We start from the raw sequence: 57,671 nt of genomic DNA, 5'->3' as shown, positions 1-57,671 counted from the left end.
GGCACCACGCTGATCCGCTTCGATCTCTACGGCACCGACGGGCAGTTGCGTCTCGGCTGTTGGAGCAGCGACACCAGCCGCATCCCCGACGACGAGGTCGAATCGCTGCTCCTGGCGGTCGAGAACCTGTTGATCGCGGCCGGGTCCGCTGACCTCGGCGCCCGAGGGATCCGCGACTCGATCCCGCTCAGCCCGGTACAGCGGGGCCCCGGCTGGCTGCTCGTGGACGGCTGCTGGATCGAGGTGGCCGAGGTGCAACGGTTGCTCGACGACAGCCTGCCGTCGACCGGTGCCAGGATCTTCGCGGAGGTGGACGGCCTGCCGTTGGTCGCTCATCTGGCGCGGACCGAGGCCATCCGCACCACCGAACAGGCCCACGCCGCTTGCCTGGCAGCGGTGAAGGCGTATCCGACGGCGATGACACCACGGCGCTACGTCATCTGCGAACGCGTCCCGGACAACCCCGACGACCCGGCCGCCTGGCTCGACGTGTGCCGCCAGGGATCCGGCCGAGACGTCGGAGCCGGCGACCCGGGGCCCTGCTGATCCGACCCGACCACCAGATGCAACGAAGGGAGCCGATGGTGACCACGAGCAACATCACGCCCGTACGCCTCATACCCGCGGTGTCAAGCGATGAGTCGACACTGCCCGCTGTGCTTACCGCGCCCAGCGGTGGCGCACCGGCCGAGAGTCAGATCGCCGGGATCCGGGAATCGGTCCGTCGACAGCTGCACACCCACGGCGCGGTCCTGCTGCGTGGCTTCGACATCGGCGGCGTCAGCGGGTTCGAACGGGTCGTCCGGGCGGTGTCCGGTGCGCCGCTGTCCTACGCCGAGCGGTCGTCACCGCGTAGCACCATCGAGGGCCAGGTCTACACCTCGACGGACTACCCACCGACCGAGGAGATCTTCCTGCACAACGAGAACTCGTACCAGGCGACCTGGCCGTTGACGCTGTTCTTCTACTGCATCACCCCGCCCGACACGCAGGGTGCCACGCCGCTGGCCGACACGCGCCGGATCCTACGGTCGATCGATCCGAGTGTGCTGGAGGAATTCACCCGGCGCGGCTGGACGGTGGTGCGCAACTTCACCGAGGGCTTCGGGGTGCCGTGGCAGCAGGCGTTCAACACCACCGACCGGGCGGAGGTCGCGCGCTACTGCGCGCGTAGCGGTGTGGAGGTCCAGTGGGTCGGGCGCAACGGCCTGCGTACGACGGCCCGCCGCCGGGCGGTCCACCAGCACCCGGTGACCGGCGAGACCGTCTGGTTCAACCACCTCACGTTCTTCCATGTGACCACGCTGCCCGAGGAGGACTGCGAGGGGCTGCGGGAGATGTTCGACGAGGCGGACCTGCCCACCAACACGTACTACGGCGACGGCGGGCGAATCCCCGACGAGGTCGTGGCGCACCTGCGCGACTGTTACCGAGCCGCCCAGCGCCGCTTCGACTGGGAGCGCGACGACGTACTGATCGTCGACAACATGCTTGCGGCTCACGCCCGTGAGCCGTTCACCGGGCCACGCAAGATAGCCGTGGCGATGGCCGAACCACTTCCGGCTTCGTGAGGAAGGTGGCACCTGACCGACGGAGGGACACCGCTGCGGCGGCCCTCCGTCGGCCTGCCCGGGAGAGGCTGATCAGCCCCACGGCGTGTCGCCGGCAACAGCGACCACCGTCGTGGCCGACGAGACGATCAGGCGCGGACCGGAAACCATTGAAACTAGCAACTCAGTACCCCTTGTCTGCTTCGGTTCTTGTGCCGGCTGCCGCCGACAGGAACGAAGCTATGGCCGGCCGTTTTCGGCTCCCCATCACGACGCTTTCCTCGCCGGCCGCTGCCTACCCGATCGGCGATAGCGGTGTGGAGGCGCCCGGGACGACGGTTGAGCAAGAATTGCCTACTCTCCGTCAACGAAGGCGACCCTCCTCATGGCCTCATGGTTGGACCAGCGGACCGCTCCGCATGTCGACACCGCAACGCTGATCTGCATACCCAGCGCCGGTAACGGTGACTTCCAGTTCGACCGATGGCCCGACACCGTCGGCCCATGGCGCGTTGTCCGCCCGCCGGTCGTGGACGACCTGGGCGGCGAAGCACCGGGAACGCGGTCTGCGGCCCAGCCCTCTTCAGGGTTGCCGGAGCGGGCCGCGGAGCTGGTGGCGGACCTCAAGCGCCGGGGGGTCGAGAAGTTCGCGTTGTTCGGCCACGAGGGTGCCGCGCTGCTCGGCTACCAGGTCGCGGTCGAGCTGGACCAGCGGGGAGCGCCGGCACCGCTGCGCCTGTTCATCTCGGGCTGTCCCGCACCCCAGTACCTCAGCCGCTATGCCGGCGAGGCGCACACCGAACCGACCGACGACGAACTGACCGAGCGGGTGCTGGCGACCGCAGTGGCCATGGGCACCATCCCGCTGCCGTCGATCGTCGCGGCCGGCGCACGGGCGCTCCGGGCCGAACTGGCCGCGTTGCGGGCCTATCAAGTGCCCCACCCGGCGCCGCTGCGCTGTCCGCTGACCGCGATTCGGTGGCTGGACCAGGGCATCGAGGCGAAGGTGGTGGCCGGCTGGTCGGCGTACGGGGACACCGATCTGGTGCAGTTGCCCGGATCCGGATTGAGCTATGCGACCGAGCCGGCCGATCTGTTGCGGGTCATCGGTGACCGGATGCCGGTCGCTGACCGCCGTCGGCCAGCCGAGTGGTGACGACGGCACGGTCGCCTCGCCCGCGCAGCTGCACGCCGGTGTGCACCCACGGGACGAACTCAGATCAACCCGGCCGCTACACCACAGGCCACGGCGTGGGCGCGGTTGCGAACCTGCAACCGCGCCATCATGTCGTAGATGACGTTCTTCACCGTGTGGTTGGAACACAGCAACGACCGGGCGATCATCGCGTTGTCCTGGCCCTCGGCCATCAACGCAAGCACCCTCGTCTGACGGGGCGTCAGCGGCGACCGGCCGGCCGTCCAGGACGTGGTGGCCTGGTTCGGCGTACCGGTGCCACCGAGCACCCCCACCAGCACCTCGTGCGGCAGCCGGACCTCCCCGTCCCGGGCGGCCTGCACCGCAGCGGCCAGTCGGCCCGGAGTGACGTCGGCGAAGCGGAGCATAACCAGAGTCCCCGAACGCAGTACGCGTACCACGTCCATCGGTGAGAATCGGTCGGCGACCAGCAGCGTCCGCTGCGCCGTGGACCGCGGCCGCGCCGGACACGCCGTCAGCGCCTCATGCGCCGTGTCGACCGCCGTGACGATGACGGTGTCCGGTGATTCGTACGGGTCGGGCACGGGTGTGACGCCGGCACGCCGCAGCGCGGCCAGCACCTCGGCCCGGATGGTCGCGTTCGAGGCCACCACATGTGCGGTCAATGCCATCATGATCTTCTCCTGTTCGCCGTTCACAACATCCCGGCCCGCAGGGCGAAGGCCACCGCGTGGGCCCGGTTGCGCAGCCGGAATCGTCGCGTGATGTCATGCACGACACTGGTCACCGTTCGCGTCGAGTAGCACAGCTCCTTGGCGATCTCACCGGTCTCCCGGCCCTCGGCGATCAGCCGCAGTACCGCGCGCTCGCGGTCGCTGATGTTCGACGCCAGGGTGCCGGCCGGAACCGCCGGCGCGGCAAGCAACCGGTCGAGCATGTCCGGCGAGACCGTGCAGTCCCCCTCACCGGCGGCCAGCACGGCGCGGGTGAGTCGCTCCGCAGTCGCCTCCCGGCGCCGAAGCAGGCCGCGCGCACCCGCCGCGATGGCTCGCAGCGCGTCAGCCGGCTCCACCTCGGGCACGACGAGCACCACCTCGGGCCGGTCTGCGCCGGTGCGGACGGCCCGCACCGAATCCAGCGCGTCCTGGCCCAGATGGTCGACCACCAGGACCGTGACCGCCGCCTTCTCCCGCGTCGTCACCACCGCGATGTCCGGGCACCCGAGCATCGCGCTCGTCACGCCCGCCTCCAGCACCGGGTCGGTCGCCATGACGTTGACCCACATCGGTTCGCCCATCACGCCTCCTTCGTCGTCACGCCGGGGCCTGGCGTGGCGTCGGAATTTCCTGGCCGGATGGTTCCGCGACGAACTAACAGGTCGCTGTCGACTCGCTGTCGACTCGCTGTCGGCCGCCGGCGCGGCCTGATAGCGGAGCATCGACTCGCCATCGTCGCGTCAGCGCCGGTCGTCCTGCCCGTAAGGCGACGGGCCGGCTGCGCCGGCGGCCGACCCGGTGGCGGCAGCCTTCCCGTATGTCTGCCGACTCTTCTCTGCAGGCGATCCGTGTCTCCGTGACACATTGACATCCGTTGTAGATCCGTGCCGAGAACGTCGATTGCGACAGTTACGGAAGGAGCGGTTGATGGAGGCCGTCAGCCCATCGCCAGCTCTCCTACCTGGACGGACGCGAATCGGAAGAGCAAGGATCGGTACCGAAAAGTCGCCGAATCAGCAGGATGTGGGTGAACCAGTGATTAGTTCTGACGTCAGTGACATCGCCGCAGACCTTGCGGCGAACGCCACTCTTCTGGAGATCGCCGAGAATCTGGGACTTTCGCCGCTACTCGATCGCGGGACGCCGTTCACGCTGGCCGAGGCAACGACCGCGACCGGCGTTCCCGAAGCTCGCGCTCTCCTCTTCCTGCGCGCCATGTCCGCCGCCGGGCTGCTGGAGCGCGACGCCGAGACCGGGCCGTTCATGCCCTGCGCGGAGCTCGCGGACCGGCGGTACGAGGCGGGCTATCTCTCCTGGTCGCTCAACGCGAACCGGCCGTACATCGATCACGCGGAGCGGTTTCTGCGTGAGCCGGACGCGGCCGGCCGCCAGCACCAGCGCGACGGCAGACGGGTGGCGGTGTCGTCCCGCTGGATCGGCTCGCGCGGTTTCTATCCCGGAGTGCTGTCCGAGATCATCAGCCGCAAGCCCCGACACATCGTCGATCTCGGCTCCGGCGCGGGCGCGCTGCTGATCCGGCTGCTGACCGAGCTGCCCACCAGCACCGGCGTGGCCTTGGACCTCAGCCCGGGAGCGTGCGAGGAGGCCGAACGCGCCGGTCGCCACGCCCAGGTGGACGACCGGCTCAGGGTGGTCAACCGGTCCGTCGAGACGCTCGTCGACGACCCCGCTCCACTCGACGGCGCGGACATCATCCATGCCGGCTTCGTCATGCATGATGTCGCTCAGCATCCCGAGGTCTTCGCAAGCGTCCTGCGGGCCTGCCGCGAGCACCTCGCCGACGGCGGCTGCCTGGTGGTCACCGACGCGGTGCCGTACGTGGACACGCCGGGCGAGCGCGCCTTCAGCGCCCTCTTCAGTTACCTGCACGAGACCTCGATGGGCGTACGGCTGCCGACCGAGGACCGGTGGTGCGAACTCTTCCGGCAGGCCGGTTTCTCCGAGGTGGCCACCACCACCCTGGGAATGCCCGGCAGCCGCCTCTTCGTGGCCACGCGATGAGCCGGAACGGCGGAGCAGCGACGCTGGCGGAGCACGACGCCGAGCGCATGGCCATGGCCCTGTACGAGGCACGGAGCAACCGCGTGCCGATCGCTCCGTTCACCGACGCCTGCCCCACGCTCGACGCGGCCGGCGGATACGCCGTCCAGCGCCGGCTGACCGAACTGCTGATCGCCGACGGCGAACGGGTGATCGGCTACAAGGCCGGGCTTACCTCCGCCTCCATGCAGGAGATGTTCGGGGTCCACGCCCCGGACTACGGCCCGGTGTTCGCCTCGACCGTCCGCGCGGACGGTGCGTGCTTCGCTCGCGGCGAGTTCATCTCGCCGAAGGTGGAAGCCGAGATCGTCTTTCGGCTGGCGAGGCCGTTGACCGGTCCTGGCGTCACCGTGGAGCAGGCCCACGCGGCGATCGGAGAGGTCATCGCCGGTCTCGAGATCGTCGACTCCCGGATCACGGATTGGCGCATCCGGCTGGGCGACACGATCGCCGACCTCGCCTCGAACGGCGCGGCCGTGCTGGGACGCTCGATCCCGGCCAGCGCGGAGCTGGACTACCGGCTCGTGCGAATGGCCTTCCGTCGCAACGGGGAGTTGGTCGCGGCCGGTCAGGGCGCCGACGCCCTGGGCAACCCGGTGGCGGTGGTGGCGCTGCTGGCGAACCTGCTGGGCGAAAGTGGCGTCACGTTGGAGGCCGACCAGTTGATCATGACCGGTGCCCTGCACGCCGCGGTCCCGTTGAGCCCCGGTGACACCTACACCGCCGAATTCGATCATCTGGGCTCGGTCACTCTGCACGTCACCAATACGTAGTCCGACGCGGGTAGAAAGGCGATCTCCTCGATGAATTCAGAACGACGGCTGTCAGCTGGGGTGCTCGGCGCCGGGCTCATCGGCGTCGACCTGGCGGTGAAAGTCGAGCGGTCCGCTGCACTAGACCTTCGCCTCGTCGCTGGCCGGACGGCCGACAGCCCGGGCCTCAAGCGGGTCGCTCGGCTGGGGCTGCCGGCCGCCAGCCGTGGTCTGTCGTCACTTGCCGACCTCGACGAACCGCTCGACGTGGTCTTCGACGCCACCAACGCCGGCTCGCACGCCGAGCACGCCGAGGTGCTGGCACCGCTCGGCACGCTGCTGATCGACCTCACACCCAGCCGGATCGGGCGCATGGTCGTCCCCACCGTCAACGGCGCGGAGGCCGCCGCTCACCGCGACCTGAACATGGTGAGTTGCGGTGGGCAGGCATCGGTGCCGATCGTACGAGCGATCGCCCGAGCCCACCGCATCGACTACGTGGAGGTGGTCGCGACCGCCGCGACACTCAGCGTCGGCCGCGGGACCAGGTTGAACCTCGATGAGTACGTGGAGACCACTCAGGACGCGCTCCGCGAGTTCACCGGCGTCGAGGACGTGAAGGCCATCCTCAACGTCAGCCCGGCTCGTCCTCCGGCGACCTTCAGAGTGGCCATGTCGCTGGTCGGCGAGGGCCTGACCCACGAGTCGGTGCACCCGCTCGTGGCGTCCGCCGCCGCCGAGGTCCGTGCCTTCGCCACCGGCTACACCGTGGCGAGTTGCATCGTGAACGACAACAAGGCGTTCATCGCCGTCGAGGTGACCTCCTCAGGCGACCAGATACCCGCCTACGCGGGCAACCTCGACATCATCAACTCGGCTGCGATCCGGGTCGCCGAGCGTTGTGCGGTGGAACGCCGACCGATCGAGGCCATGGAGGTCGTGTCATGAGCCAGCAAGCTGCGGAAAGTTCGCCGAGACAACCGATCCTGATCCACGACCCGACGCTGCGCGACGGGCACCACGCCGTCCGCCACCAGCTCGGGCGGGAGCAACTTCGGGCGTACGCTGCCGCCGCCGACGCCGCCCGGGTACCCGTCGTCGAGGTGGGACACGGCAACGGCCTGGGCGCCTCGTCCCTGCAAGCCGGCCGAGCCCTGCTCAGCGACGAGGCGATGCTGTCGGTGGTCCGGGACGCGTTGACCACCACCAAGCTCGGCGTCTTCATGCTGCCGGGCTGGGGCACGACCGAGAGCATCCGGCTGGCCGTCTCGTACGACGTCGACCTCGTCCGTATCGGCACCCACTGCACCGAGAGCGACCTGGCCGAACGGCACCTCGGGCTGCTGCGCGACGCGGACGTCGACGCACACGGCGTGCTGCTGATGAGCCATATGGCCAGTCCCGAGCGCCTGGCCGAGGAGTGCGCGCGGCTCGTCGAGTTCGGTGCGACCGGCGTCGGCATCCTCGATTCCTCCGGCCACTACCTGCCGCGAGACGTGAGCACGCGGATCGCGGCCATCCGGTCCGCCGTCAGCGTGCCGCTGATGTTTCACGGGCACAACAATCTCGGTATGGCGGTGGCGAACTCCATCGCCGCCGCCGAGGCGGGCGCCACCATCCTGGATGCCTGCGCCCGGGGGTTCGGCGCGGGGGCCGGCAACACCCAGCTGGAAGTTCTCGTGCCCGTGCTCGAACGGCTGGGCTATGACACCGGCATCGATCTCTATCGGCTGCTGGACGCGGCGGACATCGCCGAGCGGGAGCTGATGCCCGCGCCGCCCACCATCGACTCGATCGGCGTGGTGAGTGGTCTCGCCGGAGTGTTCTCCGGGTTCAGGAACCGGGTGCTGGACGTCGCCGCCCGCGAGGGCGTCGACCCGCGCGACGTCTTCTTCGAACTGGGCCGCCTACAGGCGGTGGCCGGGCAGGAGGACCTCATCGAAGACGTGGCGCTCGCGTTGCGTGCCGGGTCCACGGGTCAGCTTGAACGGACGGCAAGCCATGTTTGACCAACTCAAGGCCATCCTGGTCGAGGATCTGCAGATGCGGACCGAGGACGTCGTGGCCACGGCCGATCGCGTCGAGGTCGGCCTCGACTCCCTCGCCGTGGTCGAGCTGTCGGACCTGCTCAGCAAGCGGCTGGACATCCACGTCTCCGACTACGAACTGCTGGAACTCGCGACGGTTGGCGATATCGCCGAGCTGGTCGCGGAGCGCTGTCGTGCGTGAGGCCGCGGGGCCGACCGCCGGAAGGTCCCATGCCGCCAGCCGGGCCCTGTCGCGCAACGAGTCACCGCACGGCCCGTTGCCGGACATCGTCGCCGCGGTCGCCGCGAGCAGCCGGGACGTCAACCGCTATCCCGACCCTGCGTGTACCGACCTGACCGTGGCGCTCGCCCGGCGGCACGCTGTCGAACCGGACCGGGTGGCGGTCGGCGCCGGATCCTGTGCGTTGCTCCAGGCGGTGTTCCAGCTCGCCGGGCCGGGTGCGACGGCCGTCTACGCCTGGCGTTCCTTCGAGTACTACCCGATCCTCGCCGGCCATCTGGGGGTCCACTCGGAGCGGGTGCCACTCGCCGACGACGTGCACGACCTCGCCGCCATGGCCGATCGCATCACCGCCACGACCCGGCTGGTCGTCATCTGCAACCCCAACAACCCCACGGGTACGCTGCTCGGCCTGGACCGGCTGCGCGCGTTCCTCGATCGCGTCCCGCCGACCTGCCTGGTCGCCCTCGACGAGGCGTACTTCGAGTACGTCGACGAGCCGATGGGAACCGGCGGTCTCGCGTTGTGCGACAGGTATCCCAACCTGGTGGTCCTGCGCACGTTCTCGAAGGCGTACGGCCTGGCCGGGCTCCGGGTCGGCTATCTCATCGGCGCGGCGCGCATAGTGGCGTCGCTGCGCGAGGTGACGCTGCCCTTTGCGGTGAGCGCGCCGGCCCAGCACGCGGCGGTCGCCGCCCTCGCCCTTGAGGACGTGCTCCTGACGCGGGTCCGGCAGACGATCGCCGAGCGGACCCGGGTGCGGGCTGCCCTACTGGCCGACGGCTTCGCGGTCCCGGCCAGCCAGGCCAACTTCCTGTGGCTCGGGCTCGGCCAGAACGCGGGCCCGTTCGGCAGTTGGTGTGCCCGGGTCGGAATCGAGCTGCGGGTCTTCGCCGGGGAGGGCGTCCGGGTGTCGCTCGGTTCGCCCTCGGACAACGACGCGTTCCTCGCGGCAGTACACCAGTGGCGCATCCGCAACGCACCGGAACTACTCACGACTGGAGGGCTGAGATGATGCCCGAGAACACAGCCCTTCACCGGAAGGTGATCGTCGCGCCTGGAATGTGCAGCGGCGGGTCTCTGATCTTCGGGCGGATCGGCGACTGGACGTGGGAATCGGTGGCCGAGACCTGCCGCACCAACGTGCACGCCGCTCGTACCGCCGAAGGCCAACCGACCTACCTCTCGTTCTACTACTACCGGGTCCGGGGCGGGAAGGTCGTTCATCCGCACGGCCTGGCCTTCGGTGACGAGCTTGAGGTGACGTCGAGGGTCTTCCAGTTCGGCGGCGGCTCGGTTCTGACGTTGCACCGGCTCGCGCCGACCGGCTCCGGCCTCGGCGCCGCGTTCCTCGATCCGGCGGAGGTCTACGAGACGCCGGACCCGGAGTGCATGTACGCGGAGACGCTCAACCGGTGGATCGCGCGCGGCAATCCGGGCAGCAACCGGGTCCTCTCCGAAACCGTCCCCGACGGTTTCGACAACGCCGACCTGCCGCGACTCCCCAATCAGTTCTCACCGCGTACGCTCGTCGGCCGCGCCCGCGGTGCGGGCAGCTTCCTCACCCCGGCGCCGCCGGGATTCGCGGTCGCCGGGGGCGAGCTGTCCTTCGAGTACGCGCTGGACGCCGTACGGGACATCAACGGCGCCGGGCTGGTTTACTTCGCCTCGTACTTCTCGATCTTCGACACGGCGCTGATGCGTCTGTGGCGTGGGCTCGGCCGCACCGAGCGGCAGTTCCTCCAGCGGCGGGTGATCGATCAGAAGGTGGGCTTCTTCGGCAACGCCGACCTGGGCTCGCTCTTCACCGTCACCGCCCGGAGATGGCAGAACGTCACCGACCCGCTCTCCGAGATCGCCGACCTGGAACTGCGCGACTCCGCCAGCGGTCGGCTGCTGGCCGTCGCGGCGATCGAGACGGAGACCCCGTCGACGCTGGCCTGAGGACGGCGTCGACCCGACAGACTGCGAGCCCGGCCGGCACCCCACCGGCCACCCTGATGGGCGCGGTTGCGAACCTGCAACCGCGCCCTGCCCTTGAGCTGCGCCCGCGCGATCGTCGTCGGAGGACCAGGCACCAGGGCGCTTCCTCCGCGTCATCACACGGTGATGTCCGGGCCGAGGTCGGCCCGGACATCACATCCTTCACGTAGTCGGGTGAACCGTTCCGCGAGGAACCAACAGTGGTTCGCGGGCACTGGGCCGAGCGGGCTACCGAGCAGCTGCCGTCGCAGGCTCGGGCTGCGGGCTGGTCAGCGTCACCGGATCGAAGTGCCGCAGTGCCACCACCAGGTTGACCGCAGCGAGGGTGGACAGGGCCGCGAGGACGAGCAGGGTCGTCGTCACGCCGAAGCGGCCGATCGCCATCCCGCCGGCCAGGAAGCCCAGCGGGCCGGCAATGTTGCTGATGGTCATGACCGCCTGGATCACCTTCGCCCGGATGTCCGCCGCGAACCGGGTGGCCAGGATGCTGAAGAACGGAGCGTTGGACAACGGAAGCGCCGCACCGGACACCGCGAGCGCGGCGACGAGGACCGGCACCGGCACGTCGAACAGCAGCACCCACCAGGGCAGGACGAGCTGGAAGGCGGCCAGCCCGAAGACCATCGTCGGGGACAACCGGCTGCCGATCAGATAGCTGACGGCCGCCCCGGCAATCGCGCCGGCGCCGAAGCCGGAGAGCAGCAGCCCACCGACCCTGGCATCGCCGGCGAAGCGGGCGAACGCCAGCAGCGGCAGCGCGAGCATCAGGACCCGCATGAGGAAGCCGAAGCTGACGGTCGTGACCATCACCCGTCGCAGGAAGTCGTCCCGGAGCAATGCGCGTACCCCGGCCAGGATTCCCGAGTGCTCCGGGGTCTGCCGCTCCTGCAGTGCCGGCGTCGCCGGCTCCGTCCGCCGCGTGCGCGGGACGAACCACCACAACAGCAGACCCGACACCGCCGAGGTCACGGCGTCGAACAACAGCACCCTCTCCGCGCCGAACGCCGCGATCAGCACGCCCGCTATGGCCGGGCCGGTCAACGCGGCGATGTTGAAGCACCCTTCCAGCACGCTGTTCGTCCGCATCAGCGCCTTCGGGTCCGGACCGGCGAGTTCGGTGGCCAGGTCGCGTTGCGCGGCGAAGTAGGGCACTCCGAGTACGCCGATCACCGCGACGATTGTCAGGAGCAGGGGAAAGCTGAGCAGGCCCACCGCGGCCAGCGCAGGTATCGACGCGATGGCCACGAACTGCGCGAGGTCGATGACCACCATGGTTAGGCGTGCGCCGTACCGTTGGATGACCTCGCCGCCCGCGAATCCGAGCACCGCCATGGGGAGCACCGACACGGCGAAGACCAGACCCGCCCGCGGTGCCGAGCCGGTGCTCTCCAGCACCAGCCACGGCAGCGCGAGCGTCGTCATCTGGGTCCCGACGGCGGACCCGGCGCCGGCGGCATACACCGCCGCAAGGGCCCGTCTGGTGGTGCCCGGTGCGGGAGATGGCGCGGTCGACATACCGTTCACCGTCGGCCCGCCGGCTTGTCGATCAGCCCCGTCAGAATGCCGGCGAGGTCCGCCACGTATTCCTTCATGACCGAGAAGTGCTCACCCTTCGCCCGGTGTACCCCCAGCCCGGCGGTCCGCTCGCGCCACCGTTGGAGGTAGTCGTGGTAGCTCTGGCCGGAGCTGACGACCTCGTGCTCGCCCAGCGCCAGCTCGTCGCTGACGATCAGATGCAGGTGTCCGGCGTACGGGCGGTCCCGGTAGGACAGCACCATTTCCATCACCTCCTCCCACATCCGCGCGGCGGGCAGCCACATCGTTCCCGCGCCGCGCTCGGGGAGCGTGATCCCGTCGTTGCCGACGATGTCGTCCACGATGTGTTCGAGCAGCGCCAGCGTCTCCTGCCGGAGCACCGAGGTGTCCTCGTCCGGCGGCGCCGCGTCGAGCCGCTCCAGGTTCGTCACACACTGCTTGATCAGCCCGTACTCCGACCAGAGGTGCTCCTTCTGCCAGGCGTCCTGCCCCGGGTCGAGCAGGATGAAGGTGACCTCCTCGCCTTCGGCCATCAGTCGGCTGGCCATCTCGGCGCTCACCCCGCTGCCGCCACACCAGCTGAAGATCCGGTACGGCCCCCGCGGGACCGCCTCCCGCAACTCCGCGAGGTAGCGGGTCGCCATGTCCTCCGTGGACGGCACAGAGCCGGTCGACGGGTCGCGGCCCGGCCACTCGAAGGCGACCACCGGCAGATTCGGATCGAGGTGCTCGGCCAGCCGCCGGTACCAGTGCGCGCTGCCGCCGCCGGGGTGCACACACACCAGTGGCGGCTGGTCGCCGGTCCGGCGCAGCCAGAGCAACGCCGTGACCGGCTGCCGCTCGCCGTCGATCGACGCGGCGAGCGCCGCGAGCGTGCGGTGCTCGACGAAGGTTCGAACGGTCGTCTCGATGCCGTGCCGGTCCCGCAGCATCGCGATCGCCCGCAACGTCAGCAGCGAGTGCCCGCCGAGGTCGAAGAAGTCGTCGTCACGGCCGACCCGGGGCAGGTGAAAGACCTCGGTCCAAACCTCGGCGACGGCCACTTCCGTGGGCGTACGCGGCGCGCTGTATTCCCGTACCGACGTTCCCGCCGCCGGCCTGGGCAGCGCGGCCCGGTCGAGCTTGCCGTTGTCGTTCAGCGGGAGCCGGTCCAGGCGGACCCAGGCCGTCGGGACCAGGAAGCCGGGGACCCTGCCGCGCATCACGTCACCGAGCCGGGCGGGGTCGGCCGGGCCGTCCTCGTCGAGCACGACGTACCCGACGAGCTGCTTGATGCCGTCCACGCCCTGGTACGCCGCCGCCGCGGCGGCCCGCACCGTGGACAGCTCGGCGATCGCGGCCTCCACCTCGCCCAATTCGACGCGGTGCCCACGAATCTTCACCTGGTGGTCGCGCCGGCCGATGAAGTGGATCGTGCCGTCCGGATCCTGGCGGACCATGTCCCCGGTGCGGTAGAGCCGGTTTCCCGGCGCGTGTCCGGACGGGTCCGGTACGAAGCGTTCGGCGGTCAGGTCCGGGCGGCTCTGGTATCCGCGCGCGACGCCCGGACCCCCCAGCAGCAGCTCGCCCGGCACGCCGAACGGAACCGGGTCGAGATTCTCGTCGACGACGTGCACGTAGGTGTGATTGATCGGCTTCCCGATCGGAATGACGTCGGTGAGCGCCGGCAGTGGGATCCGTGGGTGGACGGTGGCGAACGTGGTGCTTTCGGTCGGGCCGTACCCGTTGCTGACCAGCACGCCGTGTTCCATCGCCCTACGCACCTGCAGCGGCGGCAGCACCTCGCCACCGACCACCACTTCCCGTATCCCGGCCAACGCCTGTGGCCGAACGTCCATCATGGTGCTGAAGAGGCCGGTGGGCAGGCACAGCACGGTCACCCCGTGCCGGCGCAGGAGCTCGTCGAGCTCGTCGGCGGTCGGCGTCTCCGGGGAGACGACCAGCCGCGCCCCGTTGCACAGCGCGCCCCAGACCTCGAACGTCGACGCGTCGAAGGCGAGCGTGCCGGCTTGCAGCATGACCTGGTCGGCGTCCAGCTTCGCGTAGTCCTGGCCGTGCACCAGTCGTACGACGCCGCGGTGCGGGACCAGCACGCCCTTCGGACGTCCGGTGGACCCCGACGTGTACGTGATGTAGGCGAGGTTCTCCGGTGACAGCGTCACCTGTGGCGCGGTGGTCGGCCGGCTGCCGTCCGACCACCAGTCGGAGTCCAGGTTCAGCGTGGTCAGCCCGGCACGCGCCGCGAAACGGTGGGCGTGGGTCGGTCCGCTCACCAGGAACTGGGCGCCGGAGTCATCGAGGAGATACTCCATGCGGCCGGCCGGATACTTGGGGTCGAGCGGCAGGTAGCAGCCCCCGGCCTTGAGGATGCCGAGCAGCGCGACCACCGCGTCGATCCCGCGGTCCATGCAGACCGCGACGGGCGTTTCCAGGCCGACGCCGTGCCCACGAAGCGCCAACGCCAACTGGTTGGCCCGGGCGTCGAGTTCGCCGTAGGTCAGGCGCGAATCGCCGCACTCGAGTGCGACGGCGTCCGGCCGGGCCTGCGCCTGGGTCGTGAACAGGTCGGTGACGCACGCCTCGGGCAGGGCGGACCAGTCCTGCTGCGGCTCGGCGAACCGGTGTGCCGGGGTCGAGCTGAGGTCGACCGGGTTCGCGCCGTCGTCGGCGATCATCGCGGTGAGCAGTTCGAGGAAGGTCTGACCCAGGGCGGCAAGCCGCTCCTGGGTCGCCCAGCCGGCCCGGCACTCCAGGCGCAGCTCGCCCGGAAAGGTCAACGTGACAAGGGTGAACTCGTTGGGGCTGTCGTCGACGACAGTGCCGAACACGTCCTGCTGTGCGTCGAGCACGTGGAAGTCGAGGTAGGAGAAGATGCTGCTGATCAGCGGCGTACCGGCGCCCCATGCGCGCTGCATCGCGGGGATCGGGTAGCGCCGATGCGGCCAGACGGCAAGCTCCTCGGCGAACACGGCGCGCACGAGGTCACGCCAACGGGGCGTACGCAGGTCCACCGCGAACGGCACCGTGTTGAGGTACATCCCCATCACCTCGTCGCCGCGCAGCAGTTCGGGCCGGCCGTTGACGACCAGACCACTGAAGAACCGCCGCTGGCCGGTGATGACGCCGATCATCGCGAGGTGCCCGGTGTGCAGCACGGCCTTGAGCGAGGTCTGCGTCCGCGCGGCCAGCTCCCGCAAACCCGGTTCGAGATGCCGCCAGGACAGCCGCAGCTCCGGCACCGCGCCGTGGCCGGCCGGGGCGGTGTCCGCCGGCAACGCGATCCGGTCGTACTCGCCGCTTCGGCTCCGCCAGAAACGTTCGTCCGGCCCGGCCGACAGCGATCGCCGTTCCAACCTGACGAAGTCGGCGTACCGCCCCGGGGGCGGGGGCTTCAGCGCGTCGGGGTCCGCGTCCCGGATCGCCCGGTAGGTGTCCCGCAGCTCCGCGATGAGGGAGTGGTGGCTCCAGCCGTCCAGGATGGCGTGACACTCGGTGTGGGTCAGCACCCACGTCCGCTCCCCGGTGCGGTGCACATGCCAGCGCAGTTGCGGCGCATGATCGATGGGCAGCATCGCCAGCTTCATCGTCTCCCGGTACCGCTCCAGGATGTCCTGCTGCTCAGCTTCCGGGAGCTCGCGCAGATCGTCGAAGCCCACCTCGACTCGCGCCTCGGCGTGGACGAGTTGCATCGGCTCGGTGTAGCCGGACACGTCGAACGTGGTGCGCAGGATCTCGTGCCGGTGGACCAGCCATTGCGCGGCCTGCTGCAACGCGGCCAGCGAGAACGGGCCGTCGTCGACGATGTCGAAGCTGGTGACGTTCTGGTATGCCGGGTGCGAGCCGTTGACCAGCATCTCGTACACCATGCCGGCCTGCACCTGACCCATCGGGTAGGCGTCCACCAGGCCGTCGGGGAGCCGGTCACGGTCGGCCGGGTCGAGTTGCTCGAACGGGCCGACCGGCGGCTCGTCCGCATCGGTCGCCGGCCGGTCGGCGAGCGTCGCCAGCTGCGCCGCGGTCTGGTGCGTGAAGATGTCCTGCACCGACAGGTTCAGCCCGCCCCGGCGCAGGGTACCGATCGCGCGGATGGCACGGATCGAGTCACCCCCGACGTCGAAGAACCGGTCGTGCACACCGATCCGTTCGATGCCCAGCGCCGCCGCGAGCGCCTCGGCGACGACGCCTTCGGCCTCGGTGCGGGGGGCGACGTACGCTCCGGGCGCCCAGGCGCGACCAGGTGTCGGGGCCGGCAGCGCGCGCCGGTCAGTCTTTCCGCTGGTGGTCAGGGGCAGCGCGGGCAGCAGCTGCCAGTGGCTCGGGATCATCGCCTCGGGCAGTCGACCGCGCAGGAACGACGCCACGTCGCTCACCTCGACGCCGGCGTCCGTGTCCCGGGCGACGAGGTAGCCGACGAGCTGGCCGTCGTGCACCGCGACGGCGACCGCGGACACTCCCGGATGCTCCGCCGCCACCGCCTCGATTTCGCCGAGCTCGACGCGGTGCCCACGGATCTTCACCTGGTCGTCGAGCCGGCCGAGGTAGTCAATCCGGCCGTCCGGCAGGTACCTCGCGAGGTCACCGGTGCGGTACAGCCGCCCTCCACCGCCGGACTCCTCGAACGGGTCGGGAACGAACCGCTGTGCCGTGAGCCCCGGGCCGCTGAGGTACCCGCGGGCCAACTGCAGGCCGCCCAGCAGCAGCTCACCCGGCACTCCGATCGGGACCGGTCGCAGGTTCTCGTCGACGATGTAGGTGCGCGTGTTGGCGATCGGCCGTCCGATGGTGACCGGCGTCTCGGGCAGGCACCGCACTGCGGTGACGTCGACGGCCGCTTCGGTCGGCCCGTAGAGGTTGTGCAGCTCGCAGCCGATCCGCTCGTGGACGGCGGCGACCAGGTCGGCGGGGAGCGCCTCGCCGCTACAGATCATTCGGCGCACCGACGGCAGCGGCCCGAACGACTCGGCCAGGAACACCCGCAGCATCGACGGTACGAAATGCAGGGTGGTGATCTGCTCGGTGGCGACCAGGTCGGCCAGGTAGTGCGGGTCGCGGTGGCCGTCGGGCCGGGCGATCACCAGCGTGGCCCCGGTGATCAGCGGCCAGAAGAACTCCCACACCGAGACGTCGAAGCTGTACGGGGTCTTCTGCAGCACCCGGTCGGAGTCGTCCAGCCGGTAGGCGTCCTGCATCCAGTGCAGCCGGTTGACGATCGCGCGGTGGGTGACCACGACGCCCTTGGGCCGGCCGGTCGAGCCGGACGTGTAGATCACGTACGCCGGGTGGTCCGGCCCGGCCGGGGTCGTGCTCGCCGGTGCCGATCCGCTGCCGGTGATGGCCGGTTCGCCGTCGGTGAGGACGATGGTGACACCGGCGTCGGCACACATGTAGTCCCGGCGCTCGGCCGGGTGGTCCGGGTCCAGCGGCAGGTACGCGCCGCCGGCCTTCTGGATCGCCAGCAGCGCCACCACCAGCTCGATACTGCGTCGGCGGCACACGCCGACGATCGACTCCGGCCCGACGCCCGCGTCGACCAGGTACCGCGCCAGTCGGTCGGTCCGCCGGTCCAGCTCGGCGTAGGAGACATCCTCGCCCTCGAAGCGGAGGGCGACGGCGTCCGGGGTCCGAGCCACCTGTCGCGCGAACAGCTCCGGCAGGGTGCCGGTCGGGTACGCCACCTCGGTCTCGTTCCACGTCCGCACCACCAGCTCCCGCTCCGCCGGTGGGGACTCGACCAGTTGGCTGATCGGTGTATCCGGTGTGGCCGCGATGCTGCCGACGAGAGTGGTGAAGTGGCTCGCGAACCGCTCGACGGTGTCCCTGTCGAACAGCGCGGTGGCGTAGTTCAGGAAGCCGGTGAGGGTGCCGTCGGGCTGGTCGACGACCACCAGGGTCAGGTCGAACTTGGCGTCGCTCTCGCCGACCGGCAGTTCCTCGGCGCGTAGTTCGCCGATGCGGCGGGCCGAGGAGTCCCCGTTGGCCCACAGGAACATGGTCGAGAACAGCGGGGTCCGGGACGCGTCGCGCACCGGGGCCAGCTCGTCCACCAGCCGTTCGAACGGGAGTTCCTGATGGGCGTAGGCGCCGAGCGCCATCTCCTTGACCCGCCGGAGCACCTCGCGGAAGGACGGGTCGCCGGACAGGTCGGTGCGCAGCACCAGCGTGTTGAGGAACAAGCCGATCAGGTCCTGCACCTCGGCCCGGTCGCGACAGGCCACCGGGGTGCCGATCGTGATGTCGTTGCTCCGGCCGAACCGGCCCAGCGTGATCGCGTACCCGGCCATCAGCACCATGAACGGCGTTGCGCCGGACTGGCGGGCGAGTTCGTGCAGGGCCCGGGCGTCGGGCGCGGACACCGCGAACGGGACCAGGTCGCAGGCGCTGTCCCGGACCTCTGGGCGAGGCCGGTCGAGCGGCAGTTCCACAGCGGTGGCGCCGGCCAGCGCCTGCCGCCAGTAGTCGAGCTGGCGATCCAGCTTGGCACCGGACATCGCATCGCGCTGCCATTCGGCGACGTCCGCGTACTGCACCGGTAGGGGCCCCAACGGGGACGGCCCGCCGGTCACCGCGGCGGTGTACAACCGGTCGAGCTCACGCCACAGCACCTGCTCGGACCAGCCGTCGAAGGCGATGTGGTGCAGGGTCACCACCAGCGCGTGCTCCTCGTCGGCCAGCCGCGCGAGGGTTCCGGTCAACACCGGGCCGGCCGCCAGGTCGACGGGTGCCCGGTCGTGGGTCATCCAGCCGGCGATCCGTTCGTCCTGCACGGCGGGGTCGAGGCCACGCAGGTCCACCTCGTGCAGCGTGGCCGGCTGCGGAGGGTCGATCACCTGGCCCGGTTCACCGTCGACCACCACGTAGCGGGTGCGCAGCACCTCGTGCCTGGCCACGACTGCGTCCAGCGCCGCCCGCAGCGCGCCGGGTTCCAGCGGCCCGAACAGGCGCAGGCCGGCGCTGGCCAGATACTCCGTACCGCCCGGCCGAACCTGGTCGAGAATCCACAGCCGGCGCTGCGCGAACGACAGCGCGAGCGGCGTCTCACGCGAGACCCGGGTGATCCCCCCATCCGGCGCGGCGGTCGCGGCACCTCCGAGCCTGCGCCGAAGCAACTCCGCGCGCAAACCGGCTCGATCGATTGTGTCAGTCACAGGGCACCATCCTGGGAAAGCAGTTCGCTCATCTGGGCGTCGGTCAACTCGTCGAGTTCCGCCGTGATCAGGTCGGTCACCACCACCGCCAGCTCGGCCACTGTGGTCACCTCGAACAGGCAGCGCAGCGGGACCTCCACGGCGAAGGCCGCCCGCAGCCGGGCCAGGACCCGGGTGGCCAGCAACGAGTGGCCACCGAGCCCGAAGAAGTCGTCATCGACGCCGACCCGGTCGACGCCGAGAACGTCCGACCAGATCCCGGCGATGGTCTCCTCCGCCGGGTTCCGCGGTGCCACGTACCCGCGGGTACCGTCGAGTTCGGACGGCGTCGGATCCGGCAGCGCCGCCCGGTCGACCTTCTTGCTCGGTGACAGCGGCAGGGCCGCGACGGTGACCCAGGCCGACGGGATCATGTACGAGGGCAGCGACTCTCGTATGTACGCCCGCAGCTCGTCGAGGTCGGGTCCGATGTCGTGAGGCCACTCCAGGTAGGCGACGAGCCGCTTGTCGCCGGGCCCGACGTCCCTCGCGACGACGGCAGCCGCGGACACCGCGGGGTGCCTGGCCAACACGGCTTCGATCTCGGCGAGTTCGATCCGGAAACCCCGAATCTTCACCTGGGTGTCAAGGCGGCCGAGGAAGTCGACAGCGCCGTCCGGCCGGAGCCGCACCAGGTCGCCGGTGCGGTAGAGGCGCGCTCCCGACTCGGTGGCGAACGGATCGGGCACGAACCGCTCCGCGGTCAACTCCGGCCGGTCGTGGTAGCCACGGGCCAGGCGCACGCCGCCGAGGTACAGCTCGCCGGGTACCCCCACCGGGAGCGGACGCAGCTCCGCGTCGAGCACGTACACCCGGGTGCCGGCGGCCGCGCGGCCGATGTGCAGGGTGGCCGTGCTGCGCTCGTCGGCGAGATCGCCCGACACAGAGTTGAACATGCAGGTGACGGTCGCCTCGGTCGGCCCGTAGGTGCAGAGGAACCGGCCGGGTAGGCCGGTCGCCGCCCAGCGTTGGGCGTCGTCGACGGTCACCACGTCCGAGCTGACGATGATGGTCTTCATCGCGGTGAGCCGGTCCACGCCGGACTCCATCACCTCCCGGTAGTACGCCGGGGTGATTTCCATGATCGTCACGCCGTACTGCGCCAGCTTGGCCGGCAGCTCGCTGGGCGTCCAGAAGACCGGATCGCTCACCACGATCGTGGCACCGGCGGCCACAGTGGCGCCGATCTGATCCATCGCGACGTCGAAGGTGAGTGCCGAGAGCAGCACGACCCGTTCGCCCGCGCGGATGCCGTACTGGTCGGCGACCACCCGGCAGTGGTGCGCGTACGCCCGATGCGAGATCATCACGCCCTTGGGGCGGCCGGTCGACCCGGACGTGTAGATGATGTACGCGAGGTTGTCCGGCACGGTGACCGATGCCGGGTCGGCCGTTGGCCGGCCGCTCGCCCGGTCCCCGTCGTCGACGACCAGCACCGGCCGGCCGTGCCCGGCGAACCGGTCGGCGAACGCGCCGGTGGTCACCACCAGGTGCGCTCCGGCGTCGGCGAGCATGTAGCGCAGCCGCTCCGGGGGATGTTCCGGGTCGAACGGCGCGTACACCCCGCCGGCCTTGAGCACCGCCAGCAGCACCACGACCGGTGCGATCCCGCGCTGAAGGCACGAGCCGACGATGACCTCCGGACCGACCCCCATCGCACGGAGCTGTAGCGCCAGCTCGTTGACCCGAGCGTTCAGCTCGGCGTAGCCGAGCCGCTCAGCGCCGAACACCACGGCGGTCGCCTCCGGAGTCCGGGCCGCCCACTGTGCGAACAGTTGCGGTACCGAGAGGTGCCGTTCGCCGGGCGGGTCGAGCAGGTCCAGCCGGTCCGCGTCGGGGTCCGCCCACTGGTGCACGATCGTGTGGCGTTCGTCGGCCGACAGCAGATCCAGCTCGCTGATCCGGGTCTGTGGGGTGGCGGTCACTCCACCCAGCAGGCGTAGGTACTGGCCGGCGAGACGTTCGATCGTCGAGCGGTCGAACAGCGCCGTGGCGTACTCGAACCAGCATTCTAGCCGGCCGTCCGGCTGCTCCATCACGGACAGGGTGAGGTCGAACTTGGCCACCGACAGGCCGCTGTCCAGGCCGGTCGCGGCGCAGCCGGCGAGGGTGGACGCCGCGTTACCGGCACCGGTGTGCTGTACCTCGAACATGATCTGGAACAGCGGGTTGCGGGACAGGTCGCGGTCCGGTTGCAGGGCGTCGACGAGGTGTTCGAACGGCACCTCCTGGTTGGCGAACGCCTCCAGAGCGCTCCGGCGGACCCGGTCGACCAGGTCGAGGAAGGTCGGGTTCCCGCCCAGGTCGGCCCGGACCACGAGGTTGTTGACGAAGAAGCCGACCAGGTCCTCGGTCTCCGGCCGCGTCCGACCGGCGACCGGGGTGCCGATCGCGATGTCGGTGCGGCCGGTGTGGCGGCTCAGCAGCACGTCGAACGCGGCCAGCAGCACCATGAACAGGGTTGCGCCGGTCTGGTTGCCCAGCTCGCGTACTGCTGCTCCGGTGGTCTGCGGAATACCGACGATCAGCATTTCGCCGCGCAGGTCACGCCCAGGCTGGCGGGGCCGGTCGGGGGTCAGCTCGACCGGCACGAGCCCGGCGAGCCGGTTGCGCCAGTGCTCGATCTGGTTGCCGATGGTGCCGTCGGCCTGCCGGTCGCGTTGCCAGACGGCGAAGTCGGCGTACTGCACCGGAAGCGGCTGCGTCGACCAGGGGGTATCGGCGAGCCCTGCCACGTACGCCTCGTTCAGCTCGCGCAGGAAGATGCCCAGCGACCAGTTGTCGAAGGCGATGTGGTGCAGGGTGATCGCGACCAGGTGTTCGTCGGCTGCCGTGTGCACGACGGTGACCCGCAGCGGACGCTCGTGGGTGAGGTCGAACGGCCGGGCGCTCACCGCTTCGATGATCGTCCTGGCGCGCTTCGCGGCCTCCACGGTGCCGGTCAGGTCCACCACGTCGAAGGGCACCGGGCCGGGGGGATCCACAAATTGCAGCGGGACACCGCTGTCCCCGACGTAGCGGGTGCGCAGCACCTCGTGCCGGGCGCTGACCTGCTCCACCGCGCGGCGCAGCGTCGCGGTGTCCAGCGTTCCGGTGAGGTGGTACACCATCGGGATCAGGTATTCCGCGCTGCCCGGTTCGAGCTGGTCCAGGAACCACAGTCGTTGCTGGCCGAACGAGGTCGGCAGGGTGCCGTCGCGGGGTACGGGCACGATCTGCGGCTCGCTGTCGGGTGCCGTGCCCGCGTCGATCGCCGCGGCGACCCGCTCCACGGTCCGTCCTTCGAACAGTGTGGCAACCGTCAGCTCCAGCCCGAACCTGCGGCGCAACCGGTGCGCGAGCCGGATCGCCAGCAGCGAATGCCCACCCAGCGCGAAGAAGTCGTCGCCGACGCCGACCCGCTCGACCCCGGTCAGCTCGCCCATGAGGGTGGCGACGGCCCGCTCGGTCTCCGTCCGTGGGGCGCCGTGACCGGCGGCTACGTCATCGGGCTCGACGTGATCCGGGTCGTCGTCCGGTGGGCGGCTGCCGGGGGGCGGCAGCGCCGACCTGTCGACCTTTCCGTTGGGCAGCGACGGCAGCGCGGCCAGCCCGATGATGCTGGCAGGAACCATCGCGGCGGGCAGCCGGGTGCCGAGGAATCCAGACAACTCGTCGGTCTCCACCATCGCCCCGGCGGTCGGCACCACGTAGCCCGCGAGTTCCAGGTCACCGGTGACGGACCGGTAGGAGGTGACCACGGCCGCCGCGACCGACGGATGCGCCCGGAGCGCGGCCTCCACCTCACCGGGTTCGACACGCACCCCCCGCACCTTGACCTGCGCGTCGAGGCGGCCGACGAACTCCAGGACCCCGTCGTCACGCCACCTGGCGAGGTCTCCGGTGCGGTACCACCGCTGGCCGGGCCGGGTGGCGGAGGGATTCGGGGTAAAGCGTTCGGCGGTGAGGTCGCCGCGCCCGGCGTAACCGCGGGCGAGGCCGACACCGCCGATATGCAACTCACCCGGCACGCCGATGGGCGCGAGCCGGCCGGCGGAGTCCACCACGTACAGGTCGACGCCGGGCAGCGCGGCACCGATCGGAGCCGTACCGTCGGTCTCACCACGCGCGTAGCGCCACGCGGTCACGTCGATCGAGGACTCGGTCGGTCCGTAGGTGTTGTACAGCTCCACCTCCCGCACGCCGAGCAGTCGCTCGCACAGTTCGGTCGGCAGCGGCTCGCCGGCCGAGCACACCAGCCGCAGCGCGTCGCAGGCGGCCAGCTCCGGCTCCTCGACCACGGTGCGCAGCACGGACGGGACGAGTTGCACCACGGTGATCCGGTACGCGGCGAGGGCACCGACCATCACTGCGGTGTCGCGGTGCGCGTCCAGCGGCGCCATCACCACAGAACCGCCGGACACCAGCGGCGCCAGGAACTCCCACATCGACGCGTCGAACCCGATGGTCGTCTTCTGGAGTACCCGGTCGGTACAGGTGAGCCCGAACCGGTCCACCGCCCACAGCACCCGGTTCCGGATCCCGCCGTGACTGATCACGACTCCCTTGGGGCGACCGGTGGAGCCGGACGTGTACATGACGTAGGCGGCGTTCGCGGCGTCGAGCGCCACCGGGGGCGGGGGCGTGGCGCGGGCGATGTCGTCCCACTGCTCGTCGAGCACCACCACCGGGGTCTGCTGCGGAATCCGCTGCCGCAGCGCCGTGTCGGTGAGCACCAGTTCGACGCCCGCATTTTCGATCATGAACTCGAGTCGCTCGTCGGGCAGGTCGGGTGCGAGCGGGACGTAGACCGCGCCGGCGGTGAGCGAGCCGAGCAGCGCGACCACGAGATCGGTACCGCGGTGCAGGGCGACGCCGACGGCGGTTTCCGCGCCGACTCCGCGAATGCGCAGGAAGCTGGCCAGGTTGTCCGTCCTGGACCTCAGCTCGGCGTAGGTCAGCTCGGTGTCACCACAGACCACGGCCACCGCGTCCGGTGTGGCCTCGGCCTGCGCCCGGAACAGGTCCGGCAGCAGCGCGTCGGTCGCTCCGCCCGGGGCGGGGTGCCAGCCGAGCAACTGCTGCTGTTGCGCGGCCGCCACTGTCGACACGTCGCGCAGCGGCGCCTCCGGCGCCGCCGCCAAGTTCTCCAGCAGCGCCACGTAGTTGTCGGCCATCCGCTGGATCCGGGCCCGGTCGAAGAGCGCGGTCGGATAGGTGATCCGGGCGACCCAGGATCCGTCCGGCTCCTCGGTCATCTGAAGCGACATGTCGAAGGTGGCACTGCGAACGGGGGTCGGCACCCAGTCGACCTCGATGCCGGGCAGACTCAGCGGCTCCCCCTGGCCGTTCAGGACCGCGAACCCGACCTGGAAGAGCGGGTTCCGGGACAGGCCGCGGTCCGGCGACAGTTCGGCGGCCAGGCGTTGCAGGGGTACGTCCTTGTGCTCGAAGGCGTCCAGGGCCGTCTCGCGGACCCGGCCGAGCAACTCGACGAAGGTGGGATCGCCGGACAGGTCGGTCCGCAGCACCACCGTCTGCGCGAGCGAGCCGATCACCGGCTCCAGCTCGACCCGGTTCCGCCCACTGGTCGACACCCCGACACCGAAGTCGAGCTGATCCGCGTAACGGCTGATCAGGAGCTGGTAGGCGGCCAGGAACACCATGAACGGGGTCGTCCGGGCGGCGCGTCCCACGGAGCTGATCCGGGCCGCCAACGGGGCCGGCACCGCGAACGCCACCACGTCGCCGGCCGGTTCCCAGGCGGCGGGGCGCTGCCGGTCCGTGGGCAGTTCCAGTGACGGCAGTCCAGCCAGTCGCTCACGCCAGTAGTCCAGGTGCCGGACGAACGCCGCGTCGTTCGCGTCCCATCGGCTCCGTTGCCAGTCGGCGAAGTCGGCGTACTGGAGCTCCAGTGGCTCCAGCGACGACTTCTCGCCGGCGGCATGGGCCGGGTAGAGCACGCCCAGTTCCCGGGCGAGGATGCCCAGCGACGGGCCGTCGAAGGCGATGTGATGCACCACCAGCATCAAGATCGCGTCAGTGGGGGCAAGCTGCACGAGGGTCAGCCGCCAGGGGGCTGACTCACGCAGGTCGATCGGCGTGGTCACCGCCACCTCGCCGATCTCCCGTACCCGTCGGTCCTGTTCAGCTGCCGGGTGCCCGGTGAGGTCCACCACCGTGAGGTCGGCCGCCGACGGCTCGTCGATGATCTGCACCGGCTGTCCGTCAACCGTCGAATAGCGGGTGCGCAGAATCTCGTGCCGGCCGGCGATGTCAGTGAGGGCGGCGGTCAGCGCCGCCCGGTCCAGCGGCCCGCGCAGCCGGAATCCCCAGTGCAACAGGTACTCCTGGGTGCCGGAGCGGACCTGGTCGAGAAACCACAGCTGCTCCTGCTCGAACGACAGTCGGAGCCGGTTGTTGGTTTCGAGGATGTCAGTCATGCGCACACCTGCTGCTTCGTCGGTAGGAAGTCATCCAATGTGGTGCCCAGGCTGCGGCCCGACGCCGCACGCCGGACCAGGTCGGCCACTGCCAGATCCAGGCAGCCGAGTCCGAACGGGGAGAACACCGTCACGGCTTCGTCACTTCTGACGTACCGCTCACCGGCCACCAGGACTTCGCCGAGCGAGGCGGCGATGAAGTCGTGGTGGCCGGCCTCCTGTTGGGCCAGGTCCAGCGAGGTCGCGGCCCGACACACGTGGTCCGCGTCGTCGACGATGTTCACGCTGGAACGGATCGAGTCGGTGGTGAGGTCACGCAGCGACAGATGCAGCACCAGCGTTCCCGGGCGGCAGTGCTCGGTACTCAGGTGCGGGGCGCTCGCCGTCGTAGCCAGACACACCAGCTTGTGGCGGGACATGGCGTCGGCCGCGTTCTCGGCCACGTCGATCTTCAACGCCGGCCAGACCGACCGCGCCTCGGCGGCGAAGGACTGCGCCCGTTCGGCGCTGAGGTCGTACAGGGTCACCGTGTCCAGCGTCGGCAGCACGGTGCACAGATACCTCAGCACCTCGAAGTTGATCGGACCGCAGCCGACGAGCGTCACCGCGGATTCCGGGCTGGACGAGGAGAGCGTGGACGCCGCCAGGGCGGCACTCGCGGCCGTACGCCCGGCCGAGATCGCCGACGCTTCGAGGATCGCCTCCGGCACGCCAGTGTGTACCGAGTTCAGGATCATCACGGCCGAGGCCCGGTGCATCCCCCGGTCGAGGTTGCCGGGGAAGGATGACACCCACTTCACCCCGCAGGTCGGCGTCTCACCTCCCAGGTAGGCCGGCAGCGCGATGATCCGCTCGCGCTCTCCGTCCGGGAAACGGAGGAAAACCGACTGCGGTACCCGGGTACGGCCCAACGCGTGCGACCGGTACGCCGCCTCCACTGCGGACACCACATCGCGCTCGCCCCCGTCGAGGACGGAACGGACCTCACCTGCTCCGAGAATCAACATGGTGCCACCTCCATGTCGGGCTTGGTCCACAGGTGCGACACGTCACCGAAGTAGGTCATGACCCAGTCGTCGTCGTAGATGGTGTCGAGGTACCGCTCACCGCGGTCGGGAAAGACCATCGCGCAGGTGGCCCCGGGTCGGATCTGGTCGCGCATCTGCTCCAGGCCCGCCACGACGGCACCCGACGAGCCACCGACGAGAATCGCCTCGCGGGCGGCCAGCCGGCGGCACGCCACAATTGCGTCGAGATCGTCGACTCGGACCACGATGTCGGCCAGATCGCTGCGGTACAGCTTCGGACGCACCGATGCGCCGTGGCCGGGAATCATCCGCCACCCCACCGCCGGGCCGAATATCGCACTGCCCAACGCGTCCACCGCCACGATCGTCACCGGCAGTTGGTGCGACCGGATGTATTCGGCGCACCCCCGCAGGGTGCCGCAGGAACTCGTGGCACAGAACAGGTAGTCGATGTCCGGCAGGGCGCGCACGATCTCTCGTACGGTCGTACGGTGTGCCTGCGGGTTGAGTGGGTTCGAATACTGGTCCGGGCAGTACGCGTGATCGATCGTAGCGACGAGTTCACGCACCCGACGGATACGGACGGGCAGGTACTCTCCGGTGGCCTGATCGACATCGGTGACCACCTCGACCTGCGCGCCCAGCGCCCGCATGATGGCGATGTTGTCCTTGTTGGTGCGCGGGTCCACCACACAGATGAAGCGAATTCCGTAGTACCCGCAGACCTGCGCGAGCCCGATCCCGAGATTGCCGGAACTGGACTCGATCACCACCGATCTTCCGGGTACGAGCCGCCCGTCGTGTATGCGTCCTCGCAGCATCTCCAGCGCTGAGCGGTCCTTGATACTGCCGCCCGGATTGTGGGACTCCAACTTAGCGAACGTCCTGAACGGACTCTCGGGGTCGAGCTTCACCAGCTCGACGATCGGTGTCGCTCCGATGGTCGCCAGCACTCCTGACCCAGGGGGGGTTTGTTCGGTCATAGAGCCGCTCCTCGAATTGCATCCGCCGCGATGCGCCTACTACGAGATTCCTCCGCACCATCGAGACAGCGCAGGGAAGAACATGCAGACTCACCGGTTGACGCCGGCAGCAGTTCTGCCGGAGGTTCTTCTGTCTTCGTACTGCTGCTGCCGGCCGCGCCGTTTCCACCCGAAACGATCACCACCGCACGGCCGGCAGATCCGCGCCGTAGCGCGCCGGCCAGCGCTACCGCACCGCTTGGTTCCGCGCTGACACCGGCTCGGCGAAGAACACCCAGCGCGTGGGTGATCGCCTCGTCGGTCACGCCGATCAGGTCGTCGACCCGGTGCCGAATGATCGGCCAGGGAACCGCACCGGGTCGTTGCCCGCGCAGGCCGTCGGCGATCGTCATGGACGGTGGCAGCTCGGTCGGCGCACCCCGGGCAACGGAAACGGCGTAGCGGCGTGCGGACATCGGTTCCACCCCGACGACCCGCAGAGACAGCGCCGACGCCGCCAGGCAGACGCCGGCCAGCAGGCCACCACCGCCGGTCGGTACGAAGATCGTCGTGACGCCCGGCACCTGTTCGAGCACCTCAAGCCCGACCGTGCCGGCCCCGGCCACCACCAGCTCGTCGTCGGAGGAAGGCACCAGGACCGCCCCGGTCGCCGCGGCGATGTCCGCGGCCCGGCGGTCGCGTTCGACCACGCCGCCGGTCACCTGGACCACGCTGGCGCCGAGTGCCCGGATCTTCCGGGTCTTGCCGTCACTGGCCCCGGCAGCCATCACGATCGTCACCCTGATGCCCAAGGCGGCACCGAGCATGGCGACGGCGATGCCGTGGTTACCGGAGGAACCCGCCACCACCTCGTAGGCGTACCGGGCAAGCATCGCGTTCGCCGCGCCCCTGATCTTGAACGAGCCGCCGCGCTGGCGGTGCTCGGCCTTGACCAGCACCCGCGAATCCAGCGGCAGCACCGGAGTGCGATCCACCAGGCCGGTGATCCGGTCGGCGGCCAGGCGCACGTCCGCGAGGGTCGGCCCGACACCTGTCGTCCTCATGACCCGTCCACGGTGACCGCCCTGCGGTCGGTCTTGCCGCTGACCGTCGTCGGTAGGCGGTCGATCCGGGCGAACCGTCGCGGGATCATGTAGTGGGGCAACGTCATCGCCAGGTGGGCACGCAGCGCTGCGTCCGTCACCTGCGCCGACGCCGCGGCGACGTGCGCGATGAGGAAGACCCGGCCGCCGGCATCGGTACCCGCGGTGACCACCGCGCCGGTGACGGCGGGATGGGCCAGCAGCGCGCCCTCGATCTCGGCCGGGTCGATCCGGTAGCCCCGGACCTTGATCTGCCGATCGATGCGGCCGAGATACACGAGGCCACCGTCGGGCAACCGACGCGCCAGGTCACCGGTGCGGTACATGCGCGCGCCGGGTGCGCCGTGTGGGTCCGGCAGGAACCGGTCCGCGGTCAACCCCGGCCGGCCGCTGTACCCGCGCGCGACACCACATCCACCGATCCACACCTCGCCGACACCGCCGTCCGGCACGGCGTGCAGCTCGTCGTCGAGCAGATGCACGCTCACACCGTCGATCGGTGTCCCGATCAGGTCGACCGTCGGGTCCGGGACCGGCGGCACGGCGAAGCGGGTCGAGGTCATCGTGGTCTCGGTCGGGCCGTACTGGTTGATCATCCGTCCGGGCACCCGGTCGCGGCCACCGGCGACGACGAACGGTCGCAGCGACTCACCGCTGGACACGGTCAACCGCAGGTCGGGCAGATCGCTGCGCCGCAGTGACGTCAGGAAGGTCGGGGTGGCCGACAGAATCGTGTTCACCCCCCACCTGCGGAGGGCCGCGACGAACTCACCGGCGCGCAACAGGGTGGAGCGCGGCACCAGGACCACCTGCCCGCCGGCGACGAGCGGGGCGAACGTGTCACGGATCGAGGCGTCGTACCCGAACGGCGCGAGTTGCAGCACCACGGTGTCCGGACCGAGTTGGTAGTCGTCGACGATGAACCGTAGGTAGTTGGTGACGCCGCGGTGCTCCAGCAGTACCGCGTTCGGCGGCCCGGACGAACCGGAGGTGTGACTGACGTAGGCCAGCGATCGGGGCGACAACGGTCGCAGGGGTGCCGGCGCGTCAGGCGCGTCGACGAACACGGTCGGGCCGTCGATGGCGAGGTCGTGCTGCCCGGCCCGGGCCGGTGTGGTGATCAGGAACCGGGCCTGGGCGGTGCGGACCATCGCCGCCAGTCGCTCATCGGGCAGTTCGGTGTTGAGGGTGAGGAAGGCGCCGCCGGCCCGAAGCACGGCCGCCATCGCGATGACGGCCTCCGGGCCCCGGTCAACCATGACCGCGCAGACCTGCTCCGGTCCGACGCCCCGGGCGACCAGCGCCCGGGCCAGCCGGTCGGTCCGGGCGGCAAAGTCCTCGTAGCACAGGGCGGTGTCCGGGGTGACGATCGCCGGCGCGTCGGGCCGGGTCGTGGCGTGTGTCAAGATGTCGTCGAGAAACGTGGTCACAGCCCCGCTCCGCCGCTCGGCCGGTCGACGGCGCACCACTCCAGGACCGCCCGGGCGCTGTGGTACTTGTTCTCGGCTTGGGCGAAGGCGATGCTGTCGGGCCCGTCGAGTACCGCCCCGGTCACCTCCTCGCCCCGATGTGCCGGCAGGTCGTGCATGAACACCGCGCCCGGGCAGGCCGCCATCAGAGCCTCATTGACCTGGAACGGGGCGAACTCGGAACGCCAGTCGGGCGTCGGCTTCGTCGAACCCGTGGTCTGCCAGCGGGTGGTGTAGACGACATCCACCGGTGGCAGGCCCGACAGGTCGTGCCGCTGTTCGACCCGCGCGCCGCTACGCCGGGCGGACACCGCCGCCTGGTCGAGGTACCGCCGCTCCACGCCGTACCCGGGCGGGGTACGCAGGTGCAGCTCGGCGCCGGGGTACCGGGACAGCGCGAGGGTCAGCGCCGAGGCGGTGTTGTTCCCCTCCCCCACATACAGCACCCGTACGCCCTCGACCCGACCGAAGTGCCGGACGATCGTGGTGAGGTCGGCGAGGGCCTGAGTCGGGTGTTCGACCGCACTCATCGCGTTGATCACCGACATGCGCTTCTGGGCGGCGTACGCCCGAAGCTCGGACTCCGGCCCGACGGTGCGGGCGACCAGGACGTCGAGCATGCCGGAGAGCACCGCGCCGGTGTCCTCCACCGACTCGCCGGTGGCCAGTTGCAGGTCGTTCGGGCCGTACGTGATCAGGCCGGCGCCGAGACGCAGCGCACCTGCGGAGAACGCGGTCCGGGTACGGGTGGAGGTCCTGCGGAACAGCACGCCGACGACCGCCCCGGACAGGGGCTGGTCGGCTCCCGCGGAACCACGCGAGTACTCGGCGCCGCGCTGGACGATCCAGCGCAGTTGGTCGTCGGAGAGGTCGTCGATGGAGATCAGATGGCGTCGCTCGGTCATGCCGAGCCCCCTTCAGGTGGCGATCGGCCGTGAGCCCAGAGCCTGCGCGAGGTGCGGACCGTCGAACAGGGACGGAGCCGCACGACGCGTCTGCGTGTTCGTCTCTATGGACGGCACGCGTAGGCCCGGCAACATCGGGCTCAGCTATTCGGATCACCCGACCATGCCGGAGGGGTCATGACTGACGACGGTGTCTACCGCGTCGTGCGCAACGACGAGGAGCAGTACTCGATCTGGTGGGCCGACCGGGAGCTGCCGCTGGGCTGGACCGCCGAAGGGACGTCCGGGTCGAAGCAGGAGTGCCTGGACCATATCGGGAAGGTGTGGTCGGACATGCGGCCGCGAAGCCTGCGGGAGCAGATGGCCCGGGCCTGAGGCCGAAGTCCGTACCGCACCACACTTCATGCCGCCCCGCCCCGCCGAACATGGCGTGCGGCGGGGCGGCAGCACAACGCCCCGTCGCCGAGGGCCCGCAGCTCAGGGCCGTGGACGCAGGCAGCTACATCGACGCGGCTCCGAAACCGTGATGGACGGGCAGCTCCAACTCCGAGGAGACATCATGATGGCCCCCACTATCGAGTCAGAGGTCCGTAGTTACTGCCGAAGCTGGCCGATCGTGTTCGACCACGGGCGTGGCAGCCGAATGTTCGCCGACGACGGCCGCGCCTACCTTGACTTCTTCGCCGGCGCGGGCGCCCTCAACTACGGCCACAACCATCCGATCCTCAAGCGAGCCCTGCTGGACTACCTGGAGCGGGACGGGGTCACCCACAGCCTCGACATGCTGACCGCCGCCAAGCAGGACTTCCTCGCCGAATTCGCATCGCGGGTACTCGCCCCCCGCAGCCTGGACTACCGCGTGCAGTTCACCGGACCCACCGGTACGAACAGCGTCGAGGCGGCACTCAAACTCGCCCGCAAAGTGACCGGACGCCACACCGTCGTCGCCTTCACCGGCGCCTTCCACGGCATGTCACTCGGCTCACTGGCCGTCACCGGAAACGCCACCTTGCGCGCAGGTGCCGGCGTCCCACTCGGAAACACCTGGCGCGTCCCGTACGACGGCTTCGCCGGTGGCCAGGTCTCCGGGCTCACCCTGCTCGACACCATGCTCGCCGACAGCAGCAGCGGAATGGACCTACCGGCCGCCGTCATCGTGGAGACCGTGCAGGGCGAAGGCGGCATCAACCCGGCCCGCGCGATCTGGCTCGCCGACCTCGCCGAGCTGTGCGCCCGCCGCAAAGTGTTGCTGATCGTCGACGACATCCAGATGGGCTGCGGTCGCACCGGCCCGTTCTTCAGCTTCGAGCACGCGGGAATCACTCCCGACATCGTCTGCCTTTCCAAGTCCATCAGCGGGTACGGCCTACCGATGTCCCTTACGCTCTTCCGCCCCGAACTCGACGTGTGGCAACCCGGCGAACACAACGGGACCTTTCGCGGCAACAACTTCGCCTTCGTCACCGCGGCGGCCGCGCTCAAGGAATTCTGGGTCGACAGCAAACTGGAGAAGCAGACAGCGGAACGGGACATCCTGCTTGAGGCGAGGCTGGCGGAACTCGCCGGTCGGCATCGGGCGCACGCAGTGACGTCACGCGGCCGGGGCCTGGTGTGGGGTCTGGCCTTCCGGGAACCGCAGCTGGCCCGACGGGTCGCCCAGGAGGCGTTCGTCCGTGGGCTGCTGGTGGAGATGTCCGGATCCACCGACGAGGTGGTGAAGTTGATGCCGCCCCTGACCCTGACGGATGAGGAACTGGCCGAGGGCCTCGACATCCTGGAGCAGTCGGTGACGGCAGCGGTCGACCGCTACAGACCTTGAAGGTAAGTGGTCCCGGTCGTAAATCCTTCGGGGGTCGACGTGCTCGCGTTGGCAGTGCAGGGCGTCGGCGGTGACCACGGTGTCGCGTCCGATCGCCGCGGTCAGCAGCGAGTGCCCACGACGTGCGCGCCATCAGCGGCCGGGGTGATCAGGATCGCGCCGGTCACGACGTCAACGTGCAGCGTGAGGCTCGCTGTCCAGCCGAAGGCCCGCAGCAGCGCACGAGCGGTGACCCGGCCGGCGACGTCGGGTCGGTCCACGTCGAACAGCACACCATCACTCGTGCGGGCGGCGGGCGCGGGCAGTGTCGGCAGCGGCGCCGGCTCCGGCGACGCGACCCGCAGTGGGGTGGGTACGAGCGCCTCGACGAGCTGCTCGTCGGGCCGGCGAGGGCGCGGCCTGCCGGTGCTCACCTACGCACCCACCAGCACGGATGCGGCCGTGTCAGTGGAAGGTGGCAGCGACTCCCGAAGGCTCGCTGTGCACACATGAGACAGGTGGACCCGATGATCCACACGAGGGGAGTTGACCTCGCGTGGATCTCCACGAGAAGTGTCCGACGGCAGGTTGTCGTGGATGCGGGCGGTGATCCGGACGCCGCCGAGGTCGGCGTCCGCGCAAATGACGGGGCCGGCCGGCCCTGCCCATGCGGAGCGGCTGGAGACCGTTCCCGGCCGCTCGACATCCGGCTGTCGGAGGTACGGCCTCAGCTTGGAACCACCGGCGGCGAGCCAGGTCGCCGGGCTCAGGTTGGCGGCTGGCGAGTCGCGCCTACGCGGAGACGGTTTCGTGGGGTTGGATTCAGGGCGTCGCCGTGTGTCTGGGAGCGCCACCGTGAATCCGTATGATCAGCTTGCTGGCCTTGACCTGCCGACCCTTCAAGTGTTGGAGGCGGCTCTGGCGCTGGGTGGCCTGGTCACCGAGGCGGAGGTGTCGGCGTTGGTCGGCGCCGACGCGACGCCGTACCTGCAGCGTGCCGCCGATGCAGGGCTCGTCGCGCGGCTGCGGGGCCGTCTCACGGTGAGCGGCGTACTGCGGGAGGTCTTCGATTGTCCGCTGGGTGTCGGCCCGGCCGCTGGTCAGCTCGCCGCCGTGTTGAGCGTCGATGATCTGAAGGTGGTGGCGAACAACCTGGGGCTGCCCACGAAGGGCCGCAAAGCGGACCTGCTGGAGGCAGTGGCGGAGTTCTTCCTCGACACGGACAACGTGCACGCTCTGGTCAAGCGGATGCCGGCCGCGACGCGGACGGTGTTGGAGGAGGCTGACCGCGACGGTGGACGGATCCGTCGCCATGGCGGAAGCGGCATCGCACATCGGAGTCGGTACACGAGCCGCTATCGGCAGGTGCATCCGCTGGACTGGGCCGAGGAGCACGGGCTGGTCTACCGGGTGACCTGGGAGGACTATCAGCTGGCGGGTCAGGTTGCGCTCGCTGTGCGAGGAGCGGACTACCGGGCGCCATTCCAGCCGCAGGAACCACCGGTCACCTGGCGTACGCCGAATCCCCCGGCAGTGCGCCGTGATGCCCAGGCCCAGGGCATCGCCGTGGTCGGGCTGCTGTCGGCGCTGCTGGACGGGGCTGGACGTGAGCCGCTGGTCACGGTCAAGGCCGGCGGAGTGGGCGTGCGCGAGCTGACCCGGACGGCGAAGACGCTGGAAGTGACGGTTCCGACCGTGCGGCTGCTGCTAGCGGTCGCCCAGGGGGCCAGGCTGGCCGACCTCGACGATCGCGTGGTCCCGACGACCGCGTACGACCGCTGGCTCAAGCTCGGTCTGGACCGACGGCTCGCGGTGATGCTGAAGGCGTGGCGCGAGCTGGACTATCTGCCGTCGTCGCAGACTGGGCCGTGGGTTCCGGAGCACCGCCACAGCTGGTCTGCGCAAGCCCGGATCGTCGCACTGCGGGCGTTGGGCGACCGGGCGACGACGAACCTCGAGCAGGCCGCCCAGTGGATGTGGTGGCAGCAGCCGCTGGCCTTCGGCGGCACCACGGCCGTGAGGGGCCTGCTGGACGAGGCCGCAACCCTGGGGATCCTCGGCGCGGGCGCTGTCAGCCCTGCCGGGCAGGCGCTGCTGGCCGACGCGGACATCGCCGAGGCAGTCGGCGATCTGGGTGAGGTCGCCTGTACCGCCCGGCTGCAGGCCGACCTGACCGCGGTCGTGGCGGGAACACCGAGCCCGGATCTAGCTGAACTCCTCGGTGCGACCGCCGTCGTCGAGTCCCGCGGCACGGCCACGACCTGGCGCTTCAGCCCCGCGGCGGTACGCGGCGCGTACGACGCAGGCTGGACCGAGCAGCGCTTGTCCAAGGCCCTGACGAAGATCGCCGAAGGCGGACTGCCGCAACCACTGGTCTACCTGCTCGCAGACGTCGCCCGCCAACACGGGTCAGTACGGGTCGCGCCCGTGGCCAGCACCCTGGTCAGCGACGACACCGCCCTGCTGGCCCAGATCTGCGCCGACAAGCGGCTGGACAAGCTCAACCTGCGTCTACTCGCCCCCACCGTGCTGGCCAGCCAAGCCACCACCGCCGACACGATGGCCACCCTGCGCAAAGCCGGCTACGCGCCACGCCAGCAGAACGCCGACGGCCGCGACGTCATCGAGAAGACCCGCCGCCACCGCGCCTGACGGGCTGGAGAGCACCATGCTGGTCGTACGCCCGACCAAGCGTGCTGTTCAACCCCGACCGGTAGGCCACCGCTGCTCGGCGTCGCCGCGGTCGGCTACGGGTGCCTCGCGGTCAGCTACGCGGTCGCCGGAGGGCGGTGGGCCCGCGAGACCAGGCATGGTGGCGTCCGCCGGACGGCGACGATGACGTCCGTCGAGCGGTAAGCGCCGCCGGGCACAGGCGACGGCCACGACGGGGTGCCGTCGTGGCCGTCTAGTCATCCCACCCTGGTGCGCCTTGCGCGAGCCTGGGTCAGCTCTTGAAGGCGTCCTTGATCTTCTCGCCGGCCTGCTTCAGCTTGGAGCTGGCCTGGTCACCGCGACCCTCAGCTTCGAGCTGCTCGTTGTCGGTGGCCTTACCGGCGACTTCCTTGAGCTTGCCGGCGGCCTCTTCGGAGGCGTTGCCGATCTTGTCATCGATGCCCATGGGAGCCTCCTACAGTCAGTGGTGGCGCTACACGAACGTCAGTACCCCCACCGGCCAGCCCCAACCATCCGCCTTGAGGTGCGGTCAAGCGGGCAGGCCGGGTGCCGGCTGCCGGTCGATGTCGGGTTCGAGGTAGACGACCTTCGCGGTCGGCAACGCCTGGCGCAGGCGCGCCTCGGCGTCGTCGATGGTCGCGGCGATGCTGGCGCCGTTGTCGCTCGCGGACACGGCGATCTTCGCAGCGACCAGGAGTTCCTCAGGACCGAGGTGCATGGTGCGTAGGTGGATGATCCGGTCCACGCCGGGGGTGGACAGCAGCGCGGTGTGCACGGCGGCGACCTCCTCGGGTAGCGCGGACTCGCCGATGAGCAGGCTCTTGATCTCCGTGGCCAGGATGATCGCGATGCTGACCAGCAGGACGCCGATGCATCCGGTGGCGATGCCGTCGAAGACACCGTTGCCGGTGAGCACGGTCAGGCCAACGCCCAGTAGTGCGAAGACGAGGCCGAGCAGCGCGCCGGCGTCCTCCAGGAGGATCACCGGCAGCTCCGGAGAACGCGAGCGGCGCACGAACGCCACCCAGCTACGGCCACCGCGGACCTTGTTGGCCTCCCCCACCGCCGTGCGCAGCGCGTAGCCCTCCAGGGCCATGGCGATCACCAGGACGCCGACCGCGATCAGCGGCGACGTCAGCTCGTGCGGGTGGGTGATCTTCTGGTAGCTCTCGTAGAGGGCGTAGAGCCCGCCGAGGGTGAACAGGATGATCGCGACGAGGAACGCGTAGATGTAGCGCTCGCGGGCGTACCCGAAGGGGTGCAGGGGCGACGGGGCGCGGCGGGCGCGTTAGGCGCCGACCAGCAGCAGCGCCTGGTTGGTCGAGTCCGCCACCGAGTGCACGCCCTCAGCCAACATCGACGCCGAGCCGGTGATCGCGGCGGCGACGAATTTGCTCACCGCGATTCCCAGGTTCGCGATCAGCGCCGTCACCACGGCCTTGGTACTGCCCTCAGCCGCCATCGGCCCGTTTCCCCTCGTCAAAGCTGTCTTGCGAAGCGACCAGTGTGCCAGCGACGTCAGATCCGCCCACCAGGGGCGGTGCCCTGGCTTGCTTTCAGCGGCGGCGGGCGCGCCCTCCGGGAAGGGGCGGGCCCGCACGCGGGGTTCAGGGTCAGCCGACGCGGCGGCGGCCCCAGACGCCGGCGACGACCGCGACACCGATCGCGGCGAAGACGACCTGGATGAGCAGCTCGATCCAGTCGGGGCCGCTGGTGTCATCCACGCCGAGGGCGCCGGCGACGAGCGTGCCGAGGATCGCGGCGAGCACACCGATGGCGAGGGTCAGCCAGATCGAGATGTTCTGCTTGCCCGGTACGACCAGCCGGCCCAACGCACCGATGATCAGACCGATAACGATGGCGGCGAAGAAGCCAGAGATTTCCACGAGAGCCGTCCCTCCAGAGAGGTTGTCGTCGGCCCGATGATTGCCCCAGGCAACCAGCGGCAAAACCACCCCGCCCGGCGACGGGCGCCCGTCGGCACACGAGCGGTCCATGATGCTGCCTGGCTTCCGTGCACCAAGGCATGCGACGCGCGTCAACTCCGAGCGCGACCGGAAGACCCGCGAGTCTCGTGCGAGACTGTCGACGTGGTGAGCGTCCTTGAGCGTGAAGTCTTCTCCGAGGCCGAAGCGGCGCGGCTGCTGCGCGTCGCCCAGTCGACGCTGCACTACTGGCTTGAGGGCGACGAACGGCGAGGCAAAAGCTACAAACCGATCCTACGCACCGAACCGCGCGGTGGCCGCTCCGTGACGTGGGCCGAGTTCGTCGAGGCTGGCCTGCTGCGTGAGTATCGCCGAACCCATCGAGTGCCAATGGTGGAGCTGCGGGCCTTCATCGACCTGCTCCGGGAGCGGTTCGACGTTCCCTACCCCTTGGCCGACCGCCGCCCCTACGTCGCTGGCCGCAAACTAGTTCTCGAAGCCCAGACCGCCGCTGGCCTCGACCCGGACTACTGCCTGGTGGCTGTCGTCGGCGGCCAACTGCTGCTCACACCACCCTCGGCCGCGTTCTGGGAACGCGTGACGTGGGACGGCGACCTCGCCGCCGGTTGGCGCCCAGACCCCAACCCCCAGTCCCCCGTGCGCATCCCGCCAGACGTCCGCTTCGGCCGGCCGTCGATCAAGGGCATCAGCACCGAAACGATCTGGGAGCAGGACGAAGTCGGGCTCGACGTCGGCGAGATAGCCGAGACCTACCAACTCGACATCGCCGACGTCCGGTGGGCGCTGGCATACGAGAATTCCCAGCGAGCGGCGTGAGCCGGGTCAAACCCGCTGAGGTTCGCTACTACCTCGACGCTGACCTACTGGGTCTCGCACGGGTTCTCGCAGGACTACGCCCCCGACATCACCTACCCCGGCGACCCCGGGGCAGTGATCCACAAGCGGCACCGGCCGCCATGCCCGATCGCTAGCCCCGCGGTGAAGGACACCGTGTGGATCCCGGAGGTAGCCCGTCAGGGCTGGTTGATCATCACGCGCGACCGCCACATACAAGAACACCGGCTGGAGATCGCCGCAGTGCGAGACCATGCGGCAAAGATGATCGCGCTCACCGGCGAGGACGCGTCAAGCGTGTTCGCGCAGCTCGAGGTGGTCATGAGTCGTTGGCGCGACATCGAGCGCTGCGCGGCGGAGCCGGCACCCTTCATCTACGGCGTCACCCGCACCGGCATACGCAAGATCTCGCTTTTCTACACCGCCCGTCATCCGGCATCCACCACCTGCAACTGGCCGACGGATCTCCCCGCTGTCGGACTCACCGAAGCCGGGCCTGGCCCGGCATACCTGCGTACCAGCTTCCTGCTGCACTTCAACGCCACGACGATTGTCAGAGGGTCGCTGCACCTGGCCTTGTCATCGCAGCTCAGCCCTACCAGCGCAACTTGCGCGGGCGCGTTCGGTCAAGCGGGCGGATCCGAAGTGCCGTCAGTTCGCCACGCAGTGTCGGACGGACAACCTCAAGCCACTCCACAATGTCGTAGTCGGCAAGGCATCGGGGCGCCGACGACAGGTACCGCAGTCCGAAGCCAGCGAAGTACGGTGTCACCTCGCCTCGGACGTCCTGCCCATGCAGGTGAATCGATCCTGAGTCCACCCCCCTGCTGCTCGTAGTGGGCGAGCACGACGCGGTCCTCAAGAGCCACCTGTTCCAGTTCGATCGCACGCATGGCTACCGCTTCGAGAAGCTGCTCACGCACCGGTCGCGGCAACCACCGGTCGAGCCCCTCAAACTCGGGGCTCATCGCGTCCCGTGGGGCACGGGCCGCCGTCGGATCTACGGCGACGCCACGCAGCCTCTCCAGAGCGACGCTCAGGTCGTCACCTCGGCGCCACAACAGCGTCAGGTCGAAATCCGCCCGCGTCCGCATGTTGTAGACCAGCTGACATCCCCGTGTCCGGCCCACAAGCGGCCCGCGCAAGTCTCCGTGCGGATCCCGGCCAGCGATGAGCGCCTGGGCCCTCGGACTCGCAAACTGCCAATCAGCCCCGTCGAACTTGAGGTTCCCCCGGTAGCTCGGAGGCTTTCGATCATGCTCTGATGGAGCTGAAGGGAGTCATCCGTGGCAGCACCGAAGAAGTACCCCGATGAGCTGCGTGAACGTGCGGTGCGTTTGTATCGGGAGTCGGACCCGAAGCCCGTGATCCGCCAACTGGCGCGGCAGCTCGACGTGCATCACGAGGCGTTGCGGAACTGGATCCACCAAGACGAAGCCGACCGTGGCCAACGTGACGACCGGCCGACCAGCGGGGAGCTGGAGGAGCTGCGCCGGCTGCGGCGGGAGAACGCCGAACTGAAGCGGGCCAACGAGATCCTGAAGGCCGCTTCGGCTTTTTCGCCTCGGAACTCGACCCGACCCGGCGACGGTCGTGACGCTCGTCGACGAGCTACGCGATCGCTTCGGGGTCGAGCCCGTCCTCCGGGTTATTGGCGTGGCCGTCTCCACCTACTACGGCTGGCTCGCCCAAGCCGCGAACCCGTCTGTCCGGCGCCGTGAGGACGCGGACCTGGCGGTGGAGATCGCGGAGATCCACGACGTCTCCGGCGGCACCTACGGCAGCCCGCGAGTGCACGCCATGCTGCGCCGCCAAGGCCGGCACGTCGGCCGCAAGCGGGTCGAGCGGTTGATGCGTGACGCCGGCCGGCAAGGCGCGTTCCTGCGCAAGAAGTGGCGCATCCCCTCGACCCGATCGAACCCGAAGGCCACACCGGCACCGGACCTGGTCAACCGGCAGTTCACCGCTGCGGCGCCGAACCGGGTGTGGGTCGCCGACGCCACCCGCATCCCCTGCGGCACCATCCATGCACGCCGACGAGCTCGCCAGCGACGCATCGCAACAGCAAGCGGCAGAATTCGACTCTTGGAGCCAACGGGACTCCCCCACGGCTGAATGCCTCTCGACCGCAGGAGGCTGTCCGAAGTAGCAAGAGCTGGCAAGATTTGCGGATGCGGGGACGCGATGTGTTCATGTGGGAACTCGACGAGGTCATGGCCGACGAGGTTCATCCACGCTCCTACACCCGAGTGACCGACGTGATGTTCTGGCACAGTGAATCGGGTGAGTGCAGCGGAGTTGATCAGTCGACTTCATCAGGCCAAGGCGCATCTTGACCGGGCTCGGGAACTGAGAGTGGGTTCTCGAAGCGGCTATCGAAATGGATGAGACCGGGGTCCATCTCGCGGATGCCGGGATGAAAGCGGCCGCGCAGGATGACGCAGCGCAGCTTGTCGTCGCCTTCTTGGTAACCGTCACCGAGATGGTCTGCAGTCTGGGTCAGACACGAAGCGTGAAGCACAGGGCGCGGTCACGGCTCCTCAGAGCGCACAACCCGACCGGTGATCGCGGCGGTCTTGGTGCTCGCCGTGCTGGTCGTGCCCTACCTGCTCCACCTGGGCCTTGTCGGAAAAGTGCTGCGCTCGCCATGGACGACGAGTCGTAAGTCACTCGGCCACCCGGATAGGTAGCCAGGGCATCGTCGATGCCCTGGCTACCGAACCTCAATGTTCGCTCCGGTCAGGAAACGCTGCCGGTGACCGACGTCCCGGACTTCGTCACGCGATAGGTGATCTGTGTGCCGCTCCAGAAGTGGAACGTGAGGGTGACGGTCGAGCCGTCGTTGACCTCGGCGAAGAACTCCGGCTTCAGCAGGATGGTGTTCGCCGCGTAGTCCGGTTGGAAGTTGCTCCAGAACTCCTTGTACGAGGTCCAGTTGGCCGGTCCGGCGGGGCTGCCGTCGGCGTACTTGGCTTCCATGGTGGCGAGTTGGTCACCGCGGAACTGGGTGGGGATGGTGAATGAGCTGGTCGTGCCGGTGGCTGTGGTCTGCGTCGGCGGGTCGTAGGAGATGATGCTGATGGGCCAGGGCACGCCCTGCGAGAAGTGCGCTTCGAGGGTGGCGTTGACGCCTGGTGTGCGGTTGCCGACGAGTCGGGTCAGCGCCGCGCTGGTCAGGGTCAGCGTGGTGCCGGAGACGGTGTAGTCGGTGCCGTTGGTCAGCACGGTGCTGCCCTGTCGCAGGCTCCGGAACGATGCCCCGTTGAGGTTCAGGGTGAGAGATTTGCTGGTGATGGTGCCGGTCCGGCGTACGTAGATCTGGTCCGACGATGCGGTCGCGGACCGGGTGGTCCAGCTCGCCTTCATCAGTGCGTACAGGCCGGGGTCTCGCCACTGGAGGTCGTTGCGGTTGAGGAACGAACCGGCGTCCCAGAGCATGGTGGTGAGTTTGCGGGTCCGTGCCTGGTAGCCGACGGCCTCGAAGAACTTGAGTAGTTCGCCGCGTTCGATGATGCCGGGCCGGGTGTAGTCGTAGCTGAGCAGGGCCCACTCGCCGACGATCACCGGGATGCCCTTGGCGACGAAGGTGTCGTGTACGCGGTCGAAGCCGTCGACCATGTCCTGCTCGACGTTGGCGTCGTAGCGGGTGCCGCCGGCGATGTTGACGCTGAACGGCCACCACCCGTAGAAGTGGACGGTCGCCGCGATGTTCTTGTCGCCCAACTGGCTGATCGTGGTCAACAACGCATCGAGCTGGGCCTGGTTGGAGTTGGTGTACAGGGTGGGCAGCACGAGCAGCCGGGTGGTGTTGTTGCCGCCGGATTGGCGCAGGAGCCGGACGAACGCGACGTTCAGCTCGCGCAGGATCTCGTCGCTCTGGGCGTCACCGGAGGTGCCGGTGAACTGTGGTTCGTTGATGCTCTCGAAGACGAGCTTCGACGAGTGGCCACGGAACGTGATGGCGATCTGGGTCCACAGCGCGGTGTAGCGGTTCATGACGTTCGTGCGGTCACCGGGATAGCCGTTGATCCACTGCCAGGAGTCGTGGTGCAGGTTGACCAGCACGTAGAGGTTCTCCGCGAGCGCCCAGTCGACCACCTGGCGTACGCGACTCAACCAGACCGCGTCGATGGTGTACGTCGGGGCGGGCCCGTGGTGGTTGCTCCAGGTCACCGGGATCCGGATGCTGTTGTAGCCCTGCGACTTGATCTGGCGTAGCAGTGCCTGGGTGACCAGGGGGTTGCCCCACGCGGTCTCGTCGGGGATGGCGTCCATGGTGTTGCCCAGGTTCCAGCCGGGCTGCATCGCCGCCACCGTCGCCATCGCGTCGCCACCCGCTGGTGGGGGGTCGGTGGGGGTCGGCGTCGGGGTCGGCGTCGGCGTGCCCACGGCCCCCGTGCAGGTGACCCCGTTGAGGGCGAACGACGTCGGTGCGGTGTTGCCGCCCGTCCACGACCCGTTGAAGCCGAAGCCGACAGTAGCGTTCGTGGCGATGGCCGCGTTGTAGCTCATGTTCTTCGCGGTGACCTGGTCGCCCGACGAGGTCACCGTCGCGTTCCACGCCTGGGTGACCCGCTGACCGGACGGGAACGTCCAGGTCAGGGTCCAGCCGTTGACCGCGTCACCGAGGTTGGTGACCTTCACGTCGGCGGTGAACCCGCCCTGCCACTGCGACGGCACGGTGTACGCCACCTGGCAACCGGCCGCCGCCTGGGCGTTGCCGGCGACCATCAGGCCCGCCAAAAGCAGTGTGACCACTGCGCCGACGACGAGACTGACCCGTCGATATGTTGTTCGGAGGTACTGCGAATTCATCAGGAAAACTCCTCGCCATGGTGGCACCTGGGGTGGTGGGCGCCGGCACATGCCGGTGGCCTGTGCCGTCGCCCTAGATCCGGAAACGCGCAGACTGCGGCCCACCGACCGTCCGGACGACACCCCGGATCGGACACGGAAAAGGTCAGGTCTCCACACGGAGGTGGACGGTGGCCGCGGTGGCTCCCGGTGAGTCGGCGGTCAGCCTGACCCGGCGGTGCGAATGCCAACCAGGACGCCCGGAGTGACCAGCCGTGCTGCCCGTGGACCGCCTCGGCGGTCGTCGGTGCGGCTCGAGTGAAGCGTGGAAGCGTGCCCTTCGCTTCTGCGGCTGACGGTAGCTGTTATCGCTAACACTTGACAAGCCATAGACGCCCGTGAACTGATCCGGCGCAGGGCGTCGGTGCCCGGCCCCCAGTGGACCCGGTAGACCCGACCCCCCGTGCGGGCGCCTGCTCGGGAGCTCACCGCACCGCTCCCACCGTCCCCGACCCGACCATCCGGGCCAGCAGCCGCCGGGCGGCCAGGCCAGCGCTGTAGCAGGCTTCGTCCCAGCTCACCGCCAAAGGCGGCCACATAGCACTCTGGTTACGCGCGAATGCCACGCGACCGAGCCTTCTCTTAGACGCGCACCGATGGGGCCAAATCATCCCGTGCGGCGCCCACGGCGGGGACAGAGCTTTCACTGGATGAAAGCCGAGGTGCCGGCTCCAACCAACTTCTGGATGGTTCACGTAATCGGGGTGACAGCCGACATGGCTAGGCATAGACGGTTGCGACTTGACGCGCATGCAGCGGCGCTGCTCGCGCCAACGCGCGAACGGTGACCGCTCTCGCTGGGCGGCGATCATCACGGCGAGGGGCGCGGTGGTGGGGATCCTCGGCGACGATCACGGCCCGTTGGTCTTCTTCATCATGGTCGCAACCCTGAGACTGGCCGCATGTCGGCGCGTCAGGTCCGCACGCTGGTGGCGGAAAATACCGATAAGACGCCTTAAAGAGACTCTGAGATCGCCGCAAGACGTTAGACGTCATACCTTCTCAACCGGAGAAGCGGTGGTTAGGATGCTCAGACATAGGCGAGCGTCGAATCGATTCTCCATCGTGTCCTAGCACCCGGCGGGGCTACCTGGCTCCAGCCAGTCTGTCGACTGACTACTGACCGTTGGCCGCCCCGCAGGGGCCCGATGTCCCCGGAGCCTTTGCAAGGTACGGCAGCCGACATCCATCCCTCCACAGTCCACCACCAGCACCTTCATCGAATCGCTTCGCGTCCGGATCATGCCGCCCGGAGGGCCCCGCCAGCACCACGCCCGTCCCAACATCTTGACCATCAAGGAGACACATGTCCCGGTCCTCATCGCTGATCGTCCGGAGGCTGGCGCAAGCGGCCATCGGAGGGTTGACGATTGCAGTCTCAACCGCCGTCATGACCACTGGTGCCTCGGCAGCCACGACAAATCTCTACGCTTCCCCTGCCGGCACCGGCACCAGTTGTACCGCGGCCCAGCCATGCTCGCTGTCGGCCGCGCAAGCTGCCGTACGGTCGATGAACACCACAATGTCCGGTGACATCGTGGTCCAACTGGCCGACGGCGTGTACCGCCTGACCACCCCACTGCGGATGACCGCCGCCGACTCCGGGAACAACGGTTACCGCGTCGTGTGGCAGGCCGCTCCTTCGGCACAGCCGGTGATCAGCGGCGCGAAGGCAGTTACCGGGTGGTCGATCGCGGACGCCGGGAAGAACATCTGGCGTGCCAGCGTCGGCGCCAACATCGACACGCGGCAGTTATTTGTCAACGGGCTTCCGGCAACACGCGCCCGCACCAGCGTGAACCGTTCCGATTTCACCTTCACCGAGACCGGGCTGAGGTTCAGCAGCGGATCCCTGAATTATCTGAATTCCCTAACCAACCAGAACCGTGTCGAGCTCAGGACGATCAATTCGTTCACCGACAGGTACTCACCCGTCCAGAGCATCGGTGGCAACGTGATCACCATGCAACAGCCGGCGTGGAACAACAACACCTGGGGCTACGACGCGATGGCTGTGCCGGGCCGGGCCGGGCCGATGTCGTTCGAGAACGCATACGAATTCCTCGACACGCCTGGCGAGTGGTACGTCAACACCACGCCCGGCGTTGTCTACTACATCCCGACGGCGGGGCAGAACATGAGCGCCGCCAACGTAGAATTCCCGGTGGCTCAGTCGCTGGTGAACATCGGTGGCACGTACGGCGCACCCGCCCATCATATTTCGTTCACCGGCATCACGTTCAGCGGGACCAGCTGGCTCGGCCCCAGCACCAATCAGGGCTACGCCGAGCAACAGACCGGCACCTACGTTTCCGGCAACTGGAACTGGCCGTCGAACAGGGTGAGTTCCTGCTGGATCGGCTGCCCTCAGTTCGAGGCGACACGACCGCACTGGTCGCAGATGCCAGCTGCGGTTCAGGTCTCCGCGGCCAACAACGTCACCTTCAGCGACGACCAGTTCATCAACCTGGGACAGACCGGGCTGGGCATCGGCAACGACGCCAACGCGCATGCCAGCGGTGTCGGACTGGGTGCCAGCTCCATCACAGTCACCGGATCCGTCTTCTCCCACATCGCGGCCAACGGCATTGTGGCCGGTGGAGTGCAGGCCGATGCGCACCACCCCAGCGACCAGCGCATGGTCAACAGGGACATCACGATCAGCAACAACAGGTTGCACGATCTCGGTCTTGACTACCGGGCCAGCACCTCGGTGATGCCGACTTACGTCACCAACGCCACCGTCAGCCACAACGAGATCTACAACATGCCGTACTCGGGGATCAACATCGGCTTCGGATGGGGCGCCAACGACGCCGGCGGAGCCGACGAGTACGCCGACCGGGGCCTCTACAACTACCAGCCGCGATACACCACTCCAACCACCGCATCCAACAATCGGATCATCGGCAACTACGTGCACGACATCATGCAGCTGATGACTGACGGCGGATGCATCTACACCCTGTCGGCGAACCCTAACGCGAGTATCAGCGGCAACTACTGCCAGCGGATCAATAACTGGTACGGCCTGTACTTCGACGAAGGAGCCCGTTACTGGACTGCCTCCAACAACGTACTTGCCGACGTCGGGGTCTGGGCCACTGCCAACACCAGGGACAAGAACCACACGGGGAATCTCACGGTCACCGACAACTGGGCAAGCAACGCTACGATCTGGGGGCTCACCGACGGTGACCGTGGCAACGCCATCCGGGGCAACACCATCGTGACCAACGGAACCTGGCCTTCGACGGCCCGGTCCGTCATGGCTTCCGCTGGAGTTGGCACCCAACCTCAGACGCCACAGAACATCATGATCCTGGGTGGCCAGTCGGGCCGCTGTGCCGAGGTCCCGGGCGGTGCCACCACCAACGGTACCCAGTTGCAGTTGTGGGACTGCAACGGCAGCAGCAACCAGCGTTGGACCTATACGCCGAACAAGGAGTGGCGGGTCTACGGCAACAAATGCCTGGATGCCAACAACAACGGCACCGTCAACGGCACCCAAGCCATCATCTGGGACTGCCACAGCGGCACCAACCAACAGTGGAACCTCAACTCCAACGGCACCATCACCGGCGTCCAATCCGGACTCTGCCTCGACGCCAACGCCGCCGCCACCGCGAACGGCACCAAACTCATCCTCTGGGCCTGCAACGGCGGCACCAACCAACAATGGGCAACGCGTAGCTGAACACCGGCAGCGATCCGCCACCGTCACATCCCACCACCACCGCACGCAGGAGAGGATTCGATGAACGCAAAGAGAAGGCTGGGCCGCCTGACGGCAGCCGCGGGGACCGTGCTGGCCCTCGTCGTCGGCGCCGGCGTCTATGTGGTCTCCGACGCGCCGGGCGTCGCCCGCGCCGCCGGCACGGGCCCCTGTGACATCTACGCCTCCGGCGGCACGCCGTGCGTGGCCGCGCACAGCACCACCCGCGCCCTGTACGGCGCGTACAACGGCCCGCTCTACCAGGTCCGCCGATCGTCGGACAACACCACCCGCGACGTCGGCGTGCTGAGCGAGGGTGGCTACGCCAACGCCGCCACCCAGGACACGTTCTGCGCCAACACCACCTGCGTCATCACGGTCATCTACGACCAGTCCGGCCGCAACAACCGGCTCACCCAGGCCCCCGGCGGCGCCGTGCCCGGCCCCGGACCCGGCGAATCCGACAACCTGGCTGACGCGACAGCAGCGCCGATCACGATCGGCGGCCAGAAGGCGTACGGCGTCTACATCGCCCCCGGCACCGGCTACCGCAACAACAACACAAACGGCATCGCCACCGGCGACCAGCCCGAAGGCATCTACGCCGTCCTCGACGGCACCCACTACAACGGAGAATGCTGCTTCGAGTACGGCAACGCGCAGACGAACGCCCAGGCCGACGACACCGGCATCATGGAAACCATCTACTTCGGCACCAACAACTGGTGGGGCTACGGGGACGGCAACGGCCCCTGGATCATGGCCGACATGGAGTGGGCTCTCTTCACCGGAGTGAACCCGCGATACAACCCCATGGCACCTATCAACCACCGCTTCCTGACGGCCATCGTCAAGGGCGAGCCGAATCACTGGGCCATCCGAGGCGGAAACGCCCAGTCGGGTGCTCTGTCGACGATGTTCGACGGGCCGCGCCCCAACGGCTACCACCCCATGAAAAAGGAAGGAGCCATCCTGCTCGGCATCGGCGGTGACAACAGCAACACCGGCCGCGGCACATTCTTCGAGGGCGTCCTGACCTCCGGCTACCCGACAGCGGCCACCGAGAACGCCGTCCAGGCCAACATCAACGCCGCCGCCTACGCGCCGACCGGTGGCGGCAACCCGCAACAGAACGTCCAGGTCGTCGGAGCCCAGTCCAACCGCTGCGTCGACGTGCCGAACGGCACCACCACCAACGGCACCCAGGTCCAACTCTGGGACTGCACCGGCAACACCGCCCAACGCTGGACCTACACCGCCGGCAAACAACTCCAGGTGTACGGCAACAAATGCCTCGACGCCAACGGCCAGGGCACCACCAACGGCACCCAGGCCATCATCTGGGACTGCCACAGCGGCACCAACCAACAGTGGAACCTCAACTCCAACGGCACCATCACCGGCGTCCAATCCGGACTCTGCCTCGACGCCAACGCCGCCGCCACCGCGAACGGCACCAAACTCATCCTCTGGACCTGCAACGGCGGCACCAACCAACGGTGGTCCACCCGCAGCTGACGGCAACCGCATGACCAGACCGGCGGCGCCGCCCCCGTGAGATCGATGGGGGTGGCACCGCCGGCGACCTCCCGCGCAGTAGCCGGCTGTCGAACGCCGGCTTGCCAAGCCCAAGCTTGGCGAGCCGCCGGATCGGTCATGACGTGCACGTTCATGCCACGGCGCTTTCGGTTGTCGGCCCACGGCTTCTCCCTGCACGTACGTACCGCCCCAGGCGGTCGCGACGCCGATCTGGAAGCCGCTGGCGAGGCGGTCTGGGGCGTGTGTCAAAGCCTCGGTCGAGCCGAGGCGGAGTCCAGGCGGCGGTCCGGCAAGGCGGCCGGTCGTCGTCTGGCCCGTCGCCAGGCTGGGGGCGCCGCACCTCAATCGGTGCTGCTTGCGGTGGCCACACGGCCGGCGAGTTGGTTCAGGACCCGGCTGGGCACCTGATCGCGGACGGGTAGGACCCCGTCTTCCGGGGATAGGACCACTTCGCAGTCGACAAGTAGTCGCGCGCGTGCTAGGAGATCGTGCCGGACGAGCAGGAGGCGGGGTGCGTGCCCGCCTTTCCGCGCCGGGTGGTGCGTCATCTGCCGGGCGAGGCGGGCATCCGGCAGTTCCTCGACATCGGTTCGGAGCTGCCCACCGAGACACGCGAGCAGGCGGCCGTCATCGGGTGTGCGACCTGGGTGGATGTCCAGCTCTCGGCGATGCCGCCCGCGTTGCTCGTCAGGCACGCACCACCAGGTTTCGGACGCGAGTCTGTTGCCGGTCCGCAGAGCCTTCAAAGTGTTGCATACGTCATACGTACTACCTTATAGTCGGCGCACGCGCGAGCTGTTAACGAGGTCGACAAACAAGGGACACGCGAATGTTCGATTTGGCACTGCACGGATGCGCTCGCCCGTTGGTGCGCCCGACCATCGGGACGACGCCCGACGACTACCAGGTCAACGTCGCTCCGAGCTACCCGGCCCACGCTCCTGCCGCGGACAAGTGGATCAAGAAGCAGGAGTCGACCGGGTACTACGCGACCGACCTTCAGCCGGCCGCCAAGGCTGGCACGGAGTACTGGAGTGGCTGGGGCTCTGGGGTCTTCAGCCAGGAGCGCGTCATCCGCTCGAGCTGAGAGCGATCATCCATGAACAAGAAGAAGATCTATCCCTGGTACTTCGTCGTCGCTCCCCTTCTGCTCTACGTCGCCCTCTTCGTGCTGCCGAGCCTGATCGGGGTCGGATACTCGTTCACTGACTGGTCGAGCTACTCCGACGAGATCTCGTTCGTCGGGTGGGAGAATTTCGCGGAGGTGTTTTCTCCGAAGCGGGACTACCTCGACGCCATCCTGAACACCCTCTGGTTCACCGTGGCGAGCACCGCCATCAAGACGGTGCTGGCGCTCCTGTTCGCTCTCCTGCTCAGCGAGGGGGTGCGGGCCCTGAATCTGCACCGCGCCGTCCTCTACCTCCCCGCGGTTCTGTCTGTACTCATTGTGGGCATCGTCTTCACCTCGATTCTCGACCCGAGCAACGGGCTGGTCAACGAGGCGTTGCGAGCGGTCGGACTGGATGGGCTGGCCCAGAGATGGCTAGTCGATCCGGATCTCGCCATGTGGTCGGTGATTGCCGTGGATGTCTGGCGGGGCATGGGCTACATCATGACGATCCTGCTGGTGGGGATCCTGTCGATATCCCCCACCTACAACGAAGCCGCGCAGCTCGACGGCGCGTCGGCGTGGCAACGATTCCGGCACGTCACGCTTCCGCTGCTTCGGCCGACCCTGGCGGTGACGATCGTCCTTAATGTCCTGTACGGCCTGAAAGTCTTCGACATCATCTATGTGCTCACGAACGGTGGGCCAGGCCATCGCACGGAGGTTCTGTACACCGCAGTCTTCCAGGAGTTCTCCAGTGGGCGCTACGCCGTGGGTACCGCGCTCAGCACGGTGATGCTCGTGATCATGGTGATCGTGGGCGTTTTCATGATCCGTACGCTCACTCGGAACGAGGTTCAAGAATGACAGACATCCGCAGAAAGCCGATCAGAGCATTACCGGTGGTCAAGAACGTCATCATCTGGCTGCTGTCGGCGATCATGTTGATCCCTCTACTCCTGATCGTCTTCACCGCCTTCAAGGGTGCGGACGACGCTCGCGGAATGTCATTCTCGTTGCCCGCATCGTGGGATTTTGGCAACTTCGCCGAGGTGATCGACAAGGGCAATCTCGGCGCCGGATTCCTCAACAGCCTGCTGTACTCCGGCCTCGGCTCGGTACTGACGGTTTTGTTCGCGTCCATGGCTGCCTTCGTCCTCTCGCGTCGACGCTCCCGGGGGAACCGGTTCCTCTACATGTTCATCGTCATGGGCCTGGTACTCCCCATCAACTTCGTCGCGCTGACGAAGGTGATGCAGACGTTCGAACTCAACGACACTCGAGTCGGCATCATCTTGCTGTACACCGCCATCCAGCTGCCGTTCATCGTCTTTCTCTGCTTCGGATTCGTCGCCCGCATTCCGCTCGAACTCGACGAGGCCGCGGTCATCGACGGTTGCGGCCCGATCCGCCTCTTCTTCCTGATCATCTTTCCGCTGATGCGTCCAGTGCTCATCACGGGCCTGGTCCTCTGTTTCCTCAACATGTGGAACGAGTTCATCCTCCCGCTCTACTTCTTGGGCTCGGCTGACAAATGGCCGATGACGTTGGCCGTCTACGGCTTCTTCGGGAGGTATGAGACCCAGTGGAACCTCATCGCGGCGGATGTCCTGCTCACCAGCCTCCCGGTGGTGATCATGTATTTCCTCGCTCAGAGGTACATCGTCGGCGGCCAAACCGAGGGTGCGGTAAAAGGATGAACCGGGCTACAGGCATATCACGTTGAAGGTGATGTTCCCTTTCGGGAACAGCTGCACGATCTCATCGACATGACATCGACGTCAGTAATGCCACACCGGTGCGGACGCGCTGGGAAGTCGAGGGAATCGCGCGAGACGGTACGGCTCACATCGGCAATCCCCCTACAGAGGAGCATACGATGGCACCAGAGAAGCCCTCCAAATCGAACGAAATCTCACGCCGGCAGTTCGTGGGACACTCGGTCATCACCGGACTGACCGCAGCATCCGCTGGATCCCTGCTGTCGATCGTCCCGTCGACCAGCGCCCTGGCGAATACGCAGGACGGTCGTGCTCGCGAACCGCTGTTCGACCCCGCAGATGCGGTCTTCAACCCTGACTACAGCCAGTTGATCGGCAGGTCCGATCTCAGATACACCGGAACAATCACCACGGGAACCCAGGGCATGTCAGTGGCGAACGGAAGATTCGGCGGACCGGTCTGGCAGCGCGATGCGAATAACCTCGTGATGCAGCTGAACCACACTGACACGTTCATGTTCAACGACGCCTCATCCGCTTCGAAGGACCACCAGAACTCGGGAGGCGGCGCAATCGGTCGGGTTCACATCGGCCTCGGTCCGTCGTCACCCTTTGGCGCAAACACGAACCAGCACCTGTCGCTCTACGAGGGACAGCTGAGCGTCGAAGGGTCCGGGGTGATCATCAAGGTAATCCCCGACATGAACGCCGACCTCATCGCGATCAAAGTGACCGACAATCGGACGGCCCCGCAACCCATCACCGTCGACCTCGCAATGCTCCGCGTTGCGAATCAGGTGTGGGGCGCTCACAACGCGGTGTCCACGTTCCATACCGTCAACGGTCAGATCATCGTCCTGGAGCAGGTGATCCAGGAGAAGTGCGATACCGGCATCGCGGCTAACGACCACTATGTCAACACGGCTGTCGCTGTCACCGTACGGGGCCGAAGCATCTCGACGGTGACCGACAGCACCATCTCGGGTCGCGCCACCCGCCGATTGACTTTGCCCGCGCAGGTCGGCACGTTCACCATCGTCATCGGTGGCGACTCCACCATGCAACGATCGGCGTCGGCGAGGAACACCGCCGTCGCCAGCGTCACCTCTGCTGCGGCATTCGACGACATCTCCGCTGCGACTCGGGCCTGGTGGAGCAACTTTTGGCAGAAGTCCTATGTGTACTTTCCCACGCAGTTCAACTACGAACAGCGACGCAACTACTACATGTACCTGGCCGCCATCTCCGGTAGAGGCTCATACCCCTCGAAATACAACGGTGGAATCTGGATCGGCGAGGAGGATCGACGCGACTGGGGCAGCTTCTATTGGAACTGGAACCAGGACGCTTTGTACCAGCCACTTATGGCCGCGAACCACATTGATCTGATGAACCCGCTGTTCAAGATGCGCGAGTCCAGCTTCGCGCAGTACAAAAAGGCCGCAGAACAGATGTGGGGTGCCACCGGAGTTTTCATCGGGGAGACGTCCGGCATCCTCGGCTGGGAAGAACTGCCGACCGACATCGCGCAATCCATGCAACAGTACTACACGTTCAAGACCACCACGAGGTCGCAAGCCTTCACCGACATGACCATGCGGAGGAATCGATACCTGCCGCCCTGGAACTGGAACGTGTTCAACACGGGCAACAACCAGGCAAGCTACGTGACGCACACCATGATGGCGACGCAGGAGACAGCCGAGCATTACTGGAACGTGTACTGCTACACGAGGGATCTCACCTTCTTGCGCGAGAAGGCATATCCGTTCATCAAGGGCGCGGCGAATCTCTACCAGTCGTACGGCGGCCTGAGGAAGGAGAGTGACGGGAAGTATCACTTCTACAACACGAACCTTCACGAGCACATTTGGGCGGGCAAGGATGTCATCGATGATCTTTCGATGGCGCGCGGCGTCTTCGCTGCGGCGATCCGAGCATCGAACCTGCTCCGTGTCGACGGGCGGCTCCGAGGCGGCTGGCAGGAGATCCTGAACAATCTGGCGCGATACCCGCGGCGGACCGACCCGCAGTCCCTGTGGGCAGCCAGCACGAACTCGTCGCTCGCGTCCGCGCTCGCGACAGACTCGCCCGCGTGGGCTCAGGGTCTGCGACCGGCGTATTTCATCCGAGATCTGCACGGCACGGAGAGCCCGATCTTCAAGATGCTCGAGAAGTTCGACGTGTTGAACCTCGAGACCAAGGATCAGGGTCTTGACAACGGGGACTGGGCCATCGCGATCAACACGTACCTGCACTCGCCGGGCTACCTGAATCAGGTGCAGGGTACGCAGATCGACAGAAACGGGTCGAGTCGCTTCCACGTCGATGCTGCCAAACTGGGTCGCGCCGATGACATGGTGAAGATCCTGAGCACGCAGTACGGCGTGTTCAGCACATACGGCGAGTTCCCCAACCTGCTGTTCGATCAGAGGGACTATTACTCGGCGGAAGGCTACGGCACCTTTGCCGCAGCGCTGCAGGAAGCTCTCCACCAGAGCCTCAGCCCGACGCCCGCCGGCGATCCGGTGATCCGGGTCTTTCCTGCGTGGCCGCAGGCCTGGGATGCGAAGTACAAGCTGCTCGCGAAGGACGGCTTCCTGGTGTCGTCCTCGATCAAGTCCAGCGACGTCCAGTACGTCGAGATCGAATCTCAACTGGGCGAGATGGCTCGCGTCAGGAACCCGTGGGACTCGGATGTGGTTCTGTATCGCGATGGGACGGCCGCCGAGAGGCTGGCTTCCTCGAAGAACAAGATGCTCGTGTTCAGGACTCACGTGGGCGAGCGGATCGTCCTGGTGCGGCCAGGCACGACCCCGGACATGTACAGGTCGTCGGCCGTGGTGAGCAGGTGACCGCCTAGACGCGGGCTTCTCCCCCGGGGCGCGTGACCTGGACAGCGATCGCGCCCCGGGGATCCCCAGCACAGTGAGCGTCTTTGGGTGGCCAGCATCGTCCGACGGCGCCGGCATGGACGCAACGGCGGCCTCAGCGCTGGCCGCGTACCGAGCACGAAGGAGTCACCACATGATCGACCGCTCATGGGTTCCGCCTCGAGCCTCTCCCAGCAATGACGCGGCAGACCTCGCCGCGGTCGATGCTGTCATCGAGTCCGGTCCCTTCACGGATACCTGGGAGTCTCTGCAAGCTTATCGACCGGCACGGTGGTTCACCGAGGCCAAGTTCGGCATCTTTCTCCACTGGGGCATATATTCCGTACCCGCGTTCTCGGGCGAGTGGTACTCCCGCGAGATGTACCGCAGCGGCAGCAAGGTGTTCGACCACCACCGGGAGACCTACGGCCCGCAGTCGGAGTTCGGCTACAAGGACTTCATACCGCACTTCAACATGCAGAACTACGACCCGGACGGCTGGGCCGCGCTCTTCCGCCGGGCCGGCGCGAACTACGTCGTGCCCGTGGCCGAGCACCACGACGGCTATGCCCTCTACCAAAGCGATCGGACCAGGTGGGACGCGACGAAGACGGGTCCGAAGCGTGATGTGTTCGGCGAACTGGGGTCATCGGTCGTCGACCATTCGATGGTGTTCGGAGCGTCGTCGCATCGGGCCGAGCACTGGTTCTTCATGAACGGGGGGATGACATTCGACTCGGACGTGCGCGACGCTGAGTTCAGCGACTTCTATGGACCGGCGCAGCGGGAGGAGACGTCTCCGTCCAAAGCCTATCTCGATGACTGGCTGCTTCGCACCGTCGAAATCATCGATCACTATCGGCCGGAGATGCTCTTCTTCGACTGGTGGATCGAGAAGCCGGCTTTTCAGCCGTACCTGCGCCGACTCGCCGCGTACTACTACAATCGTGCGGCCGAGTGGGGTCGTGAAGTGGTCATCACCTACAAGTGGGAGGCGTTCGCCGAGGGCAGCGCCGTCTACGACATCGAGCGGGGCGCGGTGAAGACGGTGCAGCCGTCCGTCTGGCAGAACGACACCTCGGTATCTCGATCCTCGTGGTGCTGGACGGCGGATCACGAGTACAAGAGCATTCCTGAGTTGCTGGGCGAACTGCTCGATGTGGTCTCAAAAAACGGAAACCTCCTGCTCAACATCGGCCCGAAACCGGACGGCACCATAGCCGATCCCGAGGTGCGGATGCTCGAGGCCATCGGATCCTGGCTCTCGGTGAACGGCGAAGCGGTCTATGGCACTGCGCCTTACGTTATTCCCGGCGAGGGTCCGCTTCAGGTTGAAGGTGGATCCTTCATCGACGGTGCTCCTTCCTTGTTCTCCGCCGACGACTTCCGCTTCACGACGCGGAACGATGTCACCGGCTCCTACCTCTACGTGTCGACGGTTAAATGGCCTGATGTCGGCGAGATAGTCATTACCGCGTTGGGCACACGTCTGCAGTTGGAACCTCGTACTGTCGCGGACGTGCAGATGCTCGGTGTCAAAGGCTCTCTCGACTGGCGCCGAGACCTCAATGGCCTGGTCGTGACGCTGCCTTCCATCCGCCCTCACGAGCATGGATATGCCCTCAAGATCTGCTTCGAGCAGGAGCCAGCGCCGCGCAGGCCTTGGGTCACCGCGTGGGCACCAGACTGAGCGCTTGAATTCCCCGATCGGCTTGACAAACCGGCGCAGCGAAAGGTTGTCCAACCCTTTCATGATACGTATGATGTATAGGCGCAGGCGCAAAAATTCCGAGTTCGCAAGGACGACAACCCTCGGGCTGCGCGGAGGTTCCGCATCGATAGTGACCAACAATGAAGCCGGCGAGGAGATCGCAATGAAGAGATTGATGATGCGAGCATCTGCCCTGGTGGTGGTTGGGGCGTTGGCTGCCGGGTGCTCGGGCAACGGAGACGGTGGGGCCGACGGGTCCGACGCGAAGTCCATCAGCGTGATGGCCAGCCAGGACTGGGTGAGGGATCCCGAACTCGACCTCGCGAAGAAGTTCGAGACCGAGACGGGGATAAAGGTCGACTACCAGATTATTCCCTCCGACCAATATAGCAACGTGCTCTCCACCAAGCTCAATTCCGGCGATGCCGCTGACATCTTCATGAATCAGTCCGGCAAGTTCGACATCGTCTCGCAGCTCCAGATCCAGAAGAAGGGCGTCGATCTCACTGACCAAGAATGGGTCTCCCGCATGGATCCGGGAGCCAAGGATCAGGCGAGCGTCGATGGCAAGGTCTACGGTCAGACCATCTGGGATGTCTCCGACAGTTGGGCCTACACTTACAACAAGAAGATCTTCGCCCGTCTCGGGTTGAAGCCACCAACGACGTTCAATGAGTTCATGAACGTGAACGCCGCCCTGAAGAAGGCAGGCGTGACACCGATTTACGAACCCGTCAAAGATGGCTGGCACGCCCAGCTCAACTTCTTCGACGTGTCCGCGGTCTACAACAAGTCCAACCCGAACCTGGTTGCGGACCTGAACGCGAACAAGACCAAGCTGGCAGATCAGCCCATCTTCAAAGAGATGATCCAGCAGATGAAACAGGTCTACGACGCGGGCTACTGGGGCGACAACGCGTTGTCTAACGAATTCGCCAACACCGCGGCAGAGATGGCCAGCGGCAAGTACGCCATGACGGTCAACTCAATGGGCCGGATTCCAGACATCATTGCGGCGGGCAAGGGACTCGCCGAGGACGACTTCGGCATCTTCCCCGTCCCCTACCTCGACAACCAGGTTATCGCGAGCGCCCCCGCCGGCCCGACCAAGTTCATCTACGCCAAGAGCAAGAAGATCGATGCGGCAAAGAAGTACCTGGAGTTCTTGGCCAAGCCGGAGAACCTGCAGTTCATGATCGACAAGGAGCCCAGCTTCAACGCACTGTCCTTCACGGGATTGAAGACCACGTATCCACCTGCCATGGCTCAAGCCATCAAGGACTTCAGGACCGACGACACGGTCGCGTACCAGAATGTCGTCATCTACCTCAATCCGCAGTGGACGGACTTCGGCAAGGACCTCACGTCCTACCTTCTGGGGGACATGCCCGCGGATGAGGTGATCGCCAACATCGACGAGCGTCGCGCGGATCAGGCCAAGGCCGCCAAGGACTCCGCCTGGTGATGTTTTCGGCGGGCACGGCGGGAAGTCGTCGACACACCGGCTGACTCAACCGCCATTCCGTGCCGGCGGCCGGGGGGAGACCCCCGCCGCCGGCACGGTGGCACCGCCCACAGCCCGATGAGCTACGCCTTCGTCGTGCTGCTACGCGACGCTGACGCTGACATTCGGCGCACCCTGGCGTGCCAACCTGGCCCAGCGCCAAATCGGCCCACTGTCCGGCGGCTCCTCGCCCTTACGCCTCGGGCTCCCCGTGGGGTGCCTCGAACCGGCGTCGCTGCCACGAGCTGACGATATGGTCGCGCATCACCCGCTGCGCGGCCTCCACATCGCCGCGAGAAA

At 67.9% G+C, this 57,671-nt stretch carries 38 protein-coding genes and 4 pseudogenes (2 of these 42 running past the window's edge); 26 read left to right on the top strand and 16 right to left on the bottom strand.

Features of this window, described 5'->3' with window-relative positions:
* The 3 genes from KBX71_RS06785 to KBX71_RS06775 form a co-directional block, all read left to right on the top strand.
* Nucleotides 1-546, top strand: partial view of a condensation domain-containing protein gene (locus KBX71_RS06785; RefSeq protein ID WP_210817148.1) — the 3' end only. It extends 1,233 nt beyond the left edge of the window; the window shows 546 of its 1,779 coding nt (coding positions 1,234-1,779); its start codon lies off the left edge, out of view; the stop codon is at nt 544-546.
* Nucleotides 547-599: 53 nt separating this feature from the next.
* Nucleotides 600-1,571, top strand: coding sequence for a TauD/TfdA family dioxygenase (locus KBX71_RS06780; protein ID WP_374102587.1), 972 nt, complete (start codon nt 600-602; stop codon nt 1,569-1,571).
* A 364-nt stretch (nt 1,572-1,935) separates the two neighbouring features.
* Nucleotides 1,936-2,706: a thioesterase II family protein gene (locus tag KBX71_RS06775; protein WP_210817147.1), complete on the top strand. Its 771-nt coding sequence runs from the start codon at nt 1,936-1,938 to the stop codon at nt 2,704-2,706.
* A gap of 59 nt (nt 2,707-2,765) precedes the next feature.
* Here the strand turns inward: KBX71_RS06775 and KBX71_RS06770 are convergent, their stop codons facing one another.
* On the bottom strand, nt 2,766-3,380 hold the full coding sequence (locus KBX71_RS06770) for a LuxR C-terminal-related transcriptional regulator (RefSeq protein ID WP_210817146.1): 615 nt from the start codon (nt 3,378-3,380) through the stop codon (nt 2,766-2,768).
* Nucleotides 3,381-3,400: 20 nt separating this feature from the next.
* On the bottom strand, nt 3,401-4,003 hold the full coding sequence (locus tag KBX71_RS06765; protein ID WP_210817145.1) for a LuxR C-terminal-related transcriptional regulator: 603 nt from the start codon (nt 4,001-4,003) through the stop codon (nt 3,401-3,403).
* A 346-nt stretch (nt 4,004-4,349) separates the two neighbouring features.
* On the opposite strand from KBX71_RS06765, the gene KBX71_RS06760 reads away from it, so the two are divergent.
* Genes KBX71_RS06760 through KBX71_RS06735 form a run of 7 tightly spaced genes read left to right on the top strand, consistent with a single transcriptional unit; the run spans nt 4,350 to nt 10,447 of the window.
* On the top strand, nt 4,350-5,444 hold the full coding sequence (locus KBX71_RS06760; protein WP_210817144.1) for a trans-aconitate 2-methyltransferase: 1,095 nt from the start codon (nt 4,350-4,352) through the stop codon (nt 5,442-5,444).
* On the top strand, nt 5,441-6,256 hold the full coding sequence (locus KBX71_RS06755) for a 2-keto-4-pentenoate hydratase (RefSeq protein ID WP_247683041.1): 816 nt from the start codon (nt 5,441-5,443) through the stop codon (nt 6,254-6,256). Before KBX71_RS06760 ends, KBX71_RS06755 begins: the two co-directional genes overlap by 4 nt.
* Before the next feature lie 30 nt (nt 6,257-6,286).
* Nucleotides 6,287-7,183: an acetylating acetaldehyde dehydrogenase gene (locus KBX71_RS06750; protein ID WP_210817142.1), complete on the top strand. Its 897-nt coding sequence runs from the start codon at nt 6,287-6,289 to the stop codon at nt 7,181-7,183.
* Nucleotides 7,180-8,244 (top strand): 4-hydroxy-2-oxovalerate aldolase, encoded by a 1,065-nt coding sequence (gene dmpG, locus KBX71_RS06745; RefSeq protein ID WP_210817141.1) that lies wholly within the window; start codon nt 7,180-7,182, stop codon nt 8,242-8,244. The genes KBX71_RS06750 and dmpG overlap by 4 nt, the downstream gene beginning before the upstream one ends.
* Entirely contained in the window at nt 8,237-8,464 is a 228-nt protein-coding gene (locus tag KBX71_RS33550) for an acyl carrier protein (protein ID WP_247683040.1), read from the top strand. Before dmpG ends, KBX71_RS33550 begins: the two co-directional genes overlap by 8 nt.
* Complete coding sequence (locus tag KBX71_RS06740) at nt 8,457-9,518, top strand: histidinol-phosphate transaminase (RefSeq protein ID WP_307846989.1); 1,062 nt, start codon at nt 8,457-8,459, stop codon at nt 9,516-9,518. The genes KBX71_RS33550 and KBX71_RS06740 overlap by 8 nt, the downstream gene beginning before the upstream one ends.
* Nucleotides 9,518-10,447: an LnmK family bifunctional acyltransferase/decarboxylase gene (locus KBX71_RS06735; RefSeq protein ID WP_247683038.1), complete on the top strand. Its 930-nt coding sequence runs from the start codon at nt 9,518-9,520 to the stop codon at nt 10,445-10,447. Before KBX71_RS06740 ends, KBX71_RS06735 begins: the two co-directional genes overlap by 1 nt.
* A gap of 267 nt (nt 10,448-10,714) precedes the next feature.
* Here the strand turns inward: KBX71_RS06735 and KBX71_RS06730 are convergent, their stop codons facing one another.
* The 8 genes and pseudogenes from KBX71_RS06730 to KBX71_RS06695 form a co-directional block, all read right to left on the bottom strand.
* Nucleotides 10,715-12,001 (bottom strand): MFS transporter, encoded by a 1,287-nt coding sequence (locus KBX71_RS06730; RefSeq protein ID WP_210817138.1) that lies wholly within the window; start codon nt 11,999-12,001, stop codon nt 10,715-10,717.
* A gap of 5 nt (nt 12,002-12,006) precedes the next feature.
* Entirely contained in the window at nt 12,007-19,167 is a 7,161-nt protein-coding gene (locus KBX71_RS06725) for a non-ribosomal peptide synthetase (protein ID WP_210817137.1), read from the bottom strand.
* Complete coding sequence (locus KBX71_RS06720; protein WP_210817136.1) at nt 19,164-25,628, bottom strand: non-ribosomal peptide synthetase; 6,465 nt, start codon at nt 25,626-25,628, stop codon at nt 19,164-19,166. The genes KBX71_RS06725 and KBX71_RS06720 overlap by 4 nt, the downstream gene beginning before the upstream one ends.
* On the bottom strand, nt 25,625-26,635 hold the full coding sequence (gene sbnB / locus KBX71_RS06715) for a 2,3-diaminopropionate biosynthesis protein SbnB (protein WP_210817135.1): 1,011 nt from the start codon (nt 26,633-26,635) through the stop codon (nt 25,625-25,627). Before sbnB ends, KBX71_RS06720 begins: the two co-directional genes overlap by 4 nt.
* Nucleotides 26,629-27,639, bottom strand: coding sequence for a 2,3-diaminopropionate biosynthesis protein SbnA (gene sbnA / locus KBX71_RS06710; RefSeq protein WP_210817134.1), 1,011 nt, complete (start codon nt 27,637-27,639; stop codon nt 26,629-26,631). The genes sbnB and sbnA overlap by 7 nt, the downstream gene beginning before the upstream one ends.
* Before the next feature lie 113 nt (nt 27,640-27,752).
* Nucleotides 27,753-28,682 (bottom strand): annotated as a pseudogene (locus KBX71_RS06705) (threonine/serine dehydratase); the annotation flags it as partial.
* Nucleotides 28,679-30,151, bottom strand: a complete 1,473-nt coding sequence (locus KBX71_RS06700) for an amino acid adenylation domain-containing protein (RefSeq protein WP_210817132.1) — start codon at nt 30,149-30,151, stop codon at nt 28,679-28,681. The gene KBX71_RS06700 and the pseudogene KBX71_RS06705, both read right to left, overlap by 4 nt.
* Nucleotides 30,148-31,095 carry an ornithine carbamoyltransferase gene (locus KBX71_RS06695; protein WP_210817131.1) on the bottom strand — a complete coding sequence of 316 codons (948 nt, stop codon included), beginning with the start codon at nt 31,093-31,095 and terminating at the stop codon, nt 30,148-30,150. Before KBX71_RS06695 ends, KBX71_RS06700 begins: the two co-directional genes overlap by 4 nt.
* Nucleotides 31,096-31,272: 177 nt before the next feature.
* Here KBX71_RS06695 and KBX71_RS06690 point away from each other — a divergent pair, with 177 nt between their 5' ends.
* Nucleotides 31,273-31,470, top strand: a complete 198-nt coding sequence (locus KBX71_RS06690) for an MbtH family protein (protein WP_093402962.1) — start codon at nt 31,273-31,275, stop codon at nt 31,468-31,470.
* A gap of 187 nt (nt 31,471-31,657) precedes the next feature.
* On the top strand, nt 31,658-32,914 hold the full coding sequence (ectB, locus tag KBX71_RS06685; RefSeq protein WP_210817301.1) for a diaminobutyrate--2-oxoglutarate transaminase: 1,257 nt from the start codon (nt 31,658-31,660) through the stop codon (nt 32,912-32,914).
* A 101-nt stretch (nt 32,915-33,015) separates the two neighbouring features.
* Here the strand turns inward: ectB and KBX71_RS06680 are convergent, their stop codons facing one another.
* Entirely contained in the window at nt 33,016-33,327 is a 312-nt protein-coding gene (locus KBX71_RS06680; protein WP_210817130.1) for a hypothetical protein, read from the bottom strand.
* A gap of 469 nt (nt 33,328-33,796) precedes the next feature.
* Here KBX71_RS06680 and KBX71_RS06675 point away from each other — a divergent pair, with 469 nt between their 5' ends.
* On the top strand, nt 33,797-35,545 hold the full coding sequence (locus KBX71_RS06675; RefSeq protein WP_307846995.1) for a helicase-associated domain-containing protein: 1,749 nt from the start codon (nt 33,797-33,799) through the stop codon (nt 35,543-35,545).
* A gap of 292 nt (nt 35,546-35,837) precedes the next feature.
* Here KBX71_RS06675 and KBX71_RS06670 read toward each other — a convergent pair whose 3' ends face one another.
* From KBX71_RS06670 to KBX71_RS06660, 3 genes and pseudogenes are all read right to left on the bottom strand, one after another.
* Nucleotides 35,838-36,011: a CsbD family protein gene (locus tag KBX71_RS06670; protein WP_210817128.1), complete on the bottom strand. Its 174-nt coding sequence runs from the start codon at nt 36,009-36,011 to the stop codon at nt 35,838-35,840.
* A 46-nt stretch (nt 36,012-36,057) separates the two neighbouring features.
* Nucleotides 36,058-37,028, bottom strand: a pseudogene (locus tag KBX71_RS06665) (cation diffusion facilitator family transporter); the annotation flags it as partial.
* Nucleotides 37,029-37,179: 151 nt separating this feature from the next.
* Nucleotides 37,180-37,452 (bottom strand): GlsB/YeaQ/YmgE family stress response membrane protein, encoded by a 273-nt coding sequence (locus KBX71_RS06660; RefSeq protein WP_124820864.1) that lies wholly within the window; start codon nt 37,450-37,452, stop codon nt 37,180-37,182.
* Between the two features lie 204 nt (nt 37,453-37,656).
* Between KBX71_RS06660 and KBX71_RS06655 the strand changes: the two genes are divergently transcribed.
* The 4 genes and pseudogenes from KBX71_RS06655 to KBX71_RS06640 all read left to right on the top strand — a co-directional run bounded on the left by KBX71_RS06655 (nt 37,657) and on the right by KBX71_RS06640 (nt 40,461).
* The gene (locus KBX71_RS06655) at nt 37,657-38,328 is read left to right on the top strand and encodes a DUF433 domain-containing protein (protein WP_210817127.1); all 672 of its coding nucleotides are present in this window, start codon (nt 37,657-37,659) and stop codon (nt 38,326-38,328) included.
* A 162-nt stretch (nt 38,329-38,490) separates the two neighbouring features.
* Nucleotides 38,491-39,183 (top strand): hypothetical protein, encoded by a 693-nt coding sequence (locus KBX71_RS06650; RefSeq protein ID WP_210817126.1) that lies wholly within the window; start codon nt 38,491-38,493, stop codon nt 39,181-39,183.
* A 449-nt stretch (nt 39,184-39,632) separates the two neighbouring features.
* Nucleotides 39,633-39,860 (top strand): annotated as a pseudogene (locus KBX71_RS34755) (transposase); the annotation flags it as partial.
* A 79-nt stretch (nt 39,861-39,939) separates the two neighbouring features.
* Nucleotides 39,940-40,461, top strand: coding sequence for an IS3 family transposase (locus tag KBX71_RS06640; protein WP_307846988.1), 522 nt, complete (start codon nt 39,940-39,942; stop codon nt 40,459-40,461).
* Nucleotides 40,462-41,085: 624 nt separating this feature from the next.
* Here KBX71_RS06640 and KBX71_RS06635 read toward each other — a convergent pair.
* A complete protein-coding gene (locus tag KBX71_RS06635; RefSeq protein WP_210817123.1) occupies nt 41,086-43,161 on the bottom strand; it encodes a cellulase family glycosylhydrolase in 2,076 nt (691 codons plus the stop codon).
* Between the two features lie 1,345 nt (nt 43,162-44,506).
* On the opposite strand from KBX71_RS06635, the gene KBX71_RS06630 reads away from it, so the two are divergent.
* The 9 genes and pseudogenes from KBX71_RS06630 (at nt 44,507) to KBX71_RS06590 (ending at nt 57,332) form a co-directional block, all read left to right on the top strand.
* The gene (locus tag KBX71_RS06630; RefSeq protein WP_210817122.1) at nt 44,507-46,897 is read left to right on the top strand and encodes a ricin-type beta-trefoil lectin domain protein; all 2,391 of its coding nucleotides are present in this window, start codon (nt 44,507-44,509) and stop codon (nt 46,895-46,897) included.
* 60 nt (nt 46,898-46,957) lie between these two features.
* Nucleotides 46,958-48,433 carry an arabinofuranosidase catalytic domain-containing protein gene (locus tag KBX71_RS06625; protein WP_210817121.1) on the top strand — a complete coding sequence of 492 codons (1,476 nt, stop codon included), beginning with the start codon at nt 46,958-46,960 and terminating at the stop codon, nt 48,431-48,433.
* Between the two features lie 542 nt (nt 48,434-48,975).
* Nucleotides 48,976-49,086 (top strand): annotated as a pseudogene (locus tag KBX71_RS33545) (SAM-dependent methyltransferase); the annotation flags it as partial.
* 197 nt (nt 49,087-49,283) lie between these two features.
* A complete protein-coding gene (locus KBX71_RS06615; RefSeq protein WP_247683036.1) occupies nt 49,284-49,541 on the top strand; it encodes a hypothetical protein in 258 nt (85 codons plus the stop codon).
* Nucleotides 49,542-49,553: 12 nt separating this feature from the next.
* Complete coding sequence (locus tag KBX71_RS06610) at nt 49,554-50,429, top strand: carbohydrate ABC transporter permease (RefSeq protein ID WP_210817120.1); 876 nt, start codon at nt 49,554-49,556, stop codon at nt 50,427-50,429.
* Complete coding sequence (locus KBX71_RS06605) at nt 50,426-51,262, top strand: carbohydrate ABC transporter permease (RefSeq protein ID WP_210817119.1); 837 nt, start codon at nt 50,426-50,428, stop codon at nt 51,260-51,262. Before KBX71_RS06610 ends, KBX71_RS06605 begins: the two co-directional genes overlap by 4 nt.
* Nucleotides 51,263-51,441: 179 nt before the next feature.
* Nucleotides 51,442-54,138: a hypothetical protein gene (locus KBX71_RS06600; protein WP_210817118.1), complete on the top strand. Its 2,697-nt coding sequence runs from the start codon at nt 51,442-51,444 to the stop codon at nt 54,136-54,138.
* Between the two features lie 172 nt (nt 54,139-54,310).
* The gene (locus KBX71_RS06595; protein ID WP_210817117.1) at nt 54,311-55,846 is read left to right on the top strand and encodes an alpha-L-fucosidase; all 1,536 of its coding nucleotides are present in this window, start codon (nt 54,311-54,313) and stop codon (nt 55,844-55,846) included.
* A 151-nt stretch (nt 55,847-55,997) separates the two neighbouring features.
* Nucleotides 55,998-57,332 carry an ABC transporter substrate-binding protein gene (locus tag KBX71_RS06590; protein WP_210817116.1) on the top strand — a complete coding sequence of 445 codons (1,335 nt, stop codon included), beginning with the start codon at nt 55,998-56,000 and terminating at the stop codon, nt 57,330-57,332.
* A gap of 232 nt (nt 57,333-57,564) precedes the next feature.
* On the opposite strand, the gene KBX71_RS06585 is transcribed toward KBX71_RS06590, so the two are convergent.
* Nucleotides 57,565-57,671, bottom strand: the final stretch of a protein-coding gene (locus KBX71_RS06585; RefSeq protein ID WP_307846987.1) for an FCD domain-containing protein. 586 nt of this gene lie beyond the right edge of the window; the window shows 107 of its 693 coding nt (coding positions 587-693); its start codon lies beyond the right edge, outside the window; its stop codon occupies nt 57,565-57,567.

This window comes from Micromonospora sp. D93 (genome assembly GCF_018070365.1).
GTDB lineage: Bacteria > Actinomycetota > Actinomycetes > Mycobacteriales > Micromonosporaceae > Micromonospora > Micromonospora ureilytica.
Note: the sequence above shows the minus strand (reverse complement) of the source record. Positions and strands in the feature narration are given on the sequence as shown.

Bases quoted from the DNA above. Each gene is read 5' to 3' on its own strand.
- KBX71_RS06775 (WP_210817147.1), top strand. From the start codon at position 1,936: ATGGCCTCATGGTTGGACCAGCGGACCGCTCCGCATGTCGACACCGCA.
- KBX71_RS06770 (WP_210817146.1), bottom strand. From the start codon at position 3,380: ATGATGGCATTGACCGCACATGTGGTGGCCTCGAACGCGACCATCCGG.
- KBX71_RS06765 (WP_210817145.1), bottom strand. From the start codon at position 4,003: ATGGGCGAACCGATGTGGGTCAACGTCATGGCGACCGACCCGGTGCTG.
- KBX71_RS06760 (WP_210817144.1), top strand. From the start codon at position 4,350: ATGGAGGCCGTCAGCCCATCGCCAGCTCTCCTACCTGGACGGACGCGA.
- KBX71_RS06755 (WP_247683041.1), top strand. From the start codon at position 5,441: ATGAGCCGGAACGGCGGAGCAGCGACGCTGGCGGAGCACGACGCCGAG.
- KBX71_RS06750 (WP_210817142.1), top strand. From the start codon at position 6,287: ATGAATTCAGAACGACGGCTGTCAGCTGGGGTGCTCGGCGCCGGGCTC.
- dmpG (WP_210817141.1), top strand. From the start codon at position 7,180: ATGAGCCAGCAAGCTGCGGAAAGTTCGCCGAGACAACCGATCCTGATC.
- KBX71_RS33550 (WP_247683040.1), top strand. From the start codon at position 8,237: ATGTTTGACCAACTCAAGGCCATCCTGGTCGAGGATCTGCAGATGCGG.
- KBX71_RS06735 (WP_247683038.1), top strand. From the start codon at position 9,518: ATGCCCGAGAACACAGCCCTTCACCGGAAGGTGATCGTCGCGCCTGGA.
- KBX71_RS06730 (WP_210817138.1), bottom strand. From the start codon at position 12,001: ATGTCGACCGCGCCATCTCCCGCACCGGGCACCACCAGACGGGCCCTT.
- KBX71_RS06720 (WP_210817136.1), bottom strand. From the start codon at position 25,628: ATGACTGACATCCTCGAAACCAACAACCGGCTCCGACTGTCGTTCGAG.
- sbnB (WP_210817135.1), bottom strand. From the start codon at position 26,635: ATGTTGATTCTCGGAGCAGGTGAGGTCCGTTCCGTCCTCGACGGGGGC.
- sbnA (WP_210817134.1), bottom strand. From the start codon at position 27,639: ATGACCGAACAAACCCCCCCTGGGTCAGGAGTGCTGGCGACCATCGGA.
- KBX71_RS06695 (WP_210817131.1), bottom strand. From the start codon at position 31,095: ATGACCGAGCGACGCCATCTGATCTCCATCGACGACCTCTCCGACGAC.
- KBX71_RS06690 (WP_093402962.1), top strand. From the start codon at position 31,273: ATGACTGACGACGGTGTCTACCGCGTCGTGCGCAACGACGAGGAGCAG.
- ectB (WP_210817301.1), top strand. From the start codon at position 31,658: ATGGCCCCCACTATCGAGTCAGAGGTCCGTAGTTACTGCCGAAGCTGG.
- KBX71_RS06670 (WP_210817128.1), bottom strand. From the start codon at position 36,011: ATGGGCATCGATGACAAGATCGGCAACGCCTCCGAAGAGGCCGCCGGC.
- KBX71_RS06635 (WP_210817123.1), bottom strand. From the start codon at position 43,161: ATGAATTCGCAGTACCTCCGAACAACATATCGACGGGTCAGTCTCGTC.
- KBX71_RS06630 (WP_210817122.1), top strand. From the start codon at position 44,507: ATGTCCCGGTCCTCATCGCTGATCGTCCGGAGGCTGGCGCAAGCGGCC.
- KBX71_RS06625 (WP_210817121.1), top strand. From the start codon at position 46,958: ATGAACGCAAAGAGAAGGCTGGGCCGCCTGACGGCAGCCGCGGGGACC.
- KBX71_RS06615 (WP_247683036.1), top strand. From the start codon at position 49,284: ATGTTCGATTTGGCACTGCACGGATGCGCTCGCCCGTTGGTGCGCCCG.
- KBX71_RS06610 (WP_210817120.1), top strand. From the start codon at position 49,554: ATGAACAAGAAGAAGATCTATCCCTGGTACTTCGTCGTCGCTCCCCTT.
- KBX71_RS06605 (WP_210817119.1), top strand. From the start codon at position 50,426: ATGACAGACATCCGCAGAAAGCCGATCAGAGCATTACCGGTGGTCAAG.
- KBX71_RS06600 (WP_210817118.1), top strand. From the start codon at position 51,442: ATGGCACCAGAGAAGCCCTCCAAATCGAACGAAATCTCACGCCGGCAG.
- KBX71_RS06595 (WP_210817117.1), top strand. From the start codon at position 54,311: ATGATCGACCGCTCATGGGTTCCGCCTCGAGCCTCTCCCAGCAATGAC.